At 71.1% G+C, this 57,671-nt stretch carries 47 protein-coding genes and 1 pseudogene (2 of these 48 only partly in view); 16 read left to right on the top strand and 32 right to left on the bottom strand.

Going from position 1 to position 57,671, the window contains the following annotated elements; translation table 11 throughout:
- Window positions 1–18, bottom strand: the start of a protein-coding gene (locus AMYTH_RS0105280) for an FAD-dependent monooxygenase (RefSeq protein ID WP_027929403.1). 1,497 nt of this gene lie to the left of the window's left edge; only the first 18 of its 1,515 coding nucleotides appear in the window; its start codon is at window positions 16–18; its stop codon lies beyond the left edge, outside the window.
- A gap of 54 nt (window positions 19–72) precedes the next feature.
- Between AMYTH_RS0105280 and AMYTH_RS0105275 the strand changes: the two genes are divergently transcribed.
- Entirely contained in the window at window positions 73–636 is a 564-nt protein-coding gene (locus AMYTH_RS0105275; protein ID WP_027929402.1) for a TetR/AcrR family transcriptional regulator, read from the top strand.
- A 5-nt stretch (window positions 637–641) separates the two neighbouring features.
- Here AMYTH_RS0105275 and AMYTH_RS0105270 read toward each other — a convergent pair whose 3' ends face one another.
- Genes AMYTH_RS0105270 through AMYTH_RS0105240 form a run of 7 tightly spaced genes read right to left on the bottom strand, consistent with a single transcriptional unit; the run spans window position 642 to window position 7,263 of the window.
- The gene (locus AMYTH_RS0105270; protein ID WP_027929401.1) at window positions 642–1,478 is read right to left on the bottom strand and encodes a fumarylacetoacetate hydrolase family protein; all 837 of its coding nucleotides are present in this window, start codon (window positions 1,476–1,478) and stop codon (window positions 642–644) included.
- A 13-nt stretch (window positions 1,479–1,491) separates the two neighbouring features.
- The gene (locus tag AMYTH_RS0105265; RefSeq protein WP_027929400.1) at window positions 1,492–2,349 is read right to left on the bottom strand and encodes an alpha/beta hydrolase; all 858 of its coding nucleotides are present in this window, start codon (window positions 2,347–2,349) and stop codon (window positions 1,492–1,494) included.
- A complete protein-coding gene (locus AMYTH_RS0105260) occupies window positions 2,346–3,380 on the bottom strand; it encodes an NAD(P)-dependent alcohol dehydrogenase (protein WP_027929399.1) in 1,035 nt (344 codons plus the stop codon). Before AMYTH_RS0105260 ends, AMYTH_RS0105265 begins: the two co-directional genes overlap by 4 nt.
- Before the next feature lie 29 nt (window positions 3,381–3,409).
- Window positions 3,410–4,744 carry an MFS transporter gene (locus tag AMYTH_RS0105255; protein ID WP_027929398.1) on the bottom strand — a complete coding sequence of 445 codons (1,335 nt, stop codon included), beginning with the start codon at window positions 4,742–4,744 and terminating at the stop codon, window positions 3,410–3,412.
- Between the two features lie 4 nt (window positions 4,745–4,748).
- Window positions 4,749–5,159, bottom strand: a complete 411-nt coding sequence (locus AMYTH_RS0105250; protein ID WP_027929397.1) for a RidA family protein — start codon at window positions 5,157–5,159, stop codon at window positions 4,749–4,751.
- Between the two features lie 26 nt (window positions 5,160–5,185).
- A complete protein-coding gene (locus tag AMYTH_RS0105245) occupies window positions 5,186–6,793 on the bottom strand; it encodes an FAD-dependent monooxygenase (RefSeq protein ID WP_027929396.1) in 1,608 nt (535 codons plus the stop codon).
- 26 nt (window positions 6,794–6,819) lie between these two features.
- A complete protein-coding gene (locus AMYTH_RS0105240; RefSeq protein WP_020417246.1) occupies window positions 6,820–7,263 on the bottom strand; it encodes a cupin domain-containing protein in 444 nt (147 codons plus the stop codon).
- 171 nt (window positions 7,264–7,434) lie between these two features.
- On the opposite strand from AMYTH_RS0105240, the gene AMYTH_RS0105235 reads away from it, so the two are divergent.
- Window positions 7,435–8,478, top strand: coding sequence for a helix-turn-helix domain-containing protein (locus tag AMYTH_RS0105235; RefSeq protein ID WP_027929395.1), 1,044 nt, complete (start codon window positions 7,435–7,437; stop codon window positions 8,476–8,478).
- A 7-nt stretch (window positions 8,479–8,485) separates the two neighbouring features.
- On the opposite strand, the gene AMYTH_RS0105230 is transcribed toward AMYTH_RS0105235, so the two are convergent.
- On the bottom strand, window positions 8,486–9,160 hold the full coding sequence (locus tag AMYTH_RS0105230; protein WP_027929394.1) for a nitroreductase: 675 nt from the start codon (window positions 9,158–9,160) through the stop codon (window positions 8,486–8,488).
- 93 nt (window positions 9,161–9,253) lie between these two features.
- Here AMYTH_RS0105230 and AMYTH_RS0105225 point away from each other — a divergent pair, with 93 nt between their 5' ends.
- Window positions 9,254–9,844, top strand: coding sequence for a TetR/AcrR family transcriptional regulator (locus AMYTH_RS0105225; protein WP_027929393.1), 591 nt, complete (start codon window positions 9,254–9,256; stop codon window positions 9,842–9,844).
- A 19-nt stretch (window positions 9,845–9,863) separates the two neighbouring features.
- Here the strand turns inward: AMYTH_RS0105225 and AMYTH_RS0105220 are convergent, their stop codons facing one another.
- A complete protein-coding gene (locus tag AMYTH_RS0105220; protein WP_027929392.1) occupies window positions 9,864–13,310 on the bottom strand; it encodes an indolepyruvate ferredoxin oxidoreductase family protein in 3,447 nt (1,148 codons plus the stop codon).
- A 155-nt stretch (window positions 13,311–13,465) separates the two neighbouring features.
- On the opposite strand from AMYTH_RS0105220, the gene AMYTH_RS0105215 reads away from it, so the two are divergent.
- Entirely contained in the window at window positions 13,466–13,933 is a 468-nt protein-coding gene (locus tag AMYTH_RS0105215; RefSeq protein ID WP_027929391.1) for an Lrp/AsnC family transcriptional regulator, read from the top strand.
- A gap of 36 nt (window positions 13,934–13,969) precedes the next feature.
- Here the strand turns inward: AMYTH_RS0105215 and AMYTH_RS0105210 are convergent, their stop codons facing one another.
- Window positions 13,970–14,590, bottom strand: a complete 621-nt coding sequence (locus AMYTH_RS0105210) for a TetR/AcrR family transcriptional regulator (protein WP_027929390.1) — start codon at window positions 14,588–14,590, stop codon at window positions 13,970–13,972.
- 148 nt (window positions 14,591–14,738) lie between these two features.
- Between AMYTH_RS0105210 and AMYTH_RS0105205 the strand changes: the two genes are divergently transcribed.
- From AMYTH_RS0105205 to AMYTH_RS44070, 4 genes are all read left to right on the top strand, one after another.
- Window positions 14,739–16,250 carry a CocE/NonD family hydrolase gene (locus AMYTH_RS0105205; protein WP_027929389.1) on the top strand — a complete coding sequence of 504 codons (1,512 nt, stop codon included), beginning with the start codon at window positions 14,739–14,741 and terminating at the stop codon, window positions 16,248–16,250.
- Window positions 16,251–16,288: 38 nt separating this feature from the next.
- Window positions 16,289–17,071 (top strand): cyclase family protein, encoded by a 783-nt coding sequence (locus AMYTH_RS0105200; protein WP_027929388.1) that lies wholly within the window; start codon window positions 16,289–16,291, stop codon window positions 17,069–17,071.
- Entirely contained in the window at window positions 17,068–17,988 is a 921-nt protein-coding gene (locus tag AMYTH_RS0105195; protein WP_027929387.1) for a fumarylacetoacetate hydrolase family protein, read from the top strand. Before AMYTH_RS0105200 ends, AMYTH_RS0105195 begins: the two co-directional genes overlap by 4 nt.
- 212 nt (window positions 17,989–18,200) lie before the next feature.
- Window positions 18,201–18,794, top strand: coding sequence for a QsdR family transcriptional regulator (locus AMYTH_RS44070; RefSeq protein WP_051362558.1), 594 nt, complete (start codon window positions 18,201–18,203; stop codon window positions 18,792–18,794).
- Between the two features lie 3 nt (window positions 18,795–18,797).
- On the opposite strand, the gene AMYTH_RS0105185 is transcribed toward AMYTH_RS44070, so the two are convergent.
- Window positions 18,798–19,565 carry an alpha/beta fold hydrolase gene (locus AMYTH_RS0105185; RefSeq protein ID WP_027929386.1) on the bottom strand — a complete coding sequence of 256 codons (768 nt, stop codon included), beginning with the start codon at window positions 19,563–19,565 and terminating at the stop codon, window positions 18,798–18,800.
- Window positions 19,566–19,698: 133 nt separating this feature from the next.
- Between AMYTH_RS0105185 and AMYTH_RS0105180 the strand changes: the two genes are divergently transcribed.
- On the top strand, window positions 19,699–20,718 hold the full coding sequence (locus AMYTH_RS0105180) for an NADP-dependent oxidoreductase (protein WP_027929385.1): 1,020 nt from the start codon (window positions 19,699–19,701) through the stop codon (window positions 20,716–20,718).
- The gene (locus AMYTH_RS44065; protein WP_051362557.1) at window positions 20,715–21,632 is read left to right on the top strand and encodes an alpha/beta fold hydrolase; all 918 of its coding nucleotides are present in this window, start codon (window positions 20,715–20,717) and stop codon (window positions 21,630–21,632) included. Before AMYTH_RS0105180 ends, AMYTH_RS44065 begins: the two co-directional genes overlap by 4 nt.
- On the opposite strand, the gene AMYTH_RS0105170 is transcribed toward AMYTH_RS44065, so the two are convergent.
- Window positions 21,613–23,151 carry a long-chain-fatty-acid--CoA ligase gene (locus AMYTH_RS0105170; protein WP_027929384.1) on the bottom strand — a complete coding sequence of 513 codons (1,539 nt, stop codon included), beginning with the start codon at window positions 23,149–23,151 and terminating at the stop codon, window positions 21,613–21,615. The genes AMYTH_RS44065 and AMYTH_RS0105170 overlap by 20 nt on opposite strands.
- 178 nt (window positions 23,152–23,329) lie before the next feature.
- On the opposite strand from AMYTH_RS0105170, the gene AMYTH_RS0105165 reads away from it, so the two are divergent.
- The 4 genes and pseudogenes from AMYTH_RS0105165 to AMYTH_RS47685 form a co-directional block, all read left to right on the top strand.
- A complete protein-coding gene (locus tag AMYTH_RS0105165; RefSeq protein WP_209440748.1) occupies window positions 23,330–25,981 on the top strand; it encodes an AAA family ATPase in 2,652 nt (883 codons plus the stop codon).
- Between the two features lie 66 nt (window positions 25,982–26,047).
- Window positions 26,048–26,851, top strand: a complete 804-nt coding sequence (locus AMYTH_RS0105160) for an alpha/beta hydrolase (RefSeq protein ID WP_027929382.1) — start codon at window positions 26,048–26,050, stop codon at window positions 26,849–26,851.
- Window positions 26,851–28,290: a linalool dehydratase/isomerase domain-containing protein gene (locus AMYTH_RS44060; RefSeq protein ID WP_051362556.1), complete on the top strand. Its 1,440-nt coding sequence runs from the start codon at window positions 26,851–26,853 to the stop codon at window positions 28,288–28,290. Before AMYTH_RS0105160 ends, AMYTH_RS44060 begins: the two co-directional genes overlap by 1 nt.
- Window positions 28,287–28,667: pseudogene (locus AMYTH_RS47685) on the top strand (SCO family protein); the annotation flags it as partial. The gene AMYTH_RS44060 and the pseudogene AMYTH_RS47685, both read left to right, overlap by 4 nt.
- A 218-nt stretch (window positions 28,668–28,885) precedes the next feature.
- Here AMYTH_RS47685 and AMYTH_RS0105150 read toward each other — a convergent pair.
- The 19 genes from AMYTH_RS0105150 to AMYTH_RS0105060 all read right to left on the bottom strand — a co-directional run bounded on the left by AMYTH_RS0105150 (window position 28,886) and on the right by AMYTH_RS0105060 (window position 55,895).
- Window positions 28,886–30,139 (bottom strand): acyl-CoA dehydrogenase family protein, encoded by a 1,254-nt coding sequence (locus AMYTH_RS0105150; protein WP_027929381.1) that lies wholly within the window; start codon window positions 30,137–30,139, stop codon window positions 28,886–28,888.
- Window positions 30,140–30,141: 2 nt separating this feature from the next.
- A complete protein-coding gene (locus tag AMYTH_RS0105145; RefSeq protein WP_027929380.1) occupies window positions 30,142–31,026 on the bottom strand; it encodes a TIGR03621 family F420-dependent LLM class oxidoreductase in 885 nt (294 codons plus the stop codon).
- The gene (locus AMYTH_RS0105140) at window positions 31,023–32,648 is read right to left on the bottom strand and encodes an outer membrane protein assembly factor BamB family protein (RefSeq protein WP_027929379.1); all 1,626 of its coding nucleotides are present in this window, start codon (window positions 32,646–32,648) and stop codon (window positions 31,023–31,025) included. Before AMYTH_RS0105140 ends, AMYTH_RS0105145 begins: the two co-directional genes overlap by 4 nt.
- Before the next feature lie 43 nt (window positions 32,649–32,691).
- Window positions 32,692–34,170: an aldehyde dehydrogenase gene (locus tag AMYTH_RS0105135; protein ID WP_027929378.1), complete on the bottom strand. Its 1,479-nt coding sequence runs from the start codon at window positions 34,168–34,170 to the stop codon at window positions 32,692–32,694.
- Entirely contained in the window at window positions 34,167–35,408 is a 1,242-nt protein-coding gene (locus AMYTH_RS44055; RefSeq protein ID WP_037322296.1) for a CoA transferase, read from the bottom strand. The genes AMYTH_RS0105135 and AMYTH_RS44055 overlap by 4 nt, the downstream gene beginning before the upstream one ends.
- Window positions 35,405–36,424 carry an alcohol dehydrogenase catalytic domain-containing protein gene (locus tag AMYTH_RS44050; protein ID WP_051362555.1) on the bottom strand — a complete coding sequence of 340 codons (1,020 nt, stop codon included), beginning with the start codon at window positions 36,422–36,424 and terminating at the stop codon, window positions 35,405–35,407. Before AMYTH_RS44050 ends, AMYTH_RS44055 begins: the two co-directional genes overlap by 4 nt.
- Complete coding sequence (locus AMYTH_RS44045; protein ID WP_037322294.1) at window positions 36,406–37,785, bottom strand: FAD-binding oxidoreductase; 1,380 nt, start codon at window positions 37,783–37,785, stop codon at window positions 36,406–36,408. The genes AMYTH_RS44050 and AMYTH_RS44045 overlap by 19 nt, the downstream gene beginning before the upstream one ends.
- Window positions 37,782–41,273: an indolepyruvate ferredoxin oxidoreductase family protein gene (locus AMYTH_RS44040; protein ID WP_037322292.1), complete on the bottom strand. Its 3,492-nt coding sequence runs from the start codon at window positions 41,271–41,273 to the stop codon at window positions 37,782–37,784. The genes AMYTH_RS44045 and AMYTH_RS44040 overlap by 4 nt, the downstream gene beginning before the upstream one ends.
- Window positions 41,270–42,196, bottom strand: a complete 927-nt coding sequence (locus AMYTH_RS0105110) for a TIGR03620 family F420-dependent LLM class oxidoreductase (protein WP_027929377.1) — start codon at window positions 42,194–42,196, stop codon at window positions 41,270–41,272. The genes AMYTH_RS44040 and AMYTH_RS0105110 overlap by 4 nt, the downstream gene beginning before the upstream one ends.
- Window positions 42,193–42,594, bottom strand: a complete 402-nt coding sequence (locus tag AMYTH_RS44035) for a Zn-ribbon domain-containing OB-fold protein (protein ID WP_051362554.1) — start codon at window positions 42,592–42,594, stop codon at window positions 42,193–42,195. The genes AMYTH_RS0105110 and AMYTH_RS44035 overlap by 4 nt, the downstream gene beginning before the upstream one ends.
- Before the next feature lie 6 nt (window positions 42,595–42,600).
- A complete protein-coding gene (locus tag AMYTH_RS0105100; RefSeq protein WP_037322291.1) occupies window positions 42,601–43,773 on the bottom strand; it encodes a thiolase family protein in 1,173 nt (390 codons plus the stop codon).
- Between the two features lie 26 nt (window positions 43,774–43,799).
- Window positions 43,800–44,759 (bottom strand): cyclase family protein, encoded by a 960-nt coding sequence (locus AMYTH_RS0105095; protein WP_027929375.1) that lies wholly within the window; start codon window positions 44,757–44,759, stop codon window positions 43,800–43,802.
- Complete coding sequence (locus AMYTH_RS0105090; protein WP_228684580.1) at window positions 44,756–46,378, bottom strand: class I adenylate-forming enzyme family protein; 1,623 nt, start codon at window positions 46,376–46,378, stop codon at window positions 44,756–44,758. The genes AMYTH_RS0105095 and AMYTH_RS0105090 overlap by 4 nt, the downstream gene beginning before the upstream one ends.
- Window positions 46,375–48,396 (bottom strand): hydantoinase B/oxoprolinase family protein, encoded by a 2,022-nt coding sequence (locus AMYTH_RS44030; protein WP_051362552.1) that lies wholly within the window; start codon window positions 48,394–48,396, stop codon window positions 46,375–46,377. Before AMYTH_RS44030 ends, AMYTH_RS0105090 begins: the two co-directional genes overlap by 4 nt.
- Window positions 48,393–50,483: a hydantoinase/oxoprolinase family protein gene (locus tag AMYTH_RS0105080; protein ID WP_037322289.1), complete on the bottom strand. Its 2,091-nt coding sequence runs from the start codon at window positions 50,481–50,483 to the stop codon at window positions 48,393–48,395. The genes AMYTH_RS44030 and AMYTH_RS0105080 overlap by 4 nt, the downstream gene beginning before the upstream one ends.
- Before the next feature lie 165 nt (window positions 50,484–50,648).
- Window positions 50,649–51,980 carry an MmgE/PrpD family protein gene (locus AMYTH_RS0105075; RefSeq protein WP_027929372.1) on the bottom strand — a complete coding sequence of 444 codons (1,332 nt, stop codon included), beginning with the start codon at window positions 51,978–51,980 and terminating at the stop codon, window positions 50,649–50,651.
- Window positions 51,977–53,320: an MFS transporter gene (locus AMYTH_RS0105070; RefSeq protein ID WP_027929371.1), complete on the bottom strand. Its 1,344-nt coding sequence runs from the start codon at window positions 53,318–53,320 to the stop codon at window positions 51,977–51,979. Before AMYTH_RS0105070 ends, AMYTH_RS0105075 begins: the two co-directional genes overlap by 4 nt.
- Before the next feature lie 207 nt (window positions 53,321–53,527).
- Window positions 53,528–54,316, bottom strand: coding sequence for a TetR/AcrR family transcriptional regulator (locus AMYTH_RS47680; protein ID WP_167344570.1), 789 nt, complete (start codon window positions 54,314–54,316; stop codon window positions 53,528–53,530).
- Between the two features lie 775 nt (window positions 54,317–55,091).
- A complete protein-coding gene (locus tag AMYTH_RS0105060; protein ID WP_027929369.1) occupies window positions 55,092–55,895 on the bottom strand; it encodes an IclR family transcriptional regulator domain-containing protein in 804 nt (267 codons plus the stop codon).
- A gap of 51 nt (window positions 55,896–55,946) precedes the next feature.
- Between AMYTH_RS0105060 and AMYTH_RS0105055 the strand changes: the two genes are divergently transcribed.
- Both AMYTH_RS0105055 and AMYTH_RS0105050 read left to right on the top strand, forming a co-directional pair.
- Window positions 55,947–57,080, top strand: coding sequence for a Rieske 2Fe-2S domain-containing protein (locus tag AMYTH_RS0105055; RefSeq protein WP_027929368.1), 1,134 nt, complete (start codon window positions 55,947–55,949; stop codon window positions 57,078–57,080).
- A gap of 41 nt (window positions 57,081–57,121) precedes the next feature.
- Window positions 57,122–57,671: the 5' portion of a PDR/VanB family oxidoreductase gene (locus tag AMYTH_RS0105050; protein WP_228684578.1), read on the top strand. It continues 446 nt past the right edge of the window; 550 of the gene's 996 nt are visible here — the first part of the coding sequence; it begins with the start codon at window positions 57,122–57,124; its stop codon lies beyond the right edge, outside the window.

Here is a 57,671-nt window from a genome sequence, read left to right as displayed (position 1 = left end):
GAGCACGTCGTAGTCCATGTTCGACCTCCCGTTCCGCTAAGATAGACGAGTCTATCTTAGGGAGGTGTGGAGATGGCCGGACGACGGCGTGGAGCGGAACTGGAGAAGGCGCTCCTCGATGCGGCGTGGGAAGAACTCATGGCCGGCGGCTACGCCGGGTTCACCATGGACGCCGTGGTCCGGCGCGCCGGCACCAGCCCGCCCGTGCTCTACCGCCGCTGGCCCGACCGCGACGCGCTCGTCCGGGCGGCGATCGCGCACGCCCTGGAGCGGGCACGGGTGGACGTCCCCGACACCGGAAGCCTGCGGGAGGACGTCCTGACCCTGATGCGCGAGATCAACACCACGCGCGCCCGGCTCATCACCGTGATGAACGCGCAGCTGTCCTCCTACTACCAGGAGACCGGCACCAGCCCCGGCGACGTGCTCACCGCGCGGCACGAGAAGGCCACGGACGTCCTGTTCGACCGCGCGGTCAGCCGCGGGGAGATCACCGCGGACCGGTTGAGCGAGCGCATCAAGTCGCTCCCCTTCGATCTGCTGCGCCACGAAATCCTGGTGACCTTCGCCCCGGTGCCCGACCACGTCCTGGAGGAGATCGTCGACACGATCTTCCTCCCCCTCATCGGCCTGTGACGGCTTCACGCCTCCTCGACGAAGACGTGCCTCATCTCCCCGATGCCGTCGATGCGGGTGCGGACGACGTCGCCGGGGGTGAGGTACCTCGGCGGGGTCCGTCCCATCCCCACCCCGGCCGGTGTGCCGGTGAAGATGAGGTCCCCTGGGTGCAGCGTGCACACCGCCGAGATCCGCTCGATCAACGCGCCCACCGGGAGGATCATCTGCCCGGTGTGACCATCTTGGACGAGTTCGTCGTTGACCCAGCACCGCAGCCGCAACGGCGTCGTGAGCTCGTCGAAGGTCACCACCGCGGGCCCGAGCGGGCCGAAGCCGGGGAAGCTCTTGCCGAGCGAGAACTGCGGTGGCGCCCCGCTCATCTGCACGTCCCGATCGCTGAAATCCTGCCCCACGGTGAGCCCGGCGACGTAGTTCCAGGCGTCCGCCTCCGCGACGTTCCGCGCTTCCCGTGCCATGACGACGACGAGTTCCACCTCCCAATCCACGGAGGGCCCGCTGAGCACGATGCGGCCGTGCGGGCCGGTCAGGGAGTCGGCGAACTTCGTGAACACCGACGGCACCCCACCGGCGCGCAAACCCGTCTCCGCCGCGTGCTCCGCGTAGTTCAGGCCGACGGCGAAGACCTGACGCGACCGCGGAACCGGCGCACCCAGATCCTCGGGCCGGTAGGGCTCGCCGCCGTCGGTGCGCGCGGTTCTCGCCCACTCCACGAACTCCGGCCAGCGGGCGAACAGGTCCGCGGGCTCGGGCCCGAACCGGCCGCCACTGGCTTTGGCGATGTCGATCGCCGCGCGGTCGCGCAACAGGTGGGCACGGCCGCGCAGATTTCCGATGCGCATGTGGTTTTTCCCCTCACTCCAGCGGAACGTGTCGCGCCCACGCCGCGCGCAGGAACTCGACGGCGGGATCGACGACGGCCGGCGTCGCGAACACCGGGTCGGCGTGGTCGGCCCCGGGCACGACGAGCAGCTCGGACCGGCCGCCCGCCGCCAGGACGACCTCGTGCAACCGGCGGCTCTGGGCCAGGCCGCACCGCCGGTCGCCGTCGCCGTGGCTGAGGTGGACGGGCGGCCGGTAGCGGGCCCGGCGCGCGGCGGTCACCACCGAAACCGCGGCGAGCTGGTCCTCGCCCGGCCAGGCCGGAACGTCGAGGAACGTGCGAACCATCTTCGCCAGGGCCTCCCGCTCCTCCACTGTGGACGCATCCGACAGCAACAGCCCGAAATCCGTGACCGGATAGTGCAATACCAGCGCGGACAGCGGCACGTCGTCGGAGAACGCGGCGCGGGCCATCAGGTACGCCCCCGCCGAGCTCCCCCACCCGGCGACGCGGCCGGGGTCCAGCCCGTACTCGCGACCGCGCGCCCGCACCCAGCGGATCGCCGCCAGCACGTCCTCGACCGGGCCGGGGTGGGCGACCTCGCCGGCCAGCCGGTAACCGACCGACGCGACCGCGATCCCGCGTGCGGGCAGCGTCGCCCACGGCCCCATTTCCTTGCTCCCGCCGACGAAACCGCCACCGTGCGCGTAGACCACGACGGGCAGCGGACCGCCGGCGTCCAGGGGCAGGTGCAGGTCCAGGGTCAGCGGACGCCAGCCGGTCACTGTGGCATACCGGATGTCGAGGTAGGACACCGCTCCGTCGAGCACCCGCACCGGATGTGGCCGCGCCAACCGGGGATCGGCCGGCTCGCCACCGGGCTCCGTCATGCCTGCGGCACCAGGATCGCCCGGCCCCGGATCCGGTTCAGCGCGAGATCGTCGAACGCCTCGGCGGCCGCGTCGAGCGGGTAACGGCGGGTGTGCAGGTTCACCTTCCCGCTTTCCGCGAGCACCATCAGCTCGACCAGGTCGCGGTAGGTGCCGACCATGTTGCCGACGACGTTCTTCTCGGCCGCCACGGCCGCCACCGTCGGGATCCGCAGTTCCCCGCCGTACCCGACGACGAACAGGGAACCGCCTGCCGCGGTCATGTCCCAGGCGTCGTTCTCCGCGCCCTGCTCGGCGACGAAGTCGAACACGACCTCGGCGCCGCGCCCCCTCGTCACGTCCAGGACCGCGCTCACCTGGTTGCCGTCGGCCCGCACCGTCGTGTCCGCGCCGAGGCGGGCGGCGAGCGCGAGCGCGGCCGGGTCCCGGTCGACCACGACGATCTTCGTCGCCGTCAGGGCGGCGAGGACCTGGATGCCGATGTGGCCCAGTCCCCCGGCCCCTTGGACGACGGCCGTGCTGCCGGGTGGCAGCAGCGGAACCGCCTTGCGCACCGCGTGGTAGGCGGTGAGCCCGGCGTCGGCCAGCGCGGCGACGTCGGCCGGGTCGGTGGCGGGGTCGAGCTTCACGCACGCCCGCGCGGTCGTGCGCAGGTACTCGGCCATGCCGCCGTCGTGATCGGACACCCCGGGGAAGGCGGCCGCGGCGCAGGCCATGTCCCGGCCCTCCCGGCAGGCCAGGCACAGCCCGCACGAGGGCTGCGGGTGCAGGATCACCGCGTCCCCGACCTCGACGTTGCTGACCCCGGCGCCCACAGCCTGCACCCAGCCCGCGTTCTCGTGTCCCAGGGTGTAGGGCAGCCGCGGCGCCATCGCGTCGGCCCACTGCCCCTCGATGATGTGCAGGTCGGTCCGGCACACGCCGGCGCCCCCGATCCGCACGATCACGTCCAGCGGTCCGGACAGGACCGGTTCCGGCACCTCCTCGACGATCGGCTGTTTGTGGTAGTCGTGCAGGCGCACGGCTTTCATGCTGTTCCTCCTTGAACGAACGCCCTGATTCAGGCGAGCGGAGCGGGTGTTTCGGCGGCTGTGGTCGTCCGCGCCGTCCGCCGGGGCACGGTGATCACGAAGACCGCGACGGCGGCCGCCACCAGGGGCACGACGAGAAGCCCGAACAGCGAGCGGGGGGACCAGGAGTTGTCCAGAAGCAGCCCGGCCAGCACCGGTGCGGTCAGGGCGCCGATGCGGCCGAACGCCATGGCCCAGCCGACCCCGGTCGCGCGCACCGCCGGGGCGTAGAGACCGGGAGCGATGGCGTTGAGCCCGTTGCCACTGGCGTTGATGAACATGCCGACCGCGACCGCGGCGCTCAACGCGGCGACGGCGGAATCGAGGAACAGGCTCATCGCCAGATACGACAGTCCCGCCGCGAGGAAGCAGGCGATCGTCAGCCCGCGCAGCCGCACCTTGAGGGCGATCAAGCCGAACAGCAGGGTGCCCGCGATCCCGCCGAGGTTGAGCAGGAGCCCGGCGTTCATGCCCTGCTGGGCCGAGGAACCACTGTGCTGCAGCAGCAGCGGCGTCCAGCTCGCGGCGAAGTAGAAGCCCGCCATCATCACGAAGTAGGCGATCCACAACAGGACCGTCCGCGCCGCGTCCCGGGTCAGTAACGTCGTCACCCGCACCCGGCGTTCGCCGGGCTCCGGGTCGGGCAGGGTGTCGACGGCGGGCAACCGCATCCGCTCCAGGAGCCGGTTGACCTTCTCCAGCGCCCCGCGGGGACGGCGGCTGATCAGGTAGTCCAGTGATTCCGGCATCGCCGCGGCCACCCCGGCCACCATGACCAGGGTCAGCACAGCGCCCACGACGAAGGTGGCGCGCCAGCCGTACTCGGCGACCACGAGCTTCGCGACCGCACCACCGAGCACACCGCCGAGCGGCAGTCCCATCCCGTACAGGGCGATCATCGTGCCGCGCAGCCGCTGCGGCGCGTATTCCGTGATGACCACGGGCAGGCTCGCCACCATGCCGCCGATGCCGAGACCGGTCAGGAGACGGCAGGCCGCGAGCATCTCGAACCCGGTGCTGAGCGCGGCCAGTGCCATCCCGGCGGTGCACACGGTCAGGCAGATCAGCGTGAGTGGTCGCCTCCCGATGCGGTCGGCCAGCGGCGCGAGCACGGCCGAGCCGAGCGCCATCCCCACCAGTCCGCTGCTGAGCAGCACTCCCACCCGGGAATCGGTGAGCCCCCACTCGCCTGCCACGCCGGGAGCCGCGAAGGACATCACGAGGACGTCGAACCCGTCGACGAGGTTGATCACCAGACAGATCGCGATGACCCTGATCTGGAACCGGCTCATCCCCGACCGGTCGATGGAATCCCGCACGGACATGCGCTCACCCCTCCTGCCGGTACGCGGTCGCGTCGATCTCGACCAGCAGGTCCGCCCGCACCAGTCCACCGACGATCAGCAGGGTGTTCGGCGGAAACTGCCCCCGCGGGTAGTGCTCGGCGAAGTACTCTTCGCGGGCCGCGTAGAAGTCGGCGACGTGATCCCGTGACGTGAGGTAGCTGACGAACCGTACGACGTCCCGGAGGGTGGCGCCCTGCGATTCGAGGATGGTGCGCACGTTGGCGTAGGCGCGGATCGTCTGGGTCCGCACGTCGGGGCCGGTCACGGAATTGTCCTCGGCGATCCCGCACTGGCCGGCGACGAACAGCAGCTCGCCCGCGCGCGCCACGTGCGAGTACGCGCTGAACGGCGCCCCGACTCCGGGCGGGTTCGCATAACTCGGTGCGATGGTCATGGTGGTCTCGTCTCCTTCGAGTTCGGTCAGGCGGTGGCGTGAGCGAGGGTGCCGCCCGCGAGGACCCGGCCGAGCGCGGCGGACAGCTCGGCCCCCTCCCCCGCCTGGCGGGCGCGCCAGGCCACGTGCCCGTCCGGACGCACGAGCGCCGCGCCCTCCCGGCCAATCGACAGGGGCCCGAGCAGGTGCGGCAGCCGCTTGACCCGCAGCGGGACGACGGCTGAGGCCGCCAGGTCCTGTCCGGCCCGGTCCCAGCCGTCGGCGTCCGGCCCGCAGACGAGCACGAACTCGGTGTCGAACCAGTCGATGCTCGACTCGGTCTTGTTCACATCGAGCCAGAAGTGCGGGAACCGCGCGCCGGGCCGGTCGGTCGGCCAGTAGTACTGCGAGTCGTACGGCGGCACGGGGGAACCGTCGTCGACGACGGCGCCGCGGGTGTAGATGTAGCCCAGCGTGTGCCCGTCGCTGTGCAGCTGCTTGTTCTGGTCGATCAGCAGGTCGCGCCAGCGCTGCGGGTCCTCCTCGCGGCGGCGGAACGCCTCGTCCATCTCGTCGATCCGCGTCTGGTTGCGCACGGCGAAGTCGGTGTTGGACTGCGCGACCGGGCGGCGCTCGGAGTCGTAGGTGTCGAGCAGGACGTCGCCCGCCCGGCCGGACAGCACCATCGCGAGCTTCCACGCCAGGTTGTGCACGTCCTGGACGCCGGAGTTCAGCCCGTTGCCTCCCGCGGTGGGGAACCGGTGCGCGGCGTCCCCGGCGAGGAACACCCTGCCCTCGCGGAACCGTTGCGCGACCTGGGCGCTCATCCGCCAGGTCATCACGTTGATGCGCTCGACCTTCAGGTCGGGCATCTCCCACTGCTCCCGCACGTCCTGGATCAGGCGCTCCTCGGACAGCGGCTCCTCGCCCTCCCGCAGCTTCTGCACCGCCAGCCACCGGTCCCCGTCCGGACCGGTGGCCAGGACGTTCACGTCGGGCCTGCTGCGGTCGCGCGGCCGGACCAGGAACCCGATCGCGCTGCGGACGTGCGGCAGGTGCCCGACGTCGGCGCGGTAGTAGTGGTTCGCCATGAGCGCCAGGGTCTCCGGGCCGTCCATCGCGATGCCGGCGGTCTCGCGCACCCGGCTGTTCGCGCCGTCGCACCCGACCAGGTACCGCGCCCGGACGTCGAACTCGTCGCCGTCGGAGGCCCGCCGTACCCGCGCGGTCACCCCGTCGGCGTCCTGGGCGAGGGAAACCAGTTCGGTGGACCGGCGCACCTGCGCCAGCGGCCGGGCGGACAGCGCGTCGTCCAGTGCCTCCTCCACCGCGTCCTGGGGCACGATCGAGCGCGGCGCCGGGGTGTGCAGGCTCGGCGCGGGCTCGGTGTAGGCCACCAACGGCCCGTTCAGGCTTTCACACCAGCAGGCCACGTCCGACTCCTGCGGCAGCCCCGCGCGGCGCACCCGGTCCTCGATCCCCCAGATGCGGAACAGCTCCATCGTCCGCGGATGGCAACCCCGGGCCTTCGGGTGCGTGGTCGTGGCGGGCCGTCGCTCGACGAGCAGGCTCTCCACCCCGAACCGGTCGAGCAGCAGCGCGAGGCTCATCCCGACCGGTCCCCCGCCGACGACGAGCACAGGTACCTCGATCATCAAGACCGTCCTTTCCGGAAAGAGTGTCAGTCGACGTAGGACACCCGGGGCTTGCACCGGTCGTCCTCGAGCTCGGGCAACAGCACGACGCGCTCCTGCTCGAACGCGTCGGTGCGAGCGGTGACGAACGCCGCGTCCCCGGTCAGGCTCCGGTTGTAGGACACGTGGGGGCAGAACGGCGGGATGTACAGGAAGTCGCCGACGCCCACGATCAGGTCGTGTTCGAGTTCGGCGCCCCAGAAGAAGTGCACGCTGCCCCGCAGGCCGTAGAGCGCCGACTCGTGCTCGAGGTGGTAGTGGACGTTCGACTTCTCCCCCGGCCCCAGCGAGGTCACCAGGAGCGACAGGTGCTTCGAGGGCGTGGTCACCCCGTTCACCCCGAAGAGCGCGTTGACGTCCTGCTTGGCGCGCTGCTCCCGCTCCGGGTGCACCAGGGTGACGTCACCGTCCCATTCGACCTTGAACTCCATGTAACCAGTCCTCCTCGGATCAGCGGCTGCGACGATGGGAAGAACGGTGCGCCGCCGACCCTGCCCGGGTCGAGGTGGCTGTCCAAAATTTGCACAGCGAAAGGCGTTTTCCGGGCTTTCCCAGCCATAATCGGCGGACGGTGTTCTCCCGGGCACTGAGGAGGAGGCGCGATGAGATCGGTGGAGACCCGGCTGGCTTGGGAGAGTTTCCAGTCCGGCGCGCAGGCCCGGATCCGCCAGGAGATCGTCGCGTCGTGGCGGCGCTCCCGCAGCAACGGCGTCGACCCGGACCGGCTGGACCTGGCGCACGGCGAGATCGACGTGCAATCCCCGTTCGTCCGCGTCGCGGCGCCGGTGCTGCTCGGCATGGCCGACCTGCTGACCGGCAGCGACACCTCGCTCGCCCTCGCCGACCCCGACGGGATCCTGACGTGGCGCTGGGAGTCCGAGCGGACCCTCACCCGGGATCTGGACCGGATCGAGTTCGAGCCCGGTTCCCAGGTCGCCGAGCAGAGCGCCGGCACCAACGGCATCGGGGTCGCCGCGACCACGCGCCGCCCCTCGATCGTGATCGGCGCCGAGCACTACAAGCAACCGTGGCACCCGTGGGCCTGCGTCGCCGCACCGGTGGTCCACCCGATCACCCGGCGCGTCGCGGGCATGGTCAACGTGGCGTGCCACGCCGACGACGCGAACCACCTGCTGCTGGTCGCGGTCCGGGCACTGGTCGACGGGATCACCACCGCGCTGGGCGAGGCCGCGACCTCCCGGCAGCGGCGAATGCTCGACGCGCACCTGTCCTTCCGCTCCGCCTCGGCCGGGCCCGTCGTCACCCTCGACCGCCAGACGATGATCGTCGAGGACGACGCCGCCGAACTGGGCCTGGACCGGCCGACCCTGTGGGCGGCGGTGCTGGAGGCGGGTCCGTCCGCGAGCGAGATCGCGCTCGCGGACGGCCTCCGCGCACGCCTGTACCCGGTCACCCCGGGCCGGCTCGACGACGGCGTCGTGCTGGTGCTCACGCGCGGCTCCACACCGGGCGGGGCGGCATCCGGCCGGGAGGCCGCGGCCTACGGACCGCTGGAGCGGGCCGAGGTCCGGGTCATCACGGACACCCTCGCCGAGTGCGGGGGCAACAAGTCGGAGGCGGCGGCACGCCTGGGCATCTCCCGCGGCACGCTCTACCAGCGGCTCCGCCGCTACCGGCTGGGATAAGCCGCGCTCAGCGGTGGAATCGCGTGGTGACGGACAGGTTCTCCCGCTCCACGGTGATCGCGTTGACGGGCGCTTCGGTGTCGGCGTAGCCGAACGAGATGCCGAACAGCAGCTTCCCACCGCTGATGCCGAGGACCTCCCGGACGGTGTCGGCGTAGAAGCTCAGCAGGCCCTGCGGACAGCTCGCCACGCCGTGGGCCGTGAGTGCGAGCATCAGGGTCTGCCCGTACATGCCGACGTCGGCGGCCAGCCGCGCCTCCGCCGTGTCGGGAGCGAACAGCATCGCGACGTGCGGGGCGCCGTAGAACCGCAGGCTCTCGGCGTCGTATGCGGCGCGCTTGTCGCGCTCGTCCGGGCCGATGCCGAGCGCGCCGTAGAGCGTGGCGCCGAAGGCGGCGCGGCGTCGCTGGTGCACAGGTGCGTAGATGTCCTCGCTGTAGGGGAAGTCGACCGACGTCCGGCCGGCCCGGTGCGCGGCCACCAGCGCGTCCGCGAGGGCGTCGCGCCGCGCGCCGCTGACCACCTCGACCTGCCAGGGCTGCGCGTTGGAGTTCGACGGGGCGGCTGCCGCCAAGGAAAACACGTCGTGGAGCGTCGTCTCCGGAACCGGCGTCGGGCGGAACGCCCGGGTCGCCCGGCGGCCACGGATCAGCTGGGCCGCATAACCGGCGAGATCACTCATCACAGGAACTCCTCACTGAAGTAAACGATGACGTTTACTTCAGACGGTAACAGTGACCCACAGCCAAGTAAACGGTCGCGTATACTCTGTGACGTGGCGAACGGAACGACCAGTAGACCGGGACGCGGGGGGCGGGAGCGGGTGCTCGCCGCGGCGAGCAGGCTGTTCGCGACCCAGGGGATCAACGCGACATCGATGGAGGACGTGGCGGCACAGGCCCCGGTGTCGAAGCGAACGCTGTACGCGCACTTCCCGACGAAGGACGACCTCGTCCTCGCCCAGCTCCGCGCCCTGGTGGAGTCCGGGGACACCCTGCACGCCGTGCTGACCAGGGAGGACATCCCGGCCCGCGACCGGCTGCTGGCGATGTTCGACATCCCCGCCCCTGCGACCGGCCCGGTGCGCGGCTGCCCCTTCCTCGACGCCGCGGCGGAGTTCCCCGACCCTGACAGCGCCGCGCACGCCTACGCGCGCGCACAGAAGCTGCTGATGCTCCGCCTGGTGACCGACCTGGTCACCGAGCTGGGCGTCGCCGAACCCGAGCTACTCGCGGAGCAGCTCGTCACGCTCGCCGACGGGGCCGCGATCCGCGCGATGACCCTCAACGACGCCGGCTACGGCCGCCACGCCCGCGCCGCCGCCGCGACCCTCATCGACCACGCGGAACGCACGCCAGCCGAGTAGGCAGCAGCGCGAAACCGCGTCAGGCGCTGTGCTGCGCCGTGCGACCGCTCGCCCGGCCCAGCGCCTCGGCCAGCTCCGCTTGGCGCTGCCGGTACGCGGCGACGTTGGCGAGCTTGATGTCCTCGTAGCCGCGCACCGCGTCGGGGAGTTCGGCGAGTTCGAGCAGCGCCGGTTCATTCGCCTCGGAGACGCGGAGGGCCTTGCTGATCGCATCGCGGTATTCGGTGATCAGCTGCCGCTCCACGCGCCGCACCCGGGCGTAGCCGAACAGGTCGAACCGGGTGCCGCGCAGGCGCCGTCCCGCGCGCAGCAGCCGCAGCACCGGCTGCGCCCAGGGGCCGAGCGCGATCTTGCGGTTCAGGCCGAGCGCACGCAGCACCGGCGGGTGGAACTGGTGGGCGTAGCGGGCGCCGGGACCGAACTCGGCTTCGATATCGGCCCGCAGCGCCGGGTCGAGGGAGAGCCGGGCGACCTCGTACTCGTCCTTGTAGGCCATGAGCTTGTACAGGTTGCGCGCCACGGCCTGGGTGACCGCGCTGTCACCGGCCCGGCTGCGCACCTGCTCGACGAACTCGGCATAGGCGCGGGCGTAATCCTCGTCCTGGTAGGCAATCAGGTCCGGGATCCGCAAGTCGAGCAGCCTCGCCAGCTCCCCGCCCTCGGCCCGCACCAGCGACCGCACCCGTCGCACGGCCGCGGGGTCGGCTGGGGTTCCGGGCGCCGCCGGCGCCGGGACGAGCTCGGCGGCCAGGGCGTCCGGGTCGGCCACGAGCTGGCGGCCGCGGCGGAACGCCTGCAGGTTGGCCGCGACCGCGGTGCCGTTGATCTCGATCGCCCGCTCGATGGCCGCGGCGCTCACGTTCAGCGCGCCGGTCTGGTAGGCCGCGCCGAGCTGGAGGATGTTGGCGAACTGGTCGTCGCCGAACAACGCCTCGGCCGCGGCGCGGGCGTCCAGGTAGTGCCCGCGCACGGTCGCGCCGTCCAGGACGGACCGGATGCTGGACTGCTCGGGGAAGGACACCGCGGTGTCGATGATCATCCGCCCGGTCGGGATCTCCGAAGTGGACACCACGGCGACCGTGCGGTCCCGGTCGGCCACGGCCAGGTGCGCCGGATCGGCCGCCACGAGCGGGTCACAGGCCAGGTACAGGTCGCACTCCCCCGCGGCGAGCTTGGGCGCCTGCTCCACCGGGTCCGTGGTGATCTTGACGTCGGAGACGACGGCGCCGCCCTTCTGCGCCAGGCCGGTCTGGTCGAGGGTGCGCACGTGCCGGCCGTCGAGAACCGCGGCCGTGGCCAGGATCTGCGCCACCGTCACCACGCCGGTGCCGCCGATCCCGGTGATGCGCACGGCGACGTCACCTTCCGTGTGCCGCGGTTCCGGCAGCTCGGACGCCTCCAGCGACCCGATCTGCTTGCGGCGCTTCCCGTTTCCGGGCACGACGGTGAGGAAGGACGGGCAGTCGCCGTTGAGGCAGGAGTAGTCGACGTTGCACGAGGACTGGTGGATGCGGGTCTTGCGGCCGAACTCGGTTTCCACCGGCTGCACGGACAAGCAGTTGGACTTCACGCCGCAGTCGCCGCAGCCCTCGCAGACCCGTTCGTTGATGAACACCTTGGTGGCCGGGGTTTCCTGCTTGCCGCGCCGCCGCTTCCGCCGTTTCTCCGCGGCGCACTCCTGGTCGTGGATCAGCACCGTGACGCCCGGAATCGCGGCCAGCTCCTCCTGGGTGCGCAGCAGATCGTCGCGGGACCGGACCTCGACCCCGCGGGGGAACCGCAGACGCCGCAACCGGCGTGGCTGGTCGGAGGTGATCACGACCTTCGCCGCGCCCTCGACGAGGAGCAGTTCGGCGAGCTTGTGCACCGGCAACGCCCCGACCGCGTCCTGGCCGCCGGTCATGGCGACCGCCGAGTTGTGCAGCAGCTTGAACGTGACGTTCACGCCGGCCGCGACCGCCGCCCGGACCGCCAGGCTGCCGGAGTGGGTGAAGGTGCCGTCGCCGATGTTCTGCACCAGGTGCCGGGCCTCGACGAACGGGGCCATGCCGATCCACTGGGCGCCCTCGCCACCCATTTGCGTGATGCCGATGACGTCCCCGACCTGGTCGGGTTCCATGAACAGCGCCATGGTGTGGCAGCCGATCCCGCCACCCACGAGGGTGCCGTCGGGCACCTTGGTGGAGGAGTTGTGCGGGCAGCCCGAGCAGAAGTAGGGCGTGCGGGCCAGCAGCGGCACCGCGATCCGCTCGCGCCGGCGCCGGCCCTGCCACGCGCGCACCGGTTCGATGTCACCGAGCAGGCGGGCGAGTCCCTTGGCGATGACGTCCGGATCGAGCTCGCCCAGCTCGGTGAACAGCACCCGGCCGTCGGGACCGGTTTTGCCGTGCACCCGCGGCGCTCCCGTGCGGCCGTAGAGGATCTCCTTGACCGCGGGTTCGATGAGCGCCCGCTTCTCCTCCACCACCACGATCTCGTCGAGCCCCTGGGCGAAGTCGGTGATGACGCCGGGCTCGACGGGGTGGATCACGCCGAGCTTGAGGATGCGGATGCCGAAGCGGGCGAGCGCGTCCTCGTCGAGGCCGAGCGCCCGCAACGCCTGCCGCAAGTCCAGATAGGACTTGCCGGCCGTGACGATCCCGATCCGGTCGCCCGGCCCGGACCGCACGATCCGGTTGACACCACTGGCCCGCAGGTACTCCAGCGCGAGCGGCAACCGCACCCGGTGCAGGCTGTGCTCCAGCGTCGCCAGCTCCGGCCCGAGCAGCCGGCTGCTCGGGCGGTGGCCGTACGCACCCTCGGGCAGCACCGGCGCCGTCCACGACGGGTCGACGACGGCGGTGCCGGCCGCATCCGCGACGTTGGCGACGATCTTCATCGCCGTCCACAGCCCACTGGCCCGCGACAGCTCCACCGCGTGCCGGCCGTGGTCGAGGACGTCCTGCGAATCCGCCGGGAAGAACACCGGCATCGCCAGGTCGGCCAGCGCGTGCTCGGAGGCGCACGGCACCGATGACGACTTCGCGTTCGGATCGTCCCCGACCAGCGCGACCGCGCCGCCGCGCGGGTGGGTTCCGGCGAGGTTGGCGTGCCGCAACGCGTCCGTGGCCCGGTCCAGGCCCGGGGCCTTGCCGTACCAGAAGCCGGTGACGCCGTCCCTGCGCAACGAGCCCAGCCCCGCGGCCAGCTGGCTGCCCATCACCGACGTCGCCGCGAGTTCCTCGTTGAGCCCGGGCCGGTGCACCACCGCGTGCTCGTCCAGCAGCTTCCCGTGCCGCGCCAGCTCCAGGTCGAAGCCGGCCAGGGGCGAACCCTCGTAACCGGACACGAACGCCGCCGTGTCCCGGCCTGCCCGCCGGTCGTGCCGGACGCGGTCCAGCACCACCCGCACCAGAGCCTGCACACCGGTGAGGTAGACCGTTCCCGTCTCGCGCACGTACCGCTCGTCCAGGGTGAAGGTGGTCATGCCGGGCCTTTCGCGTCACGCCGGTTGGGACGTGGATCACTTCAGCCAACGCGAGCGGCGCCGCGCAACAACGAACGGGCCGGTTCGACCTAGCACGCAAAAATCCTCGCGATCGGAGTGCTCCGGGACGCATCTGTTGCGTACGATCGCCCGTCATGACCGACGAGCTGATCGACGCGACCGACCGGGAGATCCTGACGCTGCTGCGGGAGGACGCCCGCCGGACGCTGTCCGACATCGCCTCCCGCGTCACGCTGTCCACGGCCGCGGTGAAACGACGCGTCGATCGGTTGCAGGAGACCGGGGTCATCACCGGGTTCACCGTGCAGATCGACCACGCCAAGCTCGGCTGGGGCATCGAAGCCTTCACCCAGCTCCGATTCTTCGGCACCACGAACGTCGACGAGATCGTGCAGACCACCACGCGGATGCCCGAGGCGCAGGCGGTGTTCACCATCGCCGGCGACCCGGACGCCCTGGTATGGCTGCGGGTGCGCGACATGCAACACCTGCAACGCACGATCGACGAACTGCGCCGCAGCCACCGCATCACCAGCACGAAAACCCTCATCGTCCTGGATTCCTGGACGCGGGGCCAGCAGTGGCCGGGCACCGCGCCCTGACCGGACCGGTCAGGCGAAGACGACCGTTGTTCCCCGTCAGGGGCGATTGCCGTCCCGGTTGCGTGGCTCGGCAGCCGTGACGAGCCCGCGGAGGAGGGCGTCGACGATGCGGGTGGGCAGGTCCGGTTCGAGCGGCTCGCGGGTAAGCACGATCCTGAAGTGCAACGGCGCGACGAGCATCTCGAGCACGAAACGAGGTTCGGTGGTGCCGGGCAGCTCGCCGCGCTTGATCGCCCGCTCGGCGATCTGTCCGGACTGGGCGTAGCGGGCGTCCCAGTACTGGTCGCGCAGTCGCCGGGTGGCCGGGTCGTCGCCGGCCGAGGCCAGCGCCCGATCGAGGGCGTTACCCCCGGGCGAGGTCAGGTACCTGGCGAGCGCGGTGGCGTAGGCGATCAGATCGTCCCGCAGGGTCCCGGTGTCGGGCACCGGGAGCTGTTCGGCGGCGTCGGCGAGCAGGGCGTCGATGATGAGATTCTCGCGAGTGCCCCACCGTCGGTAGATCGACGTCTCGTTCACCTGCGCGCGCCGGGCCACCTCGCACACCGTCAGGCCCGTCAGGCCCTGCTCCAGCAGCAGTTGGTTGGTCGCCTCGATGACAGCGGCGCGCACGCGCGCCGACCGTCCACCCGGCCGTCGCCGGACGTCCACATCACTCACAGGACGACACCCTAATACAAGTGCTCTTGCTTTAGCGCGGACGAGCCGACATACTCCTGACGCAAGCCGACTGGCCTTAACGGCGAGCCTCGGTCGCAGCGGCGGCGCTCGGACCCGGCCCGCCTGCCCCACTCACAGGAGTACTGAGATGCGCATCGAACGGGACATCGAGGTCCCCACCCGCACGGGCTCGCCGATCCTGGCCGACGTGTTCCTGCCCGACGACGACGGCGCCTTTCCCGTGCTGGCGTCGATCAGCCCGTACGGCAAGGACGTGCACTGGCCGGACCGCTACCCGCTCTACGAACTCGTTCCGCAGAACGAGCACATGGTGTGGGAGACCCCGGATCCCGAGTGGTGGACGGCCCGTGGCTACGCGGTACTGCGCGCCGACACCCGGGGCACCGGGAAGTCACCCGGCCGCATGGACCTGATGAGCCCGGCTGATTCCGAGGACTTCTACGACGTCGTCGAGTGGGCGGCCGAACAGACGTGGTCCAACGGCAAGGTGGCTTCCAGCGGCATCTCGTGGCTCGCGATCATGGGCTGGAGGGTGGCGGAGCTGCAGCCGCCGCACCTCGCCGCGATCGTGATCTGGGAAGGCGCGTCCGACTTCTACCGCGACTTCATCTACCAGGGCGGCCTGTACGCCCACGGGTTCGTCGAGTTCTGGTGGAACCGCCAGATCACCCCCCAGCGCAACGGCAGCGACGGCGACGACTGGCGCGAGGTGCTCCCGCAGCATCCCGTGCTCGACGAATACCACCAAACGCGGATCGTCGATCTCGGCCGGGTCACGGTTCCGGTGCTGTCGGCCGCCAACTGGGGCGCCCTGCACGTGCACCTGCGCGGCAACATCGAAGGCTGGGCCCGGGCGGCGTCGCGGGACAAGTGGCTCGTGGTGCACACCGGCACCCACATCGACCCCTACTACGCCGAGTGGGCACTGGATCTGCAGTTGCGCTTCCTCGACCGCTTCCTCAAAGACCAGCCCGACCGCATGGACGGCGTGGCCCCGGTGCGACTGGCGATCCGGCGCGGACGCGAGGTGGACTGGCGGGACGCCACGGATTTCCCGCTCCCGCAGACGCAGTGGCGCGAACTCCACCTCGGTGACGGCGTCCTCGACTGGGACCCGCCCGCAGACGCCACGACGGTGGCCTACCCCGCCGGCTTCGACACCGCACCGGTGTCCGAACCGCTCGAGCTGACCGGTCCCGTCGCGCTGCGCCTGTGGCTCAGCGCCGAGCAGGACGACCTCGACATCTTCGCGCGGGTGCAGCACATCGGCGTCGACGGCGAGCCGATCCCGGCTGTCGGCCCGCAGGGCGACCCGATCCCGATGGCCATGGGCTGGCTCAGGGCGTCACATCGCGAGACCGACCCGGAGCGGTCACTGCCCTACCGGCCGTGGCACACCCACGCCCGCGAGATCCCCCTCGTGCACGGCGAGCCGACCCTGCTCGAAGTCGAGATCTGGCCCACCAGCATCACACTCGCACCAGGCGAGCGGCTGCGCCTCGAACTGGTCACCGGGGACAGCGACCTCGGCTTCATGACCCACGACCACCCCGATCTGCGTCGCCCGGCGACCACCGCCACCATCCACCTCGGCGGCGACCACGCCTCCCACCTGCTCGTTCCCGTCATCCCGCGATAGGGCCGGCCACGCCCGTGAGCCCCGGAAGAGGATTCGCCATGCGACAACTCGTGGACATCTCGGTCCCCCTGCGGAGCGGGATCGCCTCCGACCCACCCGGCCACCGGCCCTCGATCACCTACATCGACCACCAGCAGTCCGTCCCGGACATGCTCCGCTTCTTCCCGGGCGCGACGGCCGAGGACCTGCCCGACGGCGAGGGCTGGGCGATCGAGCGGATCGAGGCCACCACCCACACCGGCACCCACCTCGACGCCCCCTACCACTACGCGTCCACCATGGACGGAGGACGCCGGGCCATCACGATCGACGAGGTCCCCCTGCACTGGTGCTTCCAGCCCGGGGTCAAGCTGGACTTCCGCCACCTCCCCGACGGCCACGTCGTAAGCCCCGCCGACATCGACGCCGAGCTCGACCGGATCGGCCACCAGCTGCGCCCGCTCGACATCGTGCTGATCAACACCCGCGCCGGCACCCGGTACGGCCAGGACGACTACGTCACCTCCGGCTGCGGGGTCGGCCGCGCCGCCACCCTGCACCTGCTCGAACAAGGGGTTCGGGTGACCGGCACCGACGCCTGGAGCTGGGACGCCCCGTTCCTGTTCACCGCCGAACGCTACGCCCGGGACCACGACGCCTCCATCATCTGGGAGGGCCACCGGGCCGGACGTGAGATCGGCTATTGCCACATCGAGAAGCTGCACAACCTGGAGAACCTCCCGGCACACGGCTTTCAGGTCGCCTGCTTCCCGGTCAAGATCCATCGAGCCTCCGCCGGCTGGACCCGCGCCGTGGCGATCTTCGACGAGGACGTGGCATGAAACTCGGTTCCCTGCTCGTGGACGGTGTGCGGCGCTATGGCGTCGTCGACGGTGATCGCATCGCTCTGCTCGACGAGACCGCCGACGTCTTCGAGGTGCTCGCGACTGGCAAACCCGCGGCGGCTGGTCAGCGGTTGCCTTGGGACGAGACCGCGCCGATCGCCGTCCCGGTGCCGATCGCCAGCATCCGCGACTTCATCACCTTCGAACAGCACACGGCCGGCTCGCTCCGCGCGATCACCGGGAGCAGCGAGGTCCCGGACGCCTGGTACGAAGCGCCCGCCTTCTACTTCACCAACCCGCACGCGGCGATCGGCTCCGGCACACCGGTCCCGATGCCGCCCGGGTGCGAGGTGCTGGACTTCGAACTGGAAGTCGCGGTCGTGATCGGCACGGCGGGCTTCAACCTGTCCGTGGCCGAGGCCGTGGACCACATCGCCGGGTTCACCATCCTCAACGACTGGTCGGCCCGCGACCTGCAGAGCCGGGAGATGCGCGTCGGTCTCGGACCGGCCAAGGGCAAGGACACCGCGACCACACTCGGCCCCGTGCTGGTCACCCCGGACGAACTCGCCGGCCACGAGAGCGACGGCCGCTACGACCTCGCCATGGAGGTGTTCGTGAACGACACCCGCATCGGCGGCGACACGCTCGCGAACATGGCCTGGACCTTCGCCGAGCTGATCGCCTACGCCAGCCGCGGCACCTGGGTGCGGCCCGGTGACGTGCTCGGGTCCGGAACGTGCGGCAGTGGCTGCCTCGCCGAACTGTGGGGATGGCACGGCGAACGGCAACCACCGCCGCTGCGCATCGGCGACACCGTGCGCATGACGGTGCAAGGGATCGGCACCATCCACAACACCGTGGTCGCCGGCCCACCGCTGCACGACGTTCCACCGGCTCGCCGCTCACGCTGAACGCCCTCCACGCCGTCGCCGAGGCCGCCCGCCGGCACCCCCGAGGACCAGTGGCGGGAAGCCGTCACCGGGGCGTGCGCGGCGCTGGCCGAGGCGACCTGGAGATCGACCTTCCGGGCCGGTTCTCGGTCCTCGCCGGGCGTGGGCGGCAGGTCCCGGCTCACGGCGACGGATCGCGCAGACCTCCCCGCGCACCGGCTAGGCTGCGGTTCATGCCTGCCGCGCCACGCCACACCGCCGCCACGCCGCATCGGGACGCGGCACCGGCTTCTTCGGGGCGAGAAGCCGCCTTCCGGCTGGCGCGGCGGCAGTTCCGCGAGGGAACGCGCATCGAGATGCAGGCTCTGGCCAACGAGCTCGGCGTGAGCCGGATGACGTTGAACCGCTGGGTCGGCAGCCGGGACCGGCTGCTGGGCGAGGTCAACTGGTCCCTGGCGAAGCCCACCCTCGATCTCTGCCGCCGCAAGGCCGCGACGTCCGGGATCGATGCGGTGGCGCAGACCCTCGAGGGGTTCATCGCCACCGTCCTGGACGCGCCGTTCATGAGGACGTTCCTGCGGCAGGAGGGCGAGATCGCGCTGCGGATCCTGACGACCCGCAGCAGCGAACTCCAGCACAACTTCATCGCGTACGTGACCGACTTGCTGCGCGAGGAGCTGCCCGACCCGCCGGGCGGGCTCCCGCTCGAGGATCTCGCCTATCTCGTGGTCCGCATCGCCGAATCGTTCTGCTACGTGGACATGATCACCGGCGGCGAGCCGGACGCCACCAAGGTCGGCGCGGCGATCCGGCGGCTGCTGTCCTGATCCTCAGACGGCCGCGACCGCGCGGTCGCTGAGGAACTGGCGCATTTCCCGCGCCACGACCTCGGGTGTCTCGTAGCAGGCGAGGTGACCGGCGTCGGCGAGGAGCACCAGGCGACCGCCGGGAACCCGCCGCACGTCCGAGATCTGCTTGTCCAGATTGACCACGGTGTCCTTGCCGCCGACCACGTACAGCAGCGGGACACGCAGCCCTGGCAACTCGTCGGCCATGCTCGTGTACACGCCGCCGCCGAGCCAGCCGCGCCACATCCGCTCGGTGACCGTGGGCATGGTGCGCACCAGGTCGGTCGTCTTCGCGGGATCCTGCGAGATGCTCGCGATGCCCGCGGTGATCGTGTCCAGATCGCCGTAGGCGCCGTGGAAGCCTTCGATGACGGGATCGCCGGGGGACGTACCGCCCGCGTTCCACGGCATGATCCCCACGACCGCCTCCACCTCGCCGGGATGGTCCAGTGCGATCCGCACACTGATGGCGCCGCCCAGCGACAGCCCTGCCACGACGAACCGGGTGAGCCCGATTTCCCGGCAGGCCTCGAAAACGGTCTCGGCGAGCCGCGCCAGGTCGCCGTCGGCCCGCGCACCGGCCGAACCGGCGTGGCCCGGGAGATCCATCAGGACGACGCGGTACCCGTCGAGCAAGGGCGCCACCCCGGCCCAGCACTCGATCGAACAACCAAAGCCCGGCAGAAGAACGATCGTGCGCTCCCCGCCGCCGCGAACTTCGTAGTGGATTCCGCTGGTGGTGATGGGCATCGTTGCCCCTCTCTCCTGATGTTACGTGACGCGATATGTAACAGCTCACGCAGATTAGCCGTGCGAGCGGCACATCCGCAAGCTGTGTTACATTGCCGTATATGTAACATCACGAGAGTGGGGAAGAGAACCGATGAGCACCACCAGCCGCGAGGTTCATCTGGTCGCACGCCCGGCCGGGGTGCCGTCCCCGACGGACTTCGCGATCGTGGAAGCCGTCGTGCCGGAACCGGAACCAGGACAGGTGCTGGTGCGCAACGACTGGATGTCGGTCGATCCCTCCATGCGCGGGCGCATGCGGGACGTACCGTCCTACCTCCCGCCGTTCGCCCTCGGCGCGCCACTGGACGGCGCGGCCGTCGGCACGGTCGTCCGGTCACGGAGCCGCAAGCTGCGCGAAGGAGACATCGTGTGGCACCACCACGGCTGGCGGGACTACGCCGTGGTCGGCGCGGAAGAAACCCACCGTCTGGACACGACGGGCGTCAGCGGCTCGGACTACCTCGGTGTACTCGGCATGCCCGGCCTCACCGCCTACCTGGCGCTGAGCGAGTTCGCGCCCGTGCACCCCGGCGATGTCGTCTTCGTTTCGGCGGCCGCCGGCGCCGTCGGCGTGGTGGCCGCCCGGGTCGCCCGCCACCTCGGCGCGGCCGCGGTGATCGGGTCCGCAGGCGGGCCGGACAAGGCCCGGCGACTGGTGGAACAGCTCGGCTACGACCGGGCCATCGACTACAAGGCAGGACCGGTCGGGCCCGCCTTGCGTGCGGCGGCGCCCGGTGGAATCGATGTCTATTTGGACAGTGTCGGCGGGGACCAGCTGGAGGCCGCCCTCGACGCGCTCCGCACCGGAGGCCGCGTGGCGGTGTGCGGGTCCGTCTCCCAGGCGAACGCCGAGAAACCCGTGCCCGGCCCGGCCAACCTCGCACTGATCACGAAGAAGCGCCTGACCTTGCGCGGCTTCATCGTGCTGGACCATCTGGAGCGCTGGCCCGAATGGATCGCCCTCGCCCGGGGCTGGCTGGAGGACGGATCGCTCGTCTCGACGACGACCGTGGTGGACGGCCTGGAGAACGCCGTCGGAGCACTGCTGGGGATGCTGTCCGGCGCCAACGTCGGCAAGATGCTGGTGCGGCTGCACGGGGCGGCCGCATGACCACATCGCCTGAACTGTGGCAGGTCAACGGTGTGGAGCTCGCGGTGACCGCGGCGGGCGAAGGACCGCTCGTCGTGCTCGCGCACGGATTTCCCGACCTCGCCGTCACCTGGCGACTGCAGATCCCCGCACTGGTCGAGGCCGGTTATCGCGTGCTGGCTCCGGACATGCGCGGCTACGGCAGGAGCTCGCGCCCCGGCGAACGATCGGCGTACGCGCTACGCACGGTCGGGCTGGACCTGATCGGTCTGCTCGAGCACGAGGGTGCTGACACGGCGCATTTCGTGGGGCACGACTGGGGCGCCGCGTGCGTGTGGCAGCTCGGCCTCGACCACCCGGACGCCGTTGCCTCGCTCACCGGTCTCAGCGTGCCGTACGCCGCGCCCGCGCCCGCCCCGCCGACACAGATCCTGCGCGCACGCTGGGGCGAGCGTTTCTACCAGATCCGGTTCCAGGAGGCCGGGACCCCCGAGGCGTTGCTGATGCGCGATGTCGACCGCTCACTCGCCGCCATCTTCAGCGACCGCTACGACCTCCTCGACTGCGAGGACCCCGTCCGCCCGCCCGAATGGCTGCCACCCGGCCTGTTCCGCCGGATCGCCGGACGATTCCGCGAGACGGGTTTCGCGGGCGGCCTCAACTACTACCGCAACATCGACGACAACTGGCGCGACGCCAAGGCGGCGCGAGAGCGGGTCATCCGGCAGCCGTCCCTGTTCATCACGGGCAGCGCGGACCCGGTGTCCACGTTCCTGCGATTCGAATCCGGCGCACGGGCGTTCGAGGATCTCCGCACGCTCGTCGTGGACGGGGCCGGGCATTGGGTGCACCAGCAGGCACCGGACACGGTGAACGAAGCGCTTCTGGCGCACCTTCACCGTGCCCGCGCGGCGGTCAGGAAATCTCCCGCTTGAGGATCTTGCCGGTGGATGTCATCGGCAGTCGCTCACGGAACTCGACGATCCTCGGGTACTTGTAGGCGGCCAGCTGCCGCCTGCCCCAGGCGACCAGGTCTTCGGGCCGGACCGCCTCGTGGCCCTCGGCGGGCACGACGACGGCCTTGATCTCCTGACCGTGCGAGGCATGCGGGACCCCGATCACCGCGACGAGCGACACGGCCGGGTGTTCCAGGAAAACCTCCTCGATCTCACGGGGATAGACGTTGTAGCCGCCCCGGATGATGAGGTCCTTCGACCGCCCGACAATGTGATAGAAGCCGTCGGCGTCCTTGCGGGCCAGGTCACCGGTGCGGAACCAGCCGTCGCGGACGGCCTCGGCGGTCGCCTCGGGCCGCTTGTAGTAGCCCTTCATGACGTTGTGCCCGCGAATCGCGATCTCCCCCACTACCCGCGGGTCGTCCGGGAGCGTCGTCCAGTCGTCCGCGATCAGCTTCATCTCGACGCCGTCGATGGGACGGCCGATGGACCCGGCACGGACCGGCTCCCCCAGCCGTGTGTGACTGGCCATCGGTGAGGTCTCGGACAGGCCGTAACCCTCCAGAATGGACGTTCCGAGGCGGGCTTCGAACTCCTTGTGGAGCTCGATCGGCAGGGCTGATCCGCCCGACGCGGCGACGCGAAGCTGCCCGTGCAGGCGGTCGCCGTCCGGCACGTCGCCGAGTGCCCGCAGCAAGGCCCAGAACATCGTCGGCACCCCGGCGAAGATCGTGACGTGCTCGTCGAGCATGAGCCGGATTGCCTGAGCGGCGTCGAACCTGGGCACCATGACGATGGTGCCCCCGCAGAGGGTGGACGCGTTCTGAACGCAGGTCTGCCCGAGCGAGTGGAACAGGGGCGCGACCAGTAGGTGGGTGTCCGGCCGGCCGGGGTCGAGCTCGTACACCGACACGGCCGCCCGCGCGTTGAGCAGCAGGTTGCGGTGGGTGAGCTCGGCGCCCTTGGGCCGCCCTGTCGTGCCGGAGGTGTAGAGGATCACGGCCGTGTCCCCGTCCTCACGCGTCACGGTGTCGAACGACGCGGGACCGGTCAGCGCCTCGCCGCACCAGGTTGTCTCCCCCGCCTCGTCGGCCCCGATACTCCAGAACCGGCCGCACCGCCCGGCGTTGTCGAAGCCCTCGCGGGCCGCTTCGGCGAGGCGCGGGTCGGCGGAGTCCTCGTACACGAGGTAGGCGACCGCGTCCGAGTCGTCCAGGTGGTAGGCGATCTCCCGGGCGCGTAGCAGGACGTTGAGCGGCACCACCGCGGCGCCCGCCCGCAGCACAGCCCAGTACGCGATGGTGAACTCCGGGACGTTCGGGCACGACAGGGCCACCTTGTCACCCGGCGAGACGCCGGATTCCACCAGACGCCGCGCCATCGCCGCCGATCGCCGCGACACCTCGGCGAACGTCAGCCGCCGCGTCCCGGCGACGAGGAACTCGCGCTCGCCGTAGCGCTCGGCGGAGACGTCCAGCAGGGTCGCCAGGTTCGACATGGACCGTCCTCCTTGTCGTTCTTCCACGGCCGTAGTCGGTCGCGTATCTGACGCCACTGTTACGTTTTCAGCAATGTAACGCAGGCCGCAGATTAACCGCACCGCAGGGCGTACGCAAGAGCGTGCCGAGGGCGATCAGGTCCGTCAGTGACTGTCCCGCAGCGGCTAGATTCGTGCCGTGGACACGGACGGGCTCGTCGGGCGCGAGCGTGAGCGGGCGGCCCTGGAGCGGGCGCTGTCCGGGGTGCACTCGTTCGCGGTGGTGCGAGGTGAGCCGGGCGCGGGCAAGAGCACGCTGCTGGACGCCGCGGCGGCCGCCGCCGGTGTGCGGGTGCTGCGCGCCGCGGGCGTGGAGGCCGAGTCCCAGCTGCCGTTCGCGGGGTTGCACCAGCTGCTGCTGCCCCTCCTCGCGGACGGCCCGCACGCGCGCGACGTGCTCGACCTGATGCTGGGGTCCGATTCCCCGCCGGACGTGCTCACGCTCGGCAACGCGGTGATCGGCCTGCTGGCCGCGGCCGGGCCGGTGTTCGTGGCGGTCGACGACGGGCACTGGTTCGACCAGCTCAGCGCGCAGGTGTGCGCCTTCGTCTTCCGGCGGGTGGGCGTGCATGGCGTCCGCGGCGCGATCACGCTCCGGACCGACGTTCCCTCGCCGTTCGACCGCGCCGGGCTTCCGGAGGTCGAAGTCGGGCCGCTGGCCCGCGAGGACGCCGAGGCGCTGCTGGACCGATCGTTCCCGGGCCTGGACGCCCGGCTGCGGCAACAGGTGCTCACCCAGGCCGAAGGAATCCCGCTCGCGCTGGTCGAGCTCCCGCGCACGGCGCGGAACACCGAGCTCCAGACCGATCTTCCGCTGTCCCGGCGGCTGGAGGGCCTCTACGCCGGGCAGATCAGCGAACTCACGCCCTCGTCCCGGCGCGCGCTGCTGCTGGCCGCGCTGGACGGTCTGTCGTCGTTGTCCGCGCCCCGCCGTCGAGAGGTGGAACGGCGGCTGCGAGACGTGGACGAAGCGATCGGACGCGGGCTGCTGCTGGTGGATCCGGTGTCCGGGCAGCTGGGGTTCCGGCATCCGCTGGTGCGGTCGGCGGTGGTGCAGCTGGCGACACCGAACGAGCGGCGCGCGGCGCACGCCGAGCTGGCCGAGGCGCACCGCGGTGACATCGAGCGCCGGGCCACACACCTGTCGGCCGCCACGATCGACCCGGACGAGCGGGTCGCCGCCGTGATCGAGCGCGCCGCGCTGTCGGCCACGCGGCATGGCGCCGCGGCATTGGCGATCGAGTGGCTGGAGCGGGCCGCCGAGCTGAGCGAGGATCCCCGCGAGCGGGAGCGCCGCTTCGGCGAGGCCGCGTTCGTGGCCGGGCAGTCCGCGCGGCTGCAGGACGCGCAACGACTGCTCGACGCCTCGGGACACCCCGGGTCGGTCGACGCAGTGCTGACCGCCGCCTACGCCGCCCTGTACCGCGAGGGCGACGTGCACGCCACCCACCAGCGCATCGCCAGCACCGTGGCCGCGTCCGGGGACGAGCTGGACGACGCGATCCTCGACCGGCTGCTCAACCTCCTGCTGGCCATCAGCCAGTTCGCCGGGGACCCGGCGACCTGGACGGTGACCGAGCAGCTCGTCGACCGCTTCGCCGGCCGGGTCAACCCCCACACGCTGATCCACCGCGACGCCTGGGGCGATGTCGTGCGCCGCGGCGGCGGGGTCACCGACCGCCTGCGCGGGGCCTTCGCCGAGCTGAGTGAGGGCGAACCGTGGGACGTCATGCGGCTGACGGTGGCCGCGTTCTACGTCGACGCACTGGACGAGTTCCGGCCCTACCTGCGCCGGATGGTGGAGCGGGAGGGCGAAGCCGGGGCCGTCACCAACGTGATGACGATGCTGCACGTGGTGATGCTCGACCAGATCAACACCGGACAGTGGACCGACGCCGAGGCGGCCGGTCATCGCGGACTCGAGCTGACCACCCGGCACGGCTACACCCTGTTCGGGTACCAGTTCCGCGCGTTCCTCGGCCTGGTGGCCGCGGCACGGGGCGACCACGAAGCGGCTGCCGGGCACCGGACCGCGCTGGAGTCCTGGGCCGGCCCACGCGGCATCGGCTTCCTCACCAACTACGCCCACGCGATCGGTGCCCTGTCCGCGCTGGGTGCGGGCGACTACGAGACCGCCTACCGCTTCGCGACCACGGTCACCACGCCGGGCACCTTCACCCCGTACGTGCAGCAGGCTCACCGCACCCTGCTGGACCTGGTCGAAGCCGCGCTGCACAGCGGACGGCCGGACGAGGCCCGGCGGCACGCTCTCGCCGCCCGCGACGCCGGATTGCCGGACATCTCGCCCCGCCTGGCGCTGCTCACCGCGGGCGCACTGGCGATGACCTCGGAGGAGCCGGATTTCGACGCCGCGCTCGCCCTGCCCGGAGCGGCGCTGTTCCCGTTCGACTCCAACCGCATCCGCCTCGCCTACGGCACGTGGCTGCGGCGGGTCCGCCGCCCCGCGCACGCGCGCGACCAGCTCAGCCGCGCCGCCGAGGGGTTCGAGCGGATCGGCGCGCAGGGCTGGGCCGAGCGCGCACGCACCGAGCTGCGGGCCGCCGGGGCGAGTTTCAAGACCGGGGCCCCCGTCGTGCTGACGGTGCAGGAGCGGCAGATCGCCGAGCTGGCGGCCGGCGGACTGACGAACAAGGAGATCGGCACCCGGCTCTACCTGTCGCCGCGCACGGTCGGCTCGCACCTGTACCGGATCTTCCCCAAGCTGGGCATCACCAGCCGCGCCGCGCTGCGCGACGCACTCGAGCGACTCGAAGTACAGTCATCCGACTGATTCGACGGCTCTGACGGCCGCCGCACCATTGATCCAGGCAAGCAACACCGGATCGAGGAGCGCACAATGACCACCACCCCCGTCGTTTTCATCCACGGCCTCTGGCTGCACGCGTCGTCGTGGCAGCCCTGGGCCGACCTGTTCGCCGCCAACGGCTACTCCCCGCTCATGCCGGGATGGCCGGGCGAGGAACCCACCGTCGAGGCGGCTCGCGCGAACCCCGAGGCGGTCGCCGGGCACGGCATCGACGACGTCACCGAGCACTACCGCGGCATCATCACCGGGCTGCCGACGGCCCCGGTGCTCATCGGGCACTCCTTCGGCGGCTTGATCGCGCAGAAGCTGCTCGGCGAGGGCCACGGCCGGGCCGCGGTCGCGATCGACCCGGCCCAGATCAAGGGCGTCAAACCGCTGCCGTTCGCGCAGCTGCGGTCCGCCTTCCCGGTGCTGGGCAACCCGGCCAACAAGAAGCGCGCCGTGTCCCTGACGGCGAAGCAGTTCCGCTACGGCTTCGGAAACGCGATCTCCGAGGAGGAGTCGAAGCGGCTCTACGAGGCACACACCATCCCCTCGCCCGGGCGGCCGCTGTTCGAGGCCGCGTTCGCCAACTTCACCAAGAACTCCCCCGCGAAGGTGAACACCGGCAACGGCGAGCGGGGCCCGCTGCTGCTGATCTCGGGTCAGGCCGACCACACCGTCCCCGACGTGGTCACTCGCGCCGCGTTCAAGCTCTACGGCGACTCCACCGCCATCACCGAACTCAAGCAGTTCCCCGGCCGCGGCCACTCCCTGGTGCTCGACAGCGGCTGGCGCGCCGTCGCCGACTCCGCCCTGGGCTGGCTGGCCCGTCAGAACGTGCAGGGGGCGTGATGCTGACGACCGAGCAGCTGGGGCACCTGCGGCACTGGGACAACCTGTCGCGGCAGCAGACCAACGACTGGTCGCTGATGCAGGGCAAGGGGGTGAGCCAGGACGACTTCGGTGGCTACCGGTTCCAGCTCGCCTACATGATCTACGGGCTGGCGCTGACCCACCGGCACCGGCTGCCCGCCGCGCCGGGGCTGTTCCAGCCGACGATCCAGCGACTGATCACCAAACTGCTGGAGCCCGAAGTGTGGCTGTACTGGCGGGACGTCAGCCGCGGTGGTTCGGTGTTCAACGCCCACCTCGGCGAGCTCGGTGAGGAATGGGACCCGGTCGTCCGCGACAACATCATGTACAGCGCCTACGTGCAGTCCACCGCGCTGCTGCACGACTACCTCTTCACCGACGACCGCTTCGCCCGGCCGGAATCGCTGACCTTCCGGCACTGGTCGTTCTTCTGGGGCGGGGGCGAGAAGCGGTTCGCCTACGACCGCGACTCGCTCACCGAGCACCTGTACTGGCAGATGGTGGCCAACGGCTACCTCGGCGTCGCGTGTGAACCCAACTGCATCTTCCAGATCTGCAACCAGCCCGCCATCCTCGGCTTCCGGCTGCACGACCTGCTCACCGGCGGCCACCGCGCCGAGGAGGTCGTCGCCGGGTACGAGCAGGCCTGGGCCGACTTCGGCCGGCTCGACGCGGGCGGCCACTACAACACGATGATGCTCGCGGATTCACGGCGGGTCCGGCCGAACGAGGTGCCCTCACCGTGGGTGGACGCCTGGTGCGGGGCGCTGATGAACATGTGGAACAGCGACTTCGTGCACCAGCACTACCCGCGGCAGGTCAGCGACTTCCTGATCCCCGGCCCGGACGGCACCCTGTCGGTGCCCTCGGCGCCGGCGCGAGAGGTCATGGGCCAGCGCGTCGTCGCCGACACCTGCGACTTCGGCTGGGTCGCCGCCTGGGCCGCCGAGATGGGCGACAAGGCCACTGTGGACGGTCTACTCGGCCACGCCGACCGGTTCTTCTCCCCGGTGTGGCGCGACGGCGGGCTCTACTACCCGCGCAACGACACGCTGACCGACGAGGACGGAAACCGTACGGAGATCGAACCGATGAGCGGCAACGTCCTGCTCGGCTACGCCCGGCTCAACGTGCCCGACGGCCTGCGCGGCCTCTACCAGGCCCCCTGGCCGGACGGGCATTTCACCGAGCCCGCGATCGTCGCCGTGGACCGCAACGTCGACGTCAGCCGCGCCGAAGTGATCGACGGCGTCCTGCACGCGCGGGTGCGGATCAACCCGGCCGTACCCGGCGGCGGCACCGTGACCTTCGGCCGCCTCCCCGAACGGTGGCGGCTCAACGGCTCGACGGTGTCCACACCGGACTTCGTGGTGCCGCCCGGACCCGCGCACGACATCATCGTGGAGCCCCTGTCATGAAACCCACCTTCACCCTGGTTGACCACCATGGAACCCCGGTGACGGAAGCCAGCTACCGCGGCCGCTGGACCGTCGTGTTGTTCGGCTTCACCCACTGCCGCGTGGTCTGTCCACGAGCGCTCGGCCGCCTGTCGGAGGCGCTCGCCTCCGCCGAGGTCGAGGCGCTCTACATCACCGTCGACCCCGACCGCGACACGCCCGAAGTCCTGCGGCAGTTCCTGGAAACCGGCTATCCGCGGTTCACCGGGCTCACCGGCACCGCCGAACAGACCGACGCGGCCCGCCGGGCCTTCGGCGTCTTCGCCCGTCGCCGGCCCGATCCCGACGACCCCGACGGCTACGCCGTCCCGCACACGGCCATCACCTACCTGCTCGACCCCGACGGCGACTACCGCAGCCACTGGACCGACACGACCGACGCCGACACCATCGACCATGGTGGCGCCGGCCGGGAAGTCCTACGGTTCCGGTGCTGCGCCGGATCGCACCCCTCGCAGGGGCGCGACAAACAGCCCGAGCCGTGTGGTGTGCGGTCAGTACATCACCGCCTGCCGAAGCTGAGCGTGAGCCGCACCTCGAGCCGGCGCCGCGGTCGTCAGCGCCGCGCAGGAAGCCGGCTCTTGACCTGGTACTCGCGCAGCAGGCCGCGGCTGATGATCGTCTTCTGGATCTCGCTGGTGCCCTCGCCGATGAGCAGGAACGGCGCCTCCCGCATCAGGCGCTCGATCTCGTACTCCTTGCTGTAGCCGTAGCCGCCGTGGATGCGGAACGCCTCCTGGGTGACCTCGGCGCAGTACTCGGAGGCGATGAGCTTCGCCATGCCCGCCGCCACGTCGTTGCGCTCGCCGGTGTCCTTCAGCCGCGCCGCGTTGACCATCATCAGGTGCGCCGCCTCGACCTTGGTGGCCATCTCCGCGAGCTTGAACGCGATGGCCTGGTGCTGGGCGATCGGCTTGCCGAACGTCCTGCGCTGCTGCGCGTACTCCACCGCCAGCTCGAACGCCCGGATCGCGATGCCGCACGCCCGCGCCGCCACGTTGACCCGGCCGACCTCGATGCCGTCCATCATGAACGCAAAACCCCTGCCCGGCGCCTCGCCGAGGACCTGCGAGGCGGGGATGCGGAAGCCGTCGAACACCGCCTCGGTGGTGTCGACGCCCTTGTAACCCATCTTGTCGATCTTGCCCGGGATGGTGAGCCCCGGCGCCACCTCGCCGAAGCCCTCCGGCTTCTCCACCAGGAACGTCGTCAGGTTCTGGTGGGCCTTCTCCGCGCCTTCGTCGGTGCGCACCAGCAACGCGATCAGGTTCGACGAGCCGCCGTTGGTCAGCCACATCTTCGACCCGTCGATGACGTAGTCTCCCCCGCCGGCTACGCCCCCACTGGCGGGGGTACCCCCATTGCCGTCCCGCCGCGCGCGGGTCTTGATGGCCGCCACGTCCGAGCCGAGGTCGGGCTCGGACATCGAGAACGAACCGCGGACCTCGCCCGCCGCCATCTTCGGCAGGTACTTCTGCTTCTGCTCCGGCGTGCCGTGCCGGGAGATCATGTGCGCCACGATGAAGTGCGTGTTGATGACACCCGAGACGCTCATCCAGCCGCGCGCGATCTCCTCGACCACGAGCGCGTAGGTCAGCAGCGACTCGCCCAGCCCGCCGTACTCCTCCGGGATCGTGATCCCGAACAGGCCCATCTCCTTCATGCCCTCGACGATGTCCGCCGGGTAGGCGTCCGCGTGCTCCAGCTCCTGGGCGTGCGGGATGATCTCCTTGTCCACGAACGAGCGAACCGTGGACAGGATCTCCGACTGCACGTCGGTGAGACCGGCGGTCTGGGCCAGACGAGCCACGGTCAACTCCTCACTTTCGCGATGGCACGGGCGAACTCACGCATGGCTGGTTCCGGCACTGTGAAGTAGGTGAAGCCGTACCTCTCGCGGTGGCGCTCAAGGGTGTCGGCCATTTCCCCGGGCGGTCCGGAAAGGATGGTCGGCACCTCCGACAAGTCCCGGTCCGGCAGGTGGTCTTCGAATCGGCGCGCCCCGGCGGCCGCGCGGCGACGGTCACCGTCGGGCGCGACGGCGTGGATGAGGAGGTTGAGCTCGATGGCGCCGAAGCGGTCCGGCGCGGCGTCGCGAACGTGCGCGACCCGCTGAGCCAGTGCGTCCGGGCCGAGAAAACGGAGGCTACCGGGGTTCGTCCCCGAGGTGGCGCCGCTGAAGGCGACGATGTCGGCGTGCTGGGCGGCCAGGCGCAGAACCCGGTTGCCGTTGCCCGCGATGGTCAGCGGCGGCATCGGATCCTGGACCGGCCGCGGTTGATGCCGCGGATCAGTGAGCAGGCTGCGCACCTCCCGCACTGTGCGTTCCAGGTGGTCGACACGATCGCGCGCACCGGCCCAGGGCAGGCCGGCGGCGTCGAACTCGGCCTTGACGTAGCCCGCTCCCAGCGCGACTTCGAGGCGGCCGTCGACGAGTTGGTCGGTTCCGGCGAGGTCACGCGCGAGGAGTGCGGGATTGTAGAAGCCGGCGTTCAGGACGAAGACGGCCAGCCGTGGACGGGTTGTGATCTCCGCTGCCGATACGAGCGCCGGGAACGGGGCGGGGAGGCCGAGGTGATCGGGTACGGCGATGACGTCGTACCCGAGGTCCTCCGCTTCCCTGCACCGGGTTTGCCATGCGGTCCGCGACGACGGCGTGAGCAGGTTGACGCCGAACCGGAAGCCGCGCCCGGTCACCGGCCCGCCCGCCGGATCGTGTAGACGGAGTTCTCCCGGTCGGCGGCGACGAAAACGGTCCCGTCCGCACCGACCGCCACTCCCCCGGACCGGGCGTAGGGCTGGGTCAGGTGACCGACCGCGAGACCGTCGGCCAGCACCTGCTGCTCCCCGCGGCTGTTCACCGAAACCACGCGACGGCCACCGGCGTCGAGAACCACCGAGGATCCGTCGGGCGCGACGGCGACCGCCCGGGGCGCGCCGAGTCCCCGTGCGATCTCGGTGACCTCGCCAGACGTGGGATCGATCTGAAGCAGGCGTCCGCCGGTGACTTCGGCTGCCAGGACGACGCCACGCGGAGTGAGGGCAAGACCAGCCGGGGCACCCAGATTTTCCGCCAGGACACGCGGTCGTCCATCGACGACGCGCAGAACCCGGCCGTTCGCGGGTTCGGACACCACGAGACTGCCGTCGGCGAGTTCGACGGCGTCGGAGGGGTTGTCGAGCCCGTGCACCTCGCCGGCCGGTTCTCCGGTCGCGCGGTCGAGGACCTGCACGGTGCCGATCAGTTCCGAGGTGAGCACGATGTGCTGGGCGGTGACACTGATGCCGGACGGAAATTCCAGTTCCGAGGACAACCGGCGGGCGAGTTCGGTGACCACCCCGGTGCCCGGATCCACGGTGCGCAGCGCCGTGCTGTCGGCCACGTAGAGGGTGTTCCCGTCGAAGGCGATGTCCTGGGGAAAGGCGAGCGGGCTCGACGTCAGGGTCGTGCGCGCCCCGGTGCCGAGGTCGACTTCGGTCACGGCGCTGTCGGCCATGTTGCTGACGTAGGCGTGGTCCCCCGGGCCGATGACCATGTTGTCGGCACCGGCGGGCAGGGTGGCGACGACGTCCTTCGCCCCGGTGGCGGGGTCGATGCGGATGAGCTGCCCGGTCGCTCCGTCGAGCGCGTAGAGGCGGTCGCGGGAATCGAAGCGGACCGACACCGGCTGGCGGAACCCGGCAGCGACGGTACTGGCCACCCCGGTCCGCGGGTCGATGCGGGCCACCTGTCCGCGCTTGCCGAGCGGTCCGTAGATCATCCCGTCCGGGCCGAACGCGAACGCGTTGAGGGATCCGAGATCGCGGGCGACGAGCCGCGGCGCGACGCCGGCCCGCGGGTCGATCTCCCAGAGCCCGTCGGCGAAGAAGGTCTGCCCGGCGTACAGGTGCTGCCGGGACCGGTCGAAGGCGATCGAGTTGACGCCGGGAAGGTTGTCCGCGACGGTCCGGATCCGCCCGTCGCGGTCACGGCCCTTCACCGCGCCGGCCAGCGGGTCGGTCCAGAATATCTCCCCCGACGGAGCGACGACGAGATCATCGGAGCGGCCGTCCCGCTGGGGCACGAGACTGTTGATCTGCCCGGTGGCCGGGTCGAGCGCGGAGATGGTCTCCCCGGCGAGGTTGGCGGTGAGGACACTGCCGTCCGGCGCGAGGGCCAGCCCGTTGATGGTGTGCATCGCGGTACCGGTGACAAGGCGTTCCAGGCGGTAACCCGAGGTGCTGTCGGCGGTCGCGCAGGACACCGTCGGGACGAGCGCGGCGACGAGCGCCGCGGTGATCACACGTCGATGGGTGAACAAGATCTTCTCCTCCGGCATCGGCGGGTCTCCGGGGCCGCGGGACCCCGGAGACCCGGCGGTTTCAGCGGTCGAGCTGGTCGGCGCTGGCGTAGACGGACTGGAACTCCAGGTAGTTGCCGAGCGCCTCGGGTCCGAGTTCACGGCCGATGCCGCTGCTCTTCATGCCGCCGAAGGGCGCGCCGAGGTCCTGCAGGTAGTAGTTCACGCCGATCGTGCCGGTCCGGACGCGCCGCGCGACGGCGAGTCCGCGTTCCTCGTCCGAGGTCCACACCGAACCGCCGAGCCCGTACTCGCTGTCGTTGGCGAGGCGGACTGCCTCGTCGTCGCCGTCGTAGGGCGTGACGGTGACGACCGGACCGAAGATCTCCTCCTGCGCTATCCGCTCGCGGTTGTCGACGTCGGCGAAGACCGTGGGCTGGACGAACCAGCCGCGGGACAGGCCGGCGGGACGTCCGCCGCCGGCCACGAGCCGGGCATCGGACCGGAGGCCGAGGTCGATGTAGCCGAGGACGCGGTCGAGCTGTGCCTTGCTGACCAGGGGGCCACAGGCGACGTCCGGGTCGAGCGGATCGCCGACGGTCACGTTCCCCGCGTACCGCGCCACGGCCTCGACCACCTCGTCGTAGCGCGAGCGGGGAGCGAGGATCCGGGACTGGACCGTGCAGGTCTGGCCGTTGTTCTGGAAGCAGGCGTTGTCCAGTCCGGCGACGAAGGTGTCCAGGTCCACGTCGTCGAGCACGATCGCCGCGGACTTGCCGCCCAGTTCCAGGGTGCAGCGGCGGATCAGCCGCCCGCACTCGGCGCCGATGACCCGCCCGGCCGCGGTGGATCCGGTGAACGCGATCTTGTCCACCAGCGGGTGCGACACGAGGGCGGCGCCGGCCTCTCGGCCCGCGACGACGATGTTGAGCACGCCCGGCGGTAGCCCGGCCTCAGCGGCGGCATCCCCGAGCACGTACCCGTCGAGCGCGGTCTCCGGCGAGGGCTTGAGCACGACGGTGCAGCCCGCGGCGAGTGCGGGGGCGATCTTCATCATCGCGAGGACCTGCGGGTAGTTCCACGGCGTGATCGCTCCTACCACACCCACCGGCTGGCGACGGACCACAGTGGACCCGGACGGGCTCGGCCGCACCTCCTCCAGGGGCAGGGTCTCGGCCAGATCGGCGTACATGCGCAGGAGACCGGCCGGAGCATCGCCGTTGAACGCGTTCGACAAGGCGATCGGCATCCCGTTCTCGCGGCTGACCAGCACCGCGGTGTCCCCGGCACGGGCGGCCAATGCGTCGGCGAACCGGCGCATGACCGTGGCGCGTTCGGCGGCCGTGGCGCGGCCCCACGGGCCTTCGTCGAAGGCACGGCGAGCGGCCCGGACAGCGGCGTCGATGTCGGTCTCCGTGCCGAGGGCGGCGACGCCGAGTGGACGTTCGGTGGCCGCCTCCAGCGCGACCTGGGTCTCGGTTCCCCTCGGGGCCACCCACTGGCCGTCGATGTAGAACCGGGTCCGGTTCAAGTCGGTGGTCGATTCCGCCGTGACGCTCATCGTGCCTTCCTTTCGGTGTTCGGATCCGCCGGGGGCCCGATGACCCGCCGGTCGTGCAGGCCGCCGATCTCGGCGGCGGTCAGGCCGAGGACCTCGGCCAGGACGGCCTCGGTGTCCCGGCCGAGCTCCGCGCACTCGCCCGCGGGCCCGTGGTCGCCGTCGAACCGCAAGGGTGAACGGGCGGTGACGGCGGAGCCTCCACGCGGCAGGGTCAGATCGGCGAGCACCCGGTGTGCCCCTGCGCGGTGATCGGCGACGAGATCGGCCATGCCGCGGTACCGGCCCCACAGCACCCGCGCGGCGTCCAGCTCCTTGCCGACCTCGTCGAGATCGCGCGCGGCGAACCAGGGCCGGAGGATCGCCGCGATCGTCTCGCGCAGCCGGTAGCGTTCGGTCTCGTCACGCAGGTCCGCGCGCAACGCCTTCTCGAGTGCCTGGAAGACCTCGACGGTTCCGGTCGCACTCTGCAGGGCACGCCATTGGCCCTCGGTGAGCGCCACGACCATCACGCGCGAGCCGCCCCGGCAGGCGAAGTCGACGCCGAAGCTGCCGTACACATGGTTGCCGTGCCGCGGGCGCTCCCCTCCCCGGTCGGCGGCCTCGGACAGCCAGCCGAGGTTCGCCACCCCCGCGAGCGCGACATCGGACAGGGCCAGCTCGACGAACGCGCCCTCGCCGGTGCGGGCGCGCTGCTGCAGGGCGGCGAGAACCCCGGTGGCGACGCTGAGGCCGGCGATCAGGTCCCAGGCGGGGAGCACGTGGTTGACCGGGCCGGCGTGGTCCTCGCCGCCGGTGATCGACGGAACACCGGCTTCGGCGTTGACGGTGTAGTCGACCGCGGGCCTGCCGTCGGGGTGGCCCTGCACGCGCACGTGGATCAGATCGGGCCGTCGCGCGGCCAGCCGCTCGTGGGCCAGCCAAGGCCTGCCCACGACGTTGTCGATCAGGATGCCACGTCCGGTTCCGGATGCGGTGGCCAACGCCAGGACCAGCTCCTGACCTTCCCTGCTGCGCATGTCGACCGTGACCGAGCGCTTGCCCTTGTTGAGCGAAGCCCAGTAGTAGCTCTCCCCGCCGGGCGCCACCGGCCAGCGGAGGTGGTCACTTCCGCCACCGATCGGGTCGACGCGGATGACGTCGGCGCCGAGCTGGGCGAGGGTCAGGCCGCCCGTCGGACCCGCGACGAAGCTGGCGCACTCGACGACGTGCAACCCAGCCAGTGGTCTGGTCGTGGTCATCGTTCTCCTCTGTTGCGGCCGGGCACGAGGACGGGGCGGCCGGTCACCCGGCGCTCGTCGAGGTCGGTGAAGGCGCGGGCGGCGTCGTCGAGCGGGTACGCCGTGACGACGGCCCGCACCCGGCCGTCGGCCAGCATGTCCATGGCATCGGCGAAGGTGGACATCGATGTGGAGCCCGATCCGGTGATCACGGCCTCCTTCGCGAAAACGAAGGCCGGGTGGACCCGCAGCGGCTCACCGGCGACCTGACCGGTCAGCACGTACCGTCCCGCGTGGGCCAGTGCGCGAAACGCCTGCCGGAAGACCGCCGGGTGCCCGGCGTTGTCCAGCACGACGTCGGCGCCGTGTCCGCCCGTGGCGTCGCACACCTCCTGCCAGGCCGAATCTCCCATGGCCACGACGTGTTCCGCGCCCAGGTCGAGCAGCCGCCCTGCCGCGCGGGCGTTGCCGGTGAGGGCGACCACCCGGGCGCCGAGAGCGTGCGCGACCTGCACCGCGTGCAGACCCAGGCCACCGCCCGCTCCGGTGACCAGCACGGTCTCCCCGGCCCGGACCCGCGCGATGCGGCGCAGTGCTTGCAGACCGGTTCCGACGGCACACGCGACGATCGCGGCCTCGGCGGGGTGCACCCCGGGTGGGATCGTCAGCAGCGAGGATTCGCGGAGCACGGCGTACTCCGCGAACCCGCCGTAGGTGAACGACCGCTGCGCGCACCGCAGCTCGTCACCGCCCGTGCACGGGCCGCAGCGTCCACAGGTGCGGAACTGCTTCGCAGCAACGAGATCGCCGAGGGCGAAGCGGGTGACCGCCGACCCGGCCGCCACGACCGTGCCGGCGATCTCGTGCCCGAGCACGGCCGGCAACGGGATCTTCAGCAACCCGGCACGGTCGGCCTGGTCGTGCCCGCACACCCCGCACGCGGCGACCTCGACGAGGACTTCGTCGTCGGCCGGTCGCGGTCGGCCGATGTCGGTGACTTCCACGGCCCCCGGGCGGGTCAGCACTGCGGCGCGCACGTTTCGATCACCTTGCCCGGGTTGAGGATTCCGTGCGGGTCGAGCGCCTGTTTCACCGCGTGGTGCAGGGCCAGCACCGGTGCCGCCAATTCCCGCCGGAGCCCGTCGCGTTTGAGCAACCCCACGCCGTGCTCGCCGGTCACGGTGCCCCCCAGCGCGATCGCCTCGTCGAGGATCGCCTCGAACGCATCCTCCGCGCGGGCCTCCGCGTCCGCATCGCCCACGCGGACGATCAGCAGCGGATGCAGGTTGCCGTCACCGGCGTGTGCGACGTTGGCGATGTGCACGTCGTGACGGTGTCCGATGTGCTCGATCTTCTCGAGCATGACCGGGACCGCGGCGCGCGGCACGCACACGTCCTCGGTCAGCACCCGCCCGAGGCGTTCGAGCGCAGGGTAGGCCAGCCGTCGCGCGGTGAACAGGGCTTCGGCTTCGTCCACATCGGACGAGACCGCGGCCCAGGTGGCTCCGGCGCCGGTGAAGCAGGCCAGCATCGTCTCGGCCTCCGCCTCACCCGCCTCGCCCGGCGCGTCGGTGCGGCCGAGCAGCACGGCGTCGGCCTCGGCCGACAGGCCCATGTTCTTCCAGGCGTCCACGGCCGCGAGGGTGTGCCGGTCGATCAGTTCCAGTGCCGACGGGACGAGCCCGGCCGCGCTCACCGCGGCGACAGCGCGGCCCGCGTCGGCGAGCGAAGCGAAAAAGCCGGCGACCGTGCGCTCGGGCCGGCGCGCGGGACGCAGCCGTACGGTGACCTCGGTGACCACACCGAGGGTGCCCTCGGAGCCCACCACCAGCCCGGTCAGGTCGTAGCCGGCGACCCCCTTGGCGGTGCGGCGGCCGAGGCGAACCAGTTCCCCGGTGCCCGTCACCACCTGCAAACCCAGCACGTAGTCGCGGGTCACCCCGTACTTGACGCAGCACAGCCCACCCGCGTTGGTGGCCACGTTGCCGCCGATGGTCGACCACGGCGCGCTCGCCGGGTCCGGCGGGTACCACAGACCGCGCTCCGCACAGGCCGCCCGCAGGTGGTCGTTGACCACCCCGGGTTCGACGACCGCGAGCCGCTCGGCGACGTCGATCTCCCGGATCGCGGTCATCTTCTCCGTGGACAGCACGATTCCGCCGTCGACAGCGTTCGCGCCGCCCGACAGACCGGTGCCCGCGCCGCGCGGCACGACGGGGACCTGATGCCGCACACACGCGCGCACCACCTGCTGGACCTCTTCTGCCGTATGCGGACGCACGACAGCGATCGGCTTGCCGTGCGGGGCCCACACTGCCTCGTCGTGGAGGTACCCGGCCGGGTCCTCCAGCAGCCGCCCGGCGGGCAGCGTCCGCCGCAACTCCTCCACCACGCTCACGACGCAGCACCGCCCTGGCCGCTCGCCTCGCGGAACTTGGCCATCCGCTCCGCGAGCTCGGCCCGGTACTGCTCGACGGTGGCGAGTTTGACGTGCTCGTAACCGCGGACGAGGTCGGGCAGCTCGGCCGTGTCGACCGCGAGGGCGTGGGTGTCCGGCTGGACGAACTGGGCGAGGTGCGCGGTGACCCGCTCGTACTCGGCGATCAGTTCGCGCTCCAGCCTGCGCATCGCGGTGTGGCCGAAGGGATCGAGCTTCGTCCCGCGCAGCCTCCTGGCGGCCATCAAACCGCGGAAGACCGGACGGAACCACGGTCCCAGCTCCAGCTTGCGGCGCATCCCCAGCGCCCGCAGGACTGGTGGATGCAGGCGGTAGGAGATGCGCGCGTCCGCGCCGAAGCGGGCGCGGATGGCGCGTTCGTTCGCGGGGTCGAGCGACAGCCGCGCGACCTCGTACTCGTCCTTGTAGGCCATGAGCTTGTACAAGTTGCGCGCGACGGCCTCGGTCAACGCGGTGGCGCCCGGTACGGCCGCGGCTTCGGCCCGGCGCACGCGCTCGACGTGCTCGACGTAACGGCGGGCGTAGCGGGTGTTCTGGTAGGCGATCAGGTCCGGCACCCGGATGCGCAGCAGCCGGGCGAGTTCACCGTTTTCGTCGGTGCAGACCGAGTCCAGCAGCACCTTCGCACTCGTGTCGAGGACGGGCGCTGGTTCGGGTTCGCCGCGCAGAGCGCGCACCGTCGCCTCGAATTCCGCGCGGCGCACCACGAACTGCCGTCCACGGCGGAAAGCCTGGATGTTGGCCTGCACCTTGGTGCCGCCCACGGTGATCGCTTCCTCGATCGCGGCGGCAGGGATCGGCAGGCCACCCAGCTGATAAGCCACCCCGGTGAGCAGGAGGTTGGCGAACTGGTCCTGGCCGAACAGCACCTCAAAGGCTTCCCGCGCGTCGAGCGCGGTCATCGTCGTGGCGTCGGTCGCCTCCCGGATGCGGTCGAGCAGCGCGTCCTCGCCGGGGAAGGCCACACTCGTGTCGGTGACCATGGCGCCTGTCGGCACGCGCGCCGTCGAGACCACGGCGATGGTGCGATCCGGATCGGCGACCGCCAGGTACCGCGGGTCTGCGGCCACGAGCACGTCCGCGCCGAGGTACAGGTCGCACTCCCCCGCGGCCGCCTTGTTGGCGCCGGCGTCGCCGATCTTGACGTCCGAAACCACCGCGCCGCCCTTTTGCGCGAGCCCGGTCTGGTCCAGCGAGCGGACGGGCAGGCCCGCGATGGCCGCGGCCGTGCCGAGGATCTGCGACAGGGTCACCACTCCCGAGCCGCCGACGCCGGTGATCCGCACGGTGAACCGGTCAGCCGGGACGGCCCGTGCGGGTTCGGGCAGCTCGGCCGGGATCGGATCCGCGACCGGCCGCCGCGCCCCGTCCGCGCCCGGGACCACGGTGAGGAACGACGGGCAGTCCCCGGCGAGGCAGGAGAAGTCCTTGTTGCACGAGGACTGGTCGATGCGGGTCTTGCGGCCGAACTCGGTGGGCACGGGCTGGACGGACAGGCAGTTCGACTTCGCACCGCAGTCACCGCAGCCCTCGCACACCCGCTCGTTGATGACCACACGTGCAGCGGGTTCCGGGGCGAGGCCGCGTTTGCGCTTGCGGCGCAGTTCGGTCGCGCATTCCTGGTCGTGGATCAGCAAGGTGACGCCGTCGACGCGGGCGAGCGTCTCCTGCGCCTCGGTGAGCCGGTCGCGGTGCCACACCTGGACACCTCGCGCGAGGCGGACGCGCCGGTAGCGACGGGGATCCTCGGTCGTGACGATGATCCGCCGCACGCCTTCGGCCTGCATCGCCCGCGTGATCTGCGGGATCGTGAGCACGCCCGCCGGCTGCTGGCCGCCGGTCATCGCGACCGCCGAGTTGTGCAACAGCTTGTAGGTGATGTTGACGCCGGCGGCGACCGCGGCGCGGATGGCCAGGGTTCCGGAGTGGTGGAACGTGCCGTCGCCCAGGTTCTGCAACAGGTGGTCCCGGTCGACGAACGGGCTCATGCCCACCCACTGCGCGCCCTCGCCGCCCATCTGAGTCAGGCCCGTGATCTCCCCGCTCTGCTGCGGGCCGGTCATCAGCACCAGGCTGTGGCAGCCGATGCCGGCGCCGACCAGCGACCCGTCCGGCGCCTTCGTGGAGGTGTTGTGCGGGCAACCCGAGCAGAAGTACGGCGTGCGGGTGGCCAGCGGCAGGGAGATGGTCCGCCGCGGGGGCCGCCACGCCTCGATCGAGGGAAAGTCGCCGTGCGCCCGGAGCCGCACCGCCAGTGCCCCGGCGATGGTGTCGGGATCCAGTTCGCCGGCTGCCGGGATGAGGGCGGCGCCGTCCGGTCCGCGCTTGCCGCTGATCGCCGGCGCGTCCGCCCGGCCGTAGAGCACATCCCTCAGGGCGGCTTCGATGAAGGACCGCTTCTCCTCCACCACGATGATCTCGCGCAGTCCCGTGGTGAACCGCTCGACGACCGTGGGCTCCAGCGGGTGCACCATCGCCAGGTGCAGCAGCCGCACGCCGCGGCGGGCCAGCTCGGCGTCGTCGAGACCGAGGATGCCCAGCGCCTGCCGCACGTCGTGGAAGGTCTTGCCCGGAGCGACGATCCCGATCCTGGCGTCGCGACCGACGATCGTGTCGAGACCGTTGGCAGCTGCGTAACGGCGGGCGAGTTCGAGCCGGGCGCCGTCCCGGGTGCGTTCGAGCCGGCCGAGATCCGGCTGGAGCATCCTGGCGGTCATCTCGTGCGTGAACGGACGCCCGTCCACGACCGGATCCGGTGCCACCGGGCGGATCCGCTCGGGATGTACCCGGACCGGTCCGGCTCCGTCCGCGACGTTCGTGGCGATCTTGAGCCCGACCCACAGACCGCACACGCGGGACAGCGCGACGGCGTGCAGCCCCAGATCGAGCACGTCCTGCGGGTCGGCCGGGTACAGCGTCGGCATGCCGAGGTCGGCGAGCAGCAGCTCGGAGCTGCCGGGCACGGTCGAGGACTTCGCCGCCGGGTCGTCGCCGACCAGCGCGAGCGCCCCGCCTGCCGGGTGGGTCCCCATGAGGTTGTTGTGCCGGAGGGCATCTGAGGCACGGTCGAGGCCCGGGGACTTGCCGTACCAGTAACCCGTCACACCGTCGACCCGGCGGTGCGGTGAGGCCGCGGCGAGCTGGGCACCCTGCACCGCCGTCGCGGCCAGCTCCTCGTTGACCCCCGGGCGGAACACGACACCGTGCTCGGCCAGCAGCTCGTGCTGCCTGCCCAGTTCGAGGTCGTAGCCACCGAGTGGCGATCCTTCGTAACCGGACACGAAAGCCCTGGTCCGCATCCCCGCCCGGCGGTCGGCGCGGCGCGCGTCGACCGGCAGCCGGGCCAGCGCCTGCACGCCGGTCAGGTGGAGGAGCCCGTCGGTCACCAGGTAGCGGTCCTGGAGACGGCGGACGGCGGGGTCGGTCATGGCGTGGTTCCTCCGTGCGGCAGGGACAATGCGGGCGCGAGGTCCCGGAGCTGGCCGAGAACGGGCGCGAGGCCCTCGCCCGGTGCGGTCAGGGGGTGGATCGCGACGTGATCGGCGCCGGCGTCGAGATGCTCGCGGACCCGTGCCGCGACGGTGTCCGCGCCGCCCCAGGCGATCAGGGCGTCGACCAGCCGGTCGCTGCCCCCGCCGTCGAGATCGTCGTCGGTGAAGCCGAGAGCACGCAGGTGGTTCACGTAGTTGCGCAAGGCGAGCCGGGTCGCCACGTGTGCTCGTGCGATGGTGCGGGCACGCCCGGCGTCACGGTCGACGACCACCGCCTGCTCGGGCGCGAGCAGCGGCCCCGGTCCGAGGCGCTCCCGCGCCGTCGCCGTGTGCGAGGGCGGGACGAAGAACGAGTGCATGCCCTCCGCCCGGTCACGGGCCAGCTCCTGCATACGCGGCCGCAGCGCCGCCAGGACGCGGGGCACTGGCAGGTCCGGTCGCGGTCCCCGGTAGGGGGCGGCGTCCAGCGTGTCCAGGTACTCCCGCAGCGCCGTGCGAGGCCGGTCGTGTCCCCGCCCGCGCCCGGCCTCGGCGTGACTGGCGCCCAGGCCCAGCACGAAACGCCCCGGAAAGGCCTCGCCGAGGGTGTACGCGGCCGCAGCGGCGGCGATCGCGTCCCGAGCCCAGATGGTGGCGATGCCGGTGGCGACCGTGATCCGCGCGGTGGCGCCGAGCAGGAGCGCGGTGTGGGTGAAGACCTCCTTGTGCGCCGGTGATTCCCCGACCCACAAGGCGCCGTAGCCGAGAGCCTCGATGGCCGCGGCGGCGGAGGTGCCCAGCGCCGCGGGAACCTCGCCGAGTACCGACAGCCACACCCCGGCCGGCCCGATCCGGTTCGCCAGGTCGCGGCCGGAGCTCACGCCGGACCCCCGGGTCCGAACTCCGGCAGGAACACCGAGTCCCCGACCTCCCGGAACGACACCACGACCGGCTCACCGATCACCGGATCGGCCGCGCCCGTCCAGGTCGTGGTCAGGTTCGGCCCGCTGTCCAGGCGGATCTGCACCACGACGTAAGGCACCTCGTCACCGGCGAAATACCTCTTGTGGAACCGGACCCACGTGTGCACGCGGCCGGTCCCGGGGTCGGTCACCCAGCCGACATCGGTGCTGAAATCGCGGGGGCAGACGGGCCCTGGCGGCCAGAACCGGTGCCCGCAGGAGCGGCATTCCGGGATGCGCAGTTCGCCCCGGGCCGCACCGTCGAGGTGCTCGACGTCCTCGGGGTAGCGGATGGGCAGTGGTCGTGCAGCGGTCATCGAGGGTCACCGGTCCTTGCAGAAGATGAGCGAGTCGCCGAACGGGGTCGCCCACTGGACGACCTCGCAGCCAGGCACCTGCCGCGGCCCGGCCTGTCCGCGGAGCTGGCGGGTGGCTTCGATCAGGTGCCCCCACCCGCAGAGGTGGGCCTCGGAGAGCAACCCGCCCGCGGTGTTGGTCGGCAGGTCGCCACCCAGCTCGATCCGGCCGTCCTGCAGCCAGTCGAGCGCTTCACCTTCGCCGGTGAAGCCGAAGCGTTCCAGCACGAACACGACGTTGGGCGAGAAGGCGTCGTAGAGCTGGAGCGAGTCGACGTCGCCCGGCCCGGTGAGCCCGGCCATCCGGTACACCGGGTTGGCCTCGGCGCGGCGGGTGTCACCCTGGGAGAAGACCCCCAGCCCGGGCGGCGCGAAGATGAACTCGTCACGGCCGGCGTGCAACCCCTGCATCCCGCTGACGACGACCGCGGGCTGACGCAGGTCCCGCGCGTGTTCGAGGGTGGTCACCAGCAGACAGCCGCCGCCATCGCTGAGCAGCGCGAAATCCGGCCGCCGCAACGGTTCCACCACGTACGGCTCGGCGGCGTAATCCTCGGGCTCGAGCGGCTTGGTCATCTGCGCGTTCGGGTTCAGGCGCGCGTGGCGGCGGAACGCCATCGGCACGGCCGAGATCAGCTCGGGGTCCTTGCCGTACCGGGCGCAGTACCGGCGCAGCGCCATCGCCGCGCCCGCGCCCGGCGCCGTCATCCCGTAGTGCGGCAGTTCCCCGTGGGAGCCGCCGCCCTGGCGCAACCCTTCCAGGTCGTCGGCACCGCCCACGACACCGAGCCCGGAGAACGCCACCCCCGCCGCGCAGGCGGCGACCTCCGCCGTGCCGAGCGCCACCGCCTGCACGGCGGCCTGCAACGCGGGTCCGACGAACCGGCCGTGGGTCCAGGTCTGCACAGCGGCGCGAATCCGCAGGCCGAACGCCTCGGCCATCCGGTCGTAGTCGACGGCCAGCGGGTAGCCGACGTTGGTGAACAGGCCGTCGACGTCGTCCCGGCCGAGACCGGCGTCGTCGAGCGCGAGCCGGAGGGCCTCGGCGGCGAGATCGAGACCGCTGCGCTCCGAGGTGCGCGACAGTTCCGTGATCCCGACTCCGACGATGGCCACCTGGCGCAAGGGCCCGAGGGGCATGATGTGTCCTTTCTGGACGAAATGGCTCAGACGATCGCGTGGGCGTTGGCCGGGCTGCCGACCCCGCGGGGCAGCGGCAGAACGCCGGAGATCAGCAGGAAGTCGTAGTGCCCGCGCTCCGCGCACACCCGCGCGAGGCGAGGAAGGTGCCACAACTCGCCCAGCGGCATGCCCTGCAGCGCGATCAGCCGCCGGTGCAGGAAGCCCTTGTCGCGGTTGACCGGGAACACCTCGACCCCGACGTTGTCCACGGCGACGGCGGCGAACTCCCTGTCCCACAGGTAGGCCGCCATGTCCTTCGAGGACTCCAGGCCGGGACAGGCGAAGCCGGAGCCGATCGTGCCGCGCAACCGGGCACGGTGCTCGGTAGGAAGCGCCCGGTACCACTCCGTCCACCCGGTGCGGACCACCAGGATGTCGCCGGAGCGGAACTCGCTGCCCTGGGCCGTGGCGACCTCGTCGAGCATCGCCGCGGTGATCTCGACCGGCTGATCCGGGGCCAGCGGCGTGCCGCGCGCGTCCAGGTGACCGGCGACGTCGACGAGGACACCCCGGCCGCCGAATCCGTGCGCCGCCCACCGGTCGACCCCCAGCACGTCAGTTGTCGCGAGGTCGTCCTCGGACCGGCCGCCCCAGTAGCCGTGCCGCCCGGCGTTGATGTGCCGCAGACCGTCCCACTGGGAGGAGCCCTGCAGGTAGAAGCCGTCGAGCTTGTCATCGTGCCCGGCGGCGGTGTCCTCGATGACGTGCCGGTAGAGGTCCCGGTCGTCGAACAGGCCGGGATCGGGTTCGTTCAGCGGGAGCGTCAGCGAGATCATCTCCCCGGTGCGGACGGCGTCGGCGGCGGCCCTCCGCTGCTCGCCGCCGATGAGGTTGAGCGTGCCGATCTCGTCCGCGCGCCCCCACACGTCCCAGGCGTGCCGCTCGTCGCGCCCCGCGAGCGTGGGCAGATCGGCGAAGCGCGGTGTCCGGCGCACCCGGGTCATCGGGCGGCCTCCAGCATCTCGCGGAGCTTGACCTTGCTGACCTTGCCCGTGTCGGTCTGCGGCACCGAACGCGAGTCCATCACCACGAACCGGGAGGGCACCTTGTAGCTGGCCGCACAGCCGCGGATGTGGGCGTCCAGTCGTCGCACGAGCTCGTCCTCACCTGCCGACCACCCGGCGTCCGGCACGACGACGCAGGCCATCTCCTGATCCCCGTCCGGAGTGGACAGTCCGATCACGTACGCCTGGTCGACGTGGTCGTGCCCGGTGACGATCGCTTCGATCTCCAGCGGCGCGACGTTGATGCCCTTGATCTTGAGCATTTCCTTCCACCGGCCGCCGAACGCGAGCCGGCCGTCCTCGCCGATCGCCCCCAGGTCGCCGGTGCGGAACCAGCCGTCCGCCGAACGCGTGCCGGCGTTGATCTCCACCGAGCCGAGATAGGAGTCGATGACGCATCCGCGCACCTCGATCTCGCCGGTCACGCCGGGCGGGCACTCGGCGCCCGTGCTGTCCACGATGCGGATCCGCTGGGTGTCCAGCACGGTGCCCTGGGTGTGCAGCTTGATCTCCAGCGGGTCGTGCGCGTCGGTCATGGTGACGAAGCCGTAGGACTCGGTCAGCCCGTACGCGCTGCAGGCTTCGGTGATGCCGAGGCCCTCGATCGCGAGCCGCTTGTCCTCGGCGTTGAACCCCACGGGCCCAGTGCGCAGCGAGGAGATGTCCCTGGTGCCGAAGCTCGGCGCGGCAAGCAGCGCACGCACCGCCGTGGCCAGCCCGTAGCTGACCGTGCAGCGCTCCCGTTCGATGAATTCCAGCGCCGCGTCACCCTCGACCTTCTCCTGGACGCATAATGTGGCACCGTGGCTGAGAGCCACCGGAAGCGCGTTGCAGGCGCCATAACCGAAGAACAGCGGCATGGCGAACCAGATCCGGTCGCCGGGCCGCACGTGCATCCGCTCCCCCATGGCGCGGCCGTTGCGCAGCAGCTTCCCGTGCTCCAGCGGCACCGGCTTGGGCAGGGCCGTGCTCCCGCTGGTGTAGAGGATCATCGCGAGGTCGTCCGGGGTGACGGCGCCGGCGGGCGCCGGTCCCGGGACCACACCCGGCGGGAACGGCTCCGGCGCGGGCCAGAGCAGCGCCCCGAGGTACCCACGGGTGTGCCGGCCGCCGGTGAACAGCTCCCCGTGCCCCGCGGCGGCGAGCTCGGCCGGCATGTTCTTGCCGAAGACCTGCTCGTCGGTCACGACCAGCCGGAGCCCGGCGGTGCTCATCAGGTGCGCCAGCTCCGCGGAGCGGTACCAGGTGTTGATCGGCACCGCGACCAGGCCGGCGCGCTGGGCACCGAGCATGGTCACCAGCCAGCGAAGGCCGTTGGGCAGCAGGATCCCGACCCGGTCTCCCGGGCGCAGCCCGGCGGCGGCGAAGGCCCCGGCAAGGTCGTCGCAGCGCCGGGCGAGGTCGGCGAAGGTGATCCGTCCCTCCGGCGCCACCACGGCTTCCTGGTCCCCGTAGCGGTGCGCCAGCGCCGCGAGCGCTTCCGGGAACGTGCCGGGGCGCGTGCGGTTCTGTTCGGTCAGCGTGCTCATGTCCGTCCTCGTCTCGTCGATGCGGGTCATCGATCACCGGTCCGCACCACGACGTCGGCGCGCACCAGTGCCCCGGTGCCGGGGTCGGCGTACTCGACGAGCTGGACTCCCGGGCGGGCCTGGCACCACTGCCCGCGCTCGGCCAGCCGTTCGTGAGCGGCGCTCCGGCGCACGGCGAGTCCGTCCTCGCGGGCCCAGCTTCGCCGTTCGCGGCGGATCCGCTCGCGCTCGGCGCTGGTGGCGGCGGGATCGGGGCGGCCGGTGTCGTCGAGCACGACTCCGTAGGAGACTCGGGCCGCCTCGACGGTCACCACGCCGGACCGGACGTCGGCCGCCACCCGGGCGGGGTCTCGCTCGATCGGGTCGCCGTGCCCGCCACCCCCACCGACCCGCAGGACGACCACGTCGCCCGCGCCCACGGTCAGACCGAACTGCTTGCCCTGCAACGGTGTTGCCGGTGCGGCCAGGTCACCGATCGCCCGCGGGATGCGGCCCTGCGCGAGCGCCTCGTCCGCGCGAGCCCCGCTCACCAGGGCCGAGCCGCTCGTCGAACCCGGATACCCGCCGAAGACGCCGGACGGCGGCACCTGCCAGCACGCCGCCATCACGTGCTCCTGACCGCCCGGCGTGTACCAGGGTGTGAACGCCAGATCGATCCCCGCTCCACCTCGTGTGCGGCCGGGTCCGCCGGAATTCGGGTTGAGCCGCCGCCACAGGTACAGCACCGGGTAGACGAGCTCGTTGATCTCGATGTCGGGGATGCTGTTCTGCGGCTGCGCGAGGACGCCGCTGACGTCCATGCCGTCGGCGACGGCCTGCGCTCCGGCTCCGCTGCCGCCGCCGTTCATGTCCGGGAAGGGGACCAGCCGGCCGTCCTCGTCCGGGGCGTAGAAGAAGCTGGCGCTCCACGAGTCCTGCCACGGCGCCATCACGTGCTCGCGGACGAAGGCGTTGTCGCTGCCGGCCTGCAGATCGGCGAGCAGCCTGGTGACCAGTTTGCCGATCCGGAAGCCCGTCTCGATGTGCCCGGCCCCCATCGGCGCCGGCATCCGCGCGTCGCAGATGGTGCCGGGTTTCGTGACGACCTCGATGGGGCGCAGCGTGCCCTGGTTGATGGGCAGGTCCGGCAGCAACGTGATCAGCAGCGGGGACACCACCGCTCCGAGCGTCGTCGCGGCACTGACGTTGATGAAACCGTCGGTCTGCGGCGCGGAGTCCGTCAGGTCGAACCGCAGTGCGTCGCCGGTGACCGTCAGCGTGCACCGCACCGGGTACAACTCGTCGGTGTGCCCGTTGTGTTCGGCGAACTCCTCCGCGGTGTAGGTCCCGTCGGGCAGGTCCGCGATCCGGCGGCGGACGGCCTGCTCGGCGAGGTCCTTCGCCGCCTCGACGTAGGTGCGGAACGCGCCCGTGCCGTACCGCCCGATGAGCGCCTGGAGCCGCTCGTCGCAGCGGTGGCAGGCGGCGATGAAGCAGCGGATGTCGTTGAGGACCAGTTCCGGGACGCGGATGTTGGTCTCGATGATCCGCCACACGTCTTCGACGGGGCGTCCCTGGTCGACGATCTTGACGCCGGGCAGCCGCAGCGCCTCGCCGTAGGCCTCGGTGGCGATCGGGTTCATCCCGCCCGGTGCGAACCCCCCGAAATCGTTCACGTGGGCCTCGGCCCAGCACCACGCCATCAGCTCGCCGCCGATGAAGATCGGCCGCACCACACCGACGTCCACCGCATGCGCGTTGCCGGTGGTGAAGGGGTCGTTGCACAGGAACATGTCGCCCGCGCGGATCTCCGAGCGCGGGTAGGTGGCGAGGATGTGCCGCACGGCCTGCCGCGCGGCCCCGAGGTACATGGTGATGTACCCGGCGTAGCTGATGATGTCACCCTCGGCGTCGGCGATGAAGGTCGAGAAGTCCACCGCCTCGGCGATGGCTGGGCTGCCCGAGGCGCGCATCATCACGGTGCCCATCTCGGCGGCGACGTTGTCCAGCGCCTTGGCGAGGATGTCGACGTCGACCGGATCCAGCCGGATGTCGTTTCTCGCGGTCATGCCGCGACCTCCTTGTCGGTGAGCAGGTAGTTGCCCCAGCCGTCGACCCGCAGCTCCCAGCCTGCGGGGAGACCGATCGTGGTCAGCGGGTGCTCGAGCAGCGCCGGACCGGCGACGACAGCACCCGGCGGCAGCGCGCCGTGGACGTCGACCTCGGCCTCCCCGCTGTCGGGAAGGTGGACCCGGCGGCGCGTGAGCGGCCTGATCACCGCACCGGTTTCCGGCTCCTGCTGGGCGATGTCGACGGGGTCGACGCGTCCGGTGGCCGTGACCCGCACCGCCATCAGCACCACCGGGCTGCCCACCCACGCGGTTCCGCTGCCGTATTCCTTTTCGTACTGCGCGGGAAAGCCCGACTGGATCTCCGCCAGATCCGCTTCGCCCAGGTCGTCGCGACGCGGGATCGGGATCCGCAGTTCCCACTGCTGCCCGGCGAACTTGAACTCCCCCTCCCACCGGACCTCGATCCGATCGTCCGGATAGCCCGCGGCACGCAGCGCCGCGACGAGTTCCGCGTCGAGTTCGCGCAGGGCGGTGACCACCGCGCTCACATCGCCGCCCTGCCACATGGCCGACCGGGCCCTCGTGCGAACGTCGTCGCTGGAGAGCAGGCCACGGGCGGAGAAGACGGCGGCGTCGGCCGGGATCACGACCTGCCGGATGCCGACCGACCGGGCGATGTCGGCTGCGAAGAGACCCAGTGCGCCCCCGAAGGCGACCATGGCGAACTCGCGGGGATCGTGGCCCCGTTCCACTGTCACCCCGCGCACGGCGTTGCCCATGTCCGCGACCACCATCCGGTGCACGGCCACAGCGGCCTGCACGGCGCCGATCCCGAGCGGTTTGCCGATTTCCCGGCCGAGTGCCTCCCGCGCGCTGTCGATGTCGAGGGCTCGCCTGCCGTCCAGGAAGGACGACGGATCGAGGAGCCCGAGCACGGCGGAGGCATCGGTCACTGTCGGCTCGGTGCCCCCCTTGCCGTAGCAGATCGGACCTGGTTCGGCGCCGGCGCTGCGCGGGCCCACCTGCGGCACCCCACGCGCGTCGAGCCACGCGATGCTGCCGCCGCCGGTGCCGATCGGCAACACGTCGATCTTGGACAGTGCGGTCAGGAAGCGTTCGCCCAGCGTGACCCGCTGCGTGACCTGAGGGGTCGCGTCCCGCAGCACGGAGACGTCGAAGGAGGTGCCGCCCATGTCCGCGGTCACGATGTCGCGGATGCCGAGCCGGCGCGCCAGTTCCCGCGCCCCGATCACGCCGCCGGCGGGCCCCGAGTCGATCAGCGTGATCGGCCGCTGCCGGGCCTCCGCCGCGGTCACCGTCCCCCCGAAACCCTGCATGAACGCCACCGGCACGCGCAGCCCGCGCGCGGCGAGATCCCGCTCGATCCGTGCCGTGTATTCCGCGACCCGGATGCCGGTGAACGAGTTGAGGACCGTCGTCATCGTCCGCTCGTACTCGCGGATGACCGGGTGCAATCGGGACGAGACGCTCAGGAAGATCCCGGGGTGCTCGGTCTCGACGATCGAGGCGAGCAGTTCCTCGTGTGCCGGGTTCGCGAAACCCCACAGCAGCGAGACGGCGATCGAGTCGACGCCGGCGGCCACCAGCGTGCCGACGGCTTGCCTCGCCTCCGCCTCGGTCAACGGCACGATGATCCGGCCCTTGCGGTCCACCCGCTCCGCCACTTCGGCGACGTGCTCGCGGGCGACGATCTGCGGGATGTTCAGCTGCTTGTGATGATCCCGGTGTGCGTTCCGGGCGGAACGCGCGATGAGCAGGTTGTCTCCAAAGCCCTGCGTGGTGACGAGACCCACCGTGGCGCCGCGGAGCTCGGCGACCGCGTTGGTGACCACGGTCGTGCCGTTGACGAAGCGCGTCGTGGACGCGAGCAGCCCGGGCAGGGGCACACCCACCTGGGTGGCGAGGTTTTCCAGTGCCGCGAGGAGGCCGATGGTGAGGTCACCGTGGGTGGTGTCGGACTTGTCCGCGTAGGACCGTCCACTTGAGTCGATCGCGACGACGTCGGTGAACGTGCCACCGATGTCACAGCCGATCTGGAACGTGACTGAGGAACGCAACGTCATTGTCCTTCCTGGGCTGCGCGCGGGAGGAATCAGCGCACTGCCTGCGACTCACATTAGAGACGACAGCATGTTGAGTCAAGCGACAGGTTGTTGTCTGTTTTGGGCCTGTGGGCCCGGCAAGGGGCGGGTGGCCTCGGCGGCGGCCACCCGCTCCTCGCACCGTGTTCAGCGCAGCCGCGCCACCAGTTCGGCGGTGTCCAAGCACGATCCGGGGTCGCGCACGGTCGTGACGATGTCGTCCGCGTCAGGGCCGAGCACCGGAACCGCGTAGTCGCGGAACTTCTCGGCCACCGCCGCCGCGGTCGGGTTCACGCCGTCGGGGTTGGTCGCCGAAACAGTGCGGCCGTCGGTCAGGCGTACGGTCACCCGTGCGTCCCTGCGCGCGGGGAACGCCCGATCGGCGTCCGGATCGACGACCACCGAAGTCCGGGCCGCGAGCTCGGCCAGCCTGGGGTCGAGCGGACCGGAGTACCGGTGCGGCCGCAGTGCACCATCGGTCAGCGCCGCAGCCACCGCGAACTGCAGGCTCATCTGGCGAGAGATCGTCGTCGTCAACGAGGTTCCGTTGTCACAACCGGGGTACCGTGCCGCGGCACCCGAGGTGTGCACCGACGCATCAGCCACCGCGTCCGGCTCGATCCCCTGTGCCGCGAGCTGTTGCGCCGCGTCGATCGCCTCCTGCGTGAGGGCGCACGAGGGATGGGCCTTGAAGAACGTCGCCGAGATCGCCATCCGGTCCAGCCGCACCTCAGGCAACCCAGCCCCGCCCCGGGCCCCGCCGAACGCCTGGCGGAGACCGAAGATGCCCTCGACCGCCGATGCGGCACCGGTCGCACCCTCGCGTGCGAGCAGCGCAGCCACCAGTCCCGCTCGACAGGCGCCGGCGTTCTGGAAGAACACTTCCGTGGTCCCGTCCCGCGCCCACTGGCAGATCCCGGCCGACGAGCTGGCGGCCAGACCGAGCGCGTGCGCTGTGGCGGCCGGATCCAGCCGCAGGAGGCTCGACACGGCCGCCGCCGCGCCGAACGGACCGAACACGCTGCTGGCACGCCATCCGCGTGCGACGAAGTCGTCGGTCAGCACCGCCGCCGCGACCTGGGCGATCGCCTCGTACCCGAGGACGATCGCTCGCAGCACGTCGACCAGCGGCGACCCCAGCCGCTCCCCGATCGCGAGCGCCGCGGGAATCACCACCGTGCCCGGATGCACCCGGCTCTCGGCATGGGTGTCTTCGTGCAGGAGCGCATGGCAGGCAACGGAATTGGCGAAGACTGCGTCCGACAGGCCGCTCCGTCGCCCGCCGGCTGCCCAGATCGCCGCTTCGTCACCGCTGCCCGCGACCGACCTGGCCTGTGACACCCACGGCATCTCGCGACCGCCGTAGGCGCAGGCGAGGGCATCGAGCAGGCACGTACCGGCCTGCTCGATCGCCTCCGGCCGGAGGCGCGGCGCCGCGTCCTCGAGCTGTTCGGCGAGGGCGCCGAGGAACACCGTCACACCTCTTCGGGCGCACGGACGCCGGCCGCCGGCGCGACGTCCGGCGCGAGAACCTGCGGGGGCCGCCGCCGCACGACGAGCGCCGCCACCAGACTCAGCAGCGCACCGAACATCAGGAACAGCGCCGGCGACCGGTTGTCACCGGTGAGCCGAACGAGGGTCTGGCTGACGTAGAGCGCGGGACCGCCGAGCAGCGCCGCGGCCAGTGCGAAACCGACCGCGAACACCGTGGCACGCACCCGGGCCGGGACGACCTCGATGTAGGTCGCGGGCGCGACCGAGGTGTACAACGCCGGCATGACGCCGAGCAGCACGGTCATCAGGATCGCCACGCCCAGACTCGACGCCGACGACAGTGCCATGAACAGCGGGTACGCCAGCACCAGCGTCGCCGCGGACAGACCGAGGAGGATCGGCCACCGTCCCCACCGGTCGGACAGCGGCCCGCCCGCCGCGACGAGCACCACCGCCACGGCGATGCTGATCACCGTGGCCAGGGTCGCCTCCTTCTGCGTGAAACCGAGCTGGATGAGGTAGGACTGCGCGTAGGTGAACGCGATGTAGTAGCCGATCTGCTGGAACGCGGCGACGCCGAAGATCAGCACGATCAGCCGCCAGTGCCGGCTGAACGACTCCTTGGCCGGTGACGAGGTGACCTGAGCCTGTTGCTCGAGCGCGCGGAACTCGGGCGATTCTTCGAGCCGGGAGCGGATGTACAGGCCGACGAGCCCGAGCGGCAGTGCCAGGAGGAACGGGATACGCCAGCCCCACGAGGCCATCGCCGCGGGCGAAAGCGTCGCGCTCAGCAGCAGGACCACACCCGCGGCCAGCAGCAGGCTCGCCACACTCCCGATCTGCACGCGGCTGGTCATCGCCCCCCGCTTGCGCTGCGGCGTGAACTCCGCGGCGTAGGTCATCGCGGTGCTGTACTCGCCACCGGCGGCCAGTCCTTGCAGCAACCGGCACGCCACCAGCAGGATCGGCGCCCACACCCCGACGGTGGCGGCGACGGGCAGCAAACCGATGACCGTGGTGGCGCCTGCCATCACGACCAAGGTCGCCACCAGGGAGGGCTTGCGCCCGAACCGGTCCGCGATCGAGCCGAAGATCAGCGAGCCCAGCGGCCGCACCACGAAGGCGACACCGAAGACCGCGAAGTCCGACAGCAGTGCGACGCCAGGCTGCGAACCAGGGAAGAACAGTTTCGAGATCAGAACCGTCAAGAACCCGTAGACGGCGTAATCGTAGGTCTCGACGGTGTTGCCGACGGCGGCCGCGAAGGTCACGCGCCGCATCAGGGCCGGGGGAGGGGCGGCGGCAACGCCAGGGGTGTCGGACATTCGGGGGCTCCCAAGTCGTCGTTGACATGAAGAACGAAACCGGCACGCCGCGGCGCCTTCCCTGGCGACGCCTCGACCGCCGACGACGAAAGCGAGCCAGGCCGCTCAGGGTTGCGGCCCCGCTCGCGCGACCTGCGACCCGTCAGAGAGGACGAGTGACTCAGGCCACGCAAGGAGACTAAAGACGACACCCTGTCGAGTCAAGCGTCAGCTTGATGTCCGAGTGCTCTTCCGTCCGGTGCTGGAGAGACCGAGCGCGTCCACCCACATGCCGGTCACGACGTCCAGCAGCTCCTCCCGCCCGATCACGAACACCTTCTGCACGATCGCGCGGAAACACAGCTGATCGAGCTGCACCATGAGCAGTTCCACCCGCAGCCGCTGCGTCTCGCGCCGCCCCTTCGGGAACTTGGCCAGGTATTCGCCCAGCTCGGCAGCCAGCTGATCCAGCTGGTCCTTCCAGCGAGCCGCGACCTCGAGGTCGCTCGCCATCGCCTCGTGGATGGCGGGCAGGAGCGGAGCCTGTTCCTCCCACCACACCAGCGCCCGGTCGAGCCATTCGCGCACGCTCGCAGCCGTGCCCTCGGCGAGTGCCGCGCCGAGCAGCGACCAGTACTGGGCGCTCTGCTGTTCCCGCACCGTCCGGTAAACCTCGGTGAAGACCTCGGCCTTGTTCGGAAAGTGCAGGTAGAAGGTCGCCCGGTTGACCTTCGCCGCCTTCGTGATGTCGCCGATGGACGCCTGTCCGTAGCCGCGCTCCTCGAACACCCGCCGCGCCGCGGCCACGATGCGCTGACGCGTCATCAGCCGCTGTTGCTCACGGACCGAAAGCAGCTCCGTCGATTCACTCGACACCATGTCGCCCACAAGGCGATGATAGGCCAATCGGTCATCGGGAACTCGCCGTGCCACCACGATCGCCGAGTGACACCGCCAAAGGGCGACACCGTCGGCGAGATCGTCAACGGTGAATCCGATAGCACGCAGGTGGTTCACGTTCGTCCCCCATCGCACTGGACGACCACCACTTCCTCGGGAGCAGCGGGCCGTGGTCAGGCGATCGCGCACAACCGCCGCGCACGAGAGTGGGGCGAAGAACGAGTACACGACGTTCGCCCGGCCGCGGGCTGGCCTACCCCGGGTACAGCCCGAGGCGCGGGCGCAGGCGGTCCTGGCCGGACTGCGCTTCCACAACCTCCGGCACAGCCGCATCCTGGCGCCGTCACGAAAAGCCGCGGTTCGACTACACCAGCCCCGTGGCGGCGACACGGACCCTTGCTGCCGCCGTCCGCACGCCACATCGTCCATTGTGGCCGGCAGCGGATCGTCGGCCGTGTCGAACAGGGTGGCCGCGGCCAGGAGCGCCTGGGAGTCGGTGGCGGGGCTCCACGGTATCCGTCATGCGGCCTTCGCGCCGGAAGCAGGGAACGCGTTCATCCGGCCGGGAGCCGCGCACCAGCGTCGGGCACTCCACAAGGACTTGTCACAGGCGGGCTGGTCGCGCGGCCCGAAGGGTGGCAGGTCCTCGGTGAGCGAGGCGGCTTCGAATGGAGGCGGCCACCACCATCCACGTCCGGCGTTCTGCCGCATCCGGTGTGCGTAGCTTCGAGGCGGCCCAGGATCGCCTCGGACGCGGGAAACGCGCGAGTTCCAGCAGAGTCGCGGCGCCTTGCGGGGCCGGGAGCCGCCCGCCGTGAGAGCCAGGCGGTGTGGTGGTCAGCCCGTCCCACCCGCCCCCGGCCAGGCCGTGACGGCAAAGCAGCCTGTCACCTCACTGAGTACGACCCAATGCGGTCGCGTTCTCCACCAACACCGGCAGGAACTCGTCCCGCAGCCGCTCGATGCTCACCTGTGCTGCCATCACGTTGACGCTCATCGCCGCGATCACCTGGCCACGGCTGTCCTTGACGGGCACGGCCAAGGCCCGCAGCCCCTCCTGCAACTCCCCGTCGACGATCGCGTAGCCGTCCGCCCGTGCGCGGCGAACCGCCTCCACGACCTGCGAAGCGTCCACCACCGTGCGCGCCGTGTGACGTTCCGGCGGCTGCCGGTCCAGGACTTCCGCCAGCTCCTCCTCGGAGAGGCTCGTCATGAGGACCCGGCCCGTGGCCGTCGCCGCCGCCGGGAGCCTCGCCCCCACCTTCACGCCCGGCGAGAGGATGTGGGTCGACTCCGCCCGGTTGACGAACACCGACCACCCGTCGTCCCACACGGCCAGCGAGACGGATTGGTCCAGCGCCACTCGCGCGGCTACCAGGTACGGCTGGGCCAGGGCCGGCAATTGGGCGGTGCTCAGGTACGCGGCACTGAGTCTCAGCAGCCGCAGCGTCGGCTGGTACCGCTTGCCGTCGTAGGACAGGTAACCGCATTCGGTCAGGGTGAGCAGGCAACGCCTGGCCGCCGGCCGGGTGATTCCGGTCAGCCGCGCGGCATCGGCGACCGTCAGCGCCGACTGCGCCCGCTCGAACGCCTCGATCACAGCCAGCCCCTTGGCCAGGCCGCCCATGCCCTCGGACGCACGGGTGCCCTTGACATCGTCGGCCGACGAAGCGTTAACTGTTCGATTATCAGCCATGTGTTCGTTATACGGACACTTTCCCGAAAAGTCAAGCACCAAGGAGGGCGCATGACCGTCGTGACGGAGGAGACGGACGACCAGGTTCGCGATCCGGTCTTCACGGGACCAGGCACTCCTGCCGGACGCCTCATGCGGAGCTACTGGCAGCCGGTGCTGCAGTCCCGGGACCTGGCGGCCGGCACGGCGCAGCCCCTGACCGTGATGTCCGAGCAGTACACCCTGTACCGGGGCGAGGACGGCGTGGCCGTCGTGATGGCTCCCCGCTGTGCGCACCGCCTGACCGTGCTGTCGGTCGGCACGGTGGAGGGCGACAGCCTGCGGTGCATGTTCCACGGTTGGAAGTTCGGCCCGGACGGGCGGTGTGTGGAAGCTCCCGGAGAAAGCGAGCGCCTCGTCTCGCGCGCCTCGGTCACGGTGTACCCGACCCGCGAGGCGTACGGCTTGATCTTCGCCTACCTCGGGGACGGTGAGCCCCCGAAATTCCCCGGCCTGGAAGGCTTCTCCCGCACCTACGGGCACGACCTCGGCAAGGCCACCACCCTGGACACCGAGACCTACGTGCGGCGCTGCAACTTCTTCACCAACGTCGAGAACGGCCTGGACCACGCCCACGTCCCGTTCACGCACCGGCTTTCCTCGGATCCGTCGAAGACGAAGACCGGGTTTTCGCCCGACGCCGTGCACCAGGAGCCCATCGAGGTGGAACGCGGCGAGAAGATCATCCGGGTTCGCGAGCGGGGCGGGAAGAGTCCCTACCAGGCCACGTTCCTGATGCCCAACGGTCTCCACCTGATCGTCGGCATCCGCGACGGGATCATGGAGCAATTCGCCTGGCGTGTGCCGATCGACGACGAACAGCACCGCAGCTTCGCCATCGTCGCCCGGTACCTCCCCGGCGGCCCCGCACCGCGAGCCGCCGTCGCCGACGTGGCGGACTGGCCACCGGCTGACGAATGCGCCGAACTGATCATCCGCGGTGAGAAGCGGCTCGTCGACTTCGTGGACCACCCAGCGCTGGTGAACATCGAGGACCACGTGGCGCAGGTCGGCATGGGTCGTCTCGCCGACCGCACCCACGAATACCTGGCCGAGTCGGACAAGGGCGTGGTCCAGCTGCGCCGCATGTGGCGCCGCGAGCTCGACGCCTTCGCCGACGGAGCGCCGGTGCGCCAGACATGGTGACCGCCGCCGTGCCGGCCCGGAAGGCAGAGGAGGTCGCAGCAGTGACGACAGGCGCGGCCCCGGTCAACAGCGCCGGCGACTCCCGTGAACTGGTCGTCGCCGCCGAAACCTGGGAGGCCGAGGGGGTCATCACCCTCGTGTTCCGCGACCCCGAGGGCGCCGACCTTCCGCCCTGGACCGCGGGAGCCCATCTCGACCTGCATCTGCCGAGCGGACGCGTCCGGCAGTATTCACTCTGCGGAGACCCCGGGAACCGCAAGGAGTACCGGATAGCGGTGCTTCGTGAGGCTGACGGGCGCGGCGGATCCGCCGAGATCCACGACCTGCCCTTGGTGGGGCGACGGTTGACGATCCGCGGGCCGAGGAACCAGTTCGAACTCGTGCCGAGCTCGCGCTACCTCTTCATCGCCGGCGGGATCGGGGTGACGCCGATCCTCTCGATGATCTCGGTCCTGTCCGACGACGTGGATTGGCGGCTGCACTACGGCGGCCGCAGCCGCAAGAGCATGGCCTTCGTCGACGAAATCGAGGCGATCGGCGGTCCCCGGGTCCAGATCGTGCCCGAAGACGAGCATGGCCTGCTCGACGTCC

The organism is Amycolatopsis thermoflava N1165, from assembly GCF_000473265.1.
Taxonomy (GTDB): Bacteria; Actinomycetota; Actinomycetes; order Mycobacteriales; family Pseudonocardiaceae; genus Amycolatopsis_E; species Amycolatopsis_E thermoflava.
This window is presented reverse-complemented; position numbering and strand designations above follow the sequence as displayed.

Excerpts from the sequence above, each read along its gene's own strand:
- AMYTH_RS0105080 (WP_037322289.1), bottom strand. The coding sequence starts at position 50,483 with ATGACGTTGCGTTCCTCAGTCACGTTCCAGATCGGCTGTGACATCGGT.
- AMYTH_RS0105220 (WP_027929392.1), bottom strand. The coding sequence starts at position 13,310 with ATGACCACCTTCACCCTGGACGAGCGGTACGTGCGCGAGACGGGAACG.
- AMYTH_RS0105060 (WP_027929369.1), bottom strand. The coding sequence starts at position 55,895 with ATGGCTGATAATCGAACAGTTAACGCTTCGTCGGCCGACGATGTCAAG.
- AMYTH_RS0105070 (WP_027929371.1), bottom strand. The coding sequence starts at position 53,320 with ATGTCCGACACCCCTGGCGTTGCCGCCGCCCCTCCCCCGGCCCTGATG.
- AMYTH_RS0105215 (WP_027929391.1), top strand. The coding sequence starts at position 13,466 with ATGACCGACGAGCTGATCGACGCGACCGACCGGGAGATCCTGACGCTG.
- AMYTH_RS0105170 (WP_027929384.1), bottom strand. The coding sequence starts at position 23,151 with ATGTCGAACCTGGCGACCCTGCTGGACGTCTCCGCCGAGCGCTACGGC.
- AMYTH_RS0105235 (WP_027929395.1), top strand. The coding sequence starts at position 7,435 with ATGAGATCGGTGGAGACCCGGCTGGCTTGGGAGAGTTTCCAGTCCGGC.
- AMYTH_RS0105100 (WP_037322291.1), bottom strand. The coding sequence starts at position 43,773 with ATGCCCCTCGGGCCCTTGCGCCAGGTGGCCATCGTCGGAGTCGGGATC.
- AMYTH_RS0105245 (WP_027929396.1), bottom strand. The coding sequence starts at position 6,793 with ATGATCGAGGTACCTGTGCTCGTCGTCGGCGGGGGACCGGTCGGGATG.
- AMYTH_RS0105195 (WP_027929387.1), top strand. The coding sequence starts at position 17,068 with ATGAAACTCGGTTCCCTGCTCGTGGACGGTGTGCGGCGCTATGGCGTC.
- AMYTH_RS0105200 (WP_027929388.1), top strand. The coding sequence starts at position 16,289 with ATGCGACAACTCGTGGACATCTCGGTCCCCCTGCGGAGCGGGATCGCC.
- AMYTH_RS0105270 (WP_027929401.1), bottom strand. The coding sequence starts at position 1,478 with ATGCGCATCGGAAATCTGCGCGGCCGTGCCCACCTGTTGCGCGACCGC.
- AMYTH_RS44040 (WP_037322292.1), bottom strand. The coding sequence starts at position 41,273 with ATGACCGACCCCGCCGTCCGCCGTCTCCAGGACCGCTACCTGGTGACC.
- AMYTH_RS0105205 (WP_027929389.1), top strand. The coding sequence starts at position 14,739 with ATGCGCATCGAACGGGACATCGAGGTCCCCACCCGCACGGGCTCGCCG.
- AMYTH_RS44070 (WP_051362558.1), top strand. The coding sequence starts at position 18,201 with ATGCCTGCCGCGCCACGCCACACCGCCGCCACGCCGCATCGGGACGCG.
- AMYTH_RS44055 (WP_037322296.1), bottom strand. The coding sequence starts at position 35,408 with ATGACCACGACCAGACCACTGGCTGGGTTGCACGTCGTCGAGTGCGCC.
- AMYTH_RS0105185 (WP_027929386.1), bottom strand. The coding sequence starts at position 19,565 with ATGCCCATCACCACCAGCGGAATCCACTACGAAGTTCGCGGCGGCGGG.
- AMYTH_RS0105160 (WP_027929382.1), top strand. The coding sequence starts at position 26,048 with ATGACCACCACCCCCGTCGTTTTCATCCACGGCCTCTGGCTGCACGCG.
- AMYTH_RS0105230 (WP_027929394.1), bottom strand. The coding sequence starts at position 9,160 with ATGAGTGATCTCGCCGGTTATGCGGCCCAGCTGATCCGTGGCCGCCGG.
- AMYTH_RS44065 (WP_051362557.1), top strand. The coding sequence starts at position 20,715 with ATGACCACATCGCCTGAACTGTGGCAGGTCAACGGTGTGGAGCTCGCG.
- AMYTH_RS0105240 (WP_020417246.1), bottom strand. The coding sequence starts at position 7,263 with ATGGAGTTCAAGGTCGAATGGGACGGTGACGTCACCCTGGTGCACCCG.
- AMYTH_RS0105055 (WP_027929368.1), top strand. The coding sequence starts at position 55,947 with ATGACCGTCGTGACGGAGGAGACGGACGACCAGGTTCGCGATCCGGTC.
- AMYTH_RS0105265 (WP_027929400.1), bottom strand. The coding sequence starts at position 2,349 with ATGACGGAGCCCGGTGGCGAGCCGGCCGATCCCCGGTTGGCGCGGCCA.
- AMYTH_RS0105260 (WP_027929399.1), bottom strand. The coding sequence starts at position 3,380 with ATGAAAGCCGTGCGCCTGCACGACTACCACAAACAGCCGATCGTCGAG.
- AMYTH_RS0105275 (WP_027929402.1), top strand. The coding sequence starts at position 73 with ATGGCCGGACGACGGCGTGGAGCGGAACTGGAGAAGGCGCTCCTCGAT.
- AMYTH_RS0105180 (WP_027929385.1), top strand. The coding sequence starts at position 19,699 with ATGAGCACCACCAGCCGCGAGGTTCATCTGGTCGCACGCCCGGCCGGG.
- AMYTH_RS0105090 (WP_228684580.1), bottom strand. The coding sequence starts at position 46,378 with ATGACCCGCATCGACGAGACGAGGACGGACATGAGCACGCTGACCGAA.
- AMYTH_RS0105095 (WP_027929375.1), bottom strand. The coding sequence starts at position 44,759 with ATGACCCGGGTGCGCCGGACACCGCGCTTCGCCGATCTGCCCACGCTC.
- AMYTH_RS0105135 (WP_027929378.1), bottom strand. The coding sequence starts at position 34,170 with ATGAGCGTCACGGCGGAATCGACCACCGACTTGAACCGGACCCGGTTC.
- AMYTH_RS44030 (WP_051362552.1), bottom strand. The coding sequence starts at position 48,396 with ATGACCGCGAGAAACGACATCCGGCTGGATCCGGTCGACGTCGACATC.
- AMYTH_RS44035 (WP_051362554.1), bottom strand. The coding sequence starts at position 42,594 with ATGACCGCTGCACGACCACTGCCCATCCGCTACCCCGAGGACGTCGAG.
- AMYTH_RS44060 (WP_051362556.1), top strand. The coding sequence starts at position 26,851 with ATGCTGACGACCGAGCAGCTGGGGCACCTGCGGCACTGGGACAACCTG.
- AMYTH_RS0105140 (WP_027929379.1), bottom strand. The coding sequence starts at position 32,648 with ATGCCGGAGGAGAAGATCTTGTTCACCCATCGACGTGTGATCACCGCG.
- AMYTH_RS0105250 (WP_027929397.1), bottom strand. The coding sequence starts at position 5,159 with ATGACCATCGCACCGAGTTATGCGAACCCGCCCGGAGTCGGGGCGCCG.
- AMYTH_RS0105255 (WP_027929398.1), bottom strand. The coding sequence starts at position 4,744 with ATGTCCGTGCGGGATTCCATCGACCGGTCGGGGATGAGCCGGTTCCAG.